The sequence below is a fragment of the Streptomyces sp. NPDC050988 genome (assembly GCF_044456225.1).
Taxonomy (GTDB): domain Bacteria; phylum Actinomycetota; class Actinomycetes; order Streptomycetales; family Streptomycetaceae; genus Streptomyces.
The window spans coordinates 112,393-169,654 of record NZ_JBITFQ010000016.1 but is presented as its reverse complement, the minus strand read 5'-3'; the positions used below and the strand labels follow the sequence as shown (position 1 = coordinate 169,654).

The window sequence follows — 57,262 nt, the reverse complement described above, 5'->3', positions numbered from 1 at the left end:
GCCATCGCATCCCGTTGACCTGGCCGGGCTCGTCACCGATGACGTACCGCACGCGGCGACCGTGCACCCGCCGCGCGGGCGCCCGGCAGCCGCGCGGACGGCAGCCGCGGGCGAGCCGTGCGTAGGGGCCACGGGCCACCGAGGGGCCCGCGGCGGCCGACCGTACGCGCGCCGGACCACCGTCGGGGCCGGGGCCCGGACGGGTGGTCGTGGCGGCGAGGGAACGGTCGGCGTACATCCGGAGTGTCAGCCCCGTCCGTGCCGCAGCGCGGGGTGCGCGCCCGCGGCGACCAGGTCGGAGACGGCCGTCTTCGGGTCCCGGCCGGTGACCAGGGACTCGCCCACCAGCACCGCGTCGGCGCCCGCGTTGGCGTACGCGATGAGGTCGTGCGGGCCGCGGACGCCGGACTCGGCGATCTTCACGATGTGCGCGGGGATCTCGGGTGCGACGCGGTCGAAGGTGCCGCGGTCGACCTTGAGGTCCTTGAGGTTGCGCGCGTTGACGCCGATGACCTTCGCGCCGGCGTCCACCGCCCGCTCGACCTCGTCCTCGTCGTGCACCTCGACGAGCGGTGTGAGCCCGATGGACTCGGCGCGCTCGATGAGGGACTCCAGGGCGGGCTGGTCGAGGGCGGCCACGATGAGCAGCGCGAGGTCCGCGCCGTACGCCCGGGCCTCCCACAGCTGGTAGGAGGTGACGATGAAGTCCTTGCGGAGCACCGGGATGTCGACCCGGGCACGGACGGCCTCCAGGTCGGCCAGCGATCCGCCGAAGCGGCGCTGCTCCGTGAGGACGGAGATGACGGCCGCACCGCCCGCCTCGTAGTCGGCGGCGAGTGCGGCGGGGTCGGCGATCGCGGCGAGCGCGCCCTTGGACGGGCTGGAGCGCTTGACCTCGCAGATGACCTTGACGCCGTCACCGCGCAGGGCCGCGACACCGTCCTTGGCAGCCGGAGCCTTCGCGGCGCGCTCCTTGAGCTCGTCGAGGCTGACGCGCGCCTGCCGCTCCGCGAGGTCGGCACGGACTCCGTCGATGATCTCGTCGAGCACACTCACGCGAGCGGCCCCCTTCCCAGACGGTTGACAGTTGAAGCGCTTCTGCGGTTGACCCGGGTCCGTCCCGCTTCGGACGAAACCGATGGTCACTGCGATGGTATCCGGAGGAGGGCTTAGGCCTCGCATCCGGTTGACGCCGGTCCCTCCCCCACCCTCGAACAAGCTTCGCATGCCCGGGCGAGAGGTGCCCCCATACTGGGCGTTCACCGATTGATCAAGGATGCAGCCAGCCACCGAACGGCAGGTTCCGGACAACCGTGAAGACCAGCAGCAACGCGCCCAGGCCCCACAGGACGGACGGCCGGGGATCGATGCGCAGCGGCCGCCCCCGGACGGTACCGATCACCCAGACGGTCCACACGACGGCGAACACCAGATACCCCACGACGGCGACCGCGTTGGCCCCGAGCGCCGCCACGAGGTCCCCGTGCGCGACGGCGTGCGCGCTGCGCAGTCCTCCGCAGCCGGGGCAGTACACGCCGGCGTACTGGAGCAGCGGACAGGCGGGGTAGTGCCCCGGCTCGTTCGGGTCGACGGCCCCCACGTACGCGAAGGCGCCGGCCACGGCCGCGAGGATCCCGCCGGGCACGAGGAGCCGCCGCGCCACGGACCCCTGCGGCACGGGTCCTGGAGCGGGCGTCACCCTCTGGGTCTCGGCGTTCACCCCACGCATTCTGCCGCGCCGGGGCGCACACCGCACACATGCCTGTACGCGAGCGAGCGCGTCCGTACGCGAAAGAGGCGGGCCCGGCGCTCGAAGCCGGTCCCGCCTCTCGACATGCCGTGAAGGTCAGCTCTCGGCGGACGCGGACGCCACCTGGTGGGAGCGGGGGGCGGCCTTCTGCTTGCCCAGGCCCGCCGCACTCATCGCCATGCCGACCACGCCACCGAGGGCCACGACGACCATGCCGGCCCAGAAGCCCAGCGGCTCGGCCATCACCATGAAGGCACCGGAGACACAGAAACCGATGATGACGATGGTGGTGCCGGTCCAGGCGGCCGGAGTGTGACCGTGGTTGCTGCCCGCCATGACTTAGCTCCTCATGATTTGTGTTGTTCTGTGCGTGTGTGAGTCGGACACTCACCGCCCATTGTCCCGCACGCGTACGTGCGGCCTGCGCGGGGGTACTGAGCCCTGTCAGCGGCGGGTGTCCGTGCCCCGTAAGGGGCGCGGGGAACTGCGCGACCAGCCCCCCCCCGGCCCGCGGTCGACGTACGGCATCCCCACGGAGTGCTAGGCCCCGGTGGGGTCCTCCCCCCGGTCCAGCGCCTTCCAGATCTCCTCGGGCCGGTCCGGGTCGGCCGGGACCCGGGGCTTGCGCACCCGCGGAGTCCCGTCGCGCTCGTACCGCCCCGACATGGCCGGCCACAGCCGTCCGTACCGCAGGGCGAGGAGCCCGGCGAGAAGCAGCAGCACACCCCCCGCCGCGGCCACGTAGGGCCAGGCGGTGTGGGTCATGGCGTCCACGGTCGCCCCACTGTCGCCGGAGGCCTGCGCGGCCTTCTCGTCGAGCGCGGAGGTGTCGGAGGCGCCGAGGAGCGCCGAGACGACCGTGCCCGCGCCGGAGAGCGCGAGGAGACCGGCGACCAGGAAACGGCCGGCACGGCGGACGGCGAAGACGGCGACGAGAGCGGCGAGGCCCACTATGGCGAGGGACGCGGGCACGCCCGTCACATCGCCGCCCTTGGCGCTCAGCGGGAAGTCGCCGCCGGCCACCGTCGCGGTGCCCTCCGACCAGCCCTGCCGCGAGGCGAGCAGCGCGACGACCGCGCCGAGCGCGCCGAACAGCAGGGCGAGGGCGAGGCTTCGGCGGCCGGACCTGGCGGGTCCGGGGGCTTCGGATCGGGGGTGCGGAACAGCAGTCACGTACTCCACTATCGCCTGAACCCCGGGCGAACCGTCACCCGGGGTTCACGTGACTCGCGTCCCACTGTCCGCGTACGTCCGGCTGTACGGCCGTTTCCCGCGGTCCTGGCCGATGTGTGGCCGATGTGTGACCTACGGTCGTCCGAGCCGGTTCGCCGTGTGGACCGCGCGCAGGACGGCCGCCGCCTTGTTGCGGCACTCGGTGTCCTCGGCGACGGGGTCCGAGTCGGCGACGACTCCGGCGCCGGCCTGCACGTACGCCGTGCCGTCCCGGAGCAGGGCAGTCCGGATGGCGATGGCGGTGTCGGAGTCGCCCGCGAAGTCGAGGTAGCCGACGCAGCCGCCGTACAGCCCGCGCCGCGAGGGCTCCAGTTCGTCGATGATCTGCATCGCGCGGGGCTTGGGGGCTCCGGAGAGGGTGCCCGCGGGGAAGCAGGCGGTCAGTACGTCGAAGGCCGTACGCCCCTCGGCCACCCTGCCCGTCACCGTGGACACGATGTGCATGACGTGCGAGTACCGCTCGATGGACATGAAGTCGACGACCTCGACGGAACCGGGCTCGCAGACCCGCCCCAGGTCGTTGCGTCCGAGGTCGACGAGCATCAGGTGCTCGGCGCGCTCCTTGGCGTCGGCGATCAGCTCGTCGGCGAGCGCCTGGTCCTCCTGGACGGTGGCGCCGCGCGGCCGGGTGCCCGCGATGGGGTGCACCATCGCCTGTCCGTCCTCGACCTTGACCAGGGCCTCCGGGGAGGAGCCCACGACGTCGAAGCCGTCGAAGCGGAAGAGGTACATGTACGGGGACGGGTTGGTGGCCCGCAGGACCCGGTACACGTCCAACGCGCTTGCCGTGCAGGGTGTTTCGAAGCGCTGGGAGGGGACGACCTGGAAGGCCTCACCGGCCCGGATGCGCTCCTTGATGTCCTCGACGGCGACCTGGTAGTCGGGGCCGCCCCACAGCGCGGTGTACTCGGGAAGCTCGGACGGCGGAAGCGCGGCCGGGGGCTGTGAGACGGACCGCGAGAGGTCCGCCTCCATGGCGTCGAGGCGGGCCACCGCGTCCGCGTACGCCTCGTCGACGCCCGTGTCGAGGTCGTTGTGGTTGATCGCGTTGGCGATCAGCAGGACCGAGCCGTCCCAGTGGTCCATGACCGCGAGGTCGCTGGTGAGGAGCATGGTCAGCTCGGGCAGCTTGAGGTCGTCGCGCTCGCCGGGGCCGATCTTCTCCAGTCGGCGCACGATGTCGTAGCCGAGGTAGCCGACCATGCCGCCGGTGAACGGGGGCAGCCCCTGGTCGTACACGAGGTCGTGAGGGGTGTGCAGGGCCTCGATGGTGGCGCGCAGGGCGGCGAGGGGGTCGCCGTCGACGGGGACACCGACGGGCGGGGTGCCGACCCAGTGGGCCTGGCCGTCGCGGGCTGTCAGGGTCGCCGCCGAACGGACGCCCACGAACGAGTAGCGGGACCAGGAGCGGCCGTTCTCCGCGGACTCCAGGAGGAAGGTGCCAGGGCGCTCGGCGGCGAGCTTGCGGTAGAGCGCGACGGGCGTGTCGCCGTCCGCGAGGAGCTTGCGGCTGACGGGGATGACACGCCGGTCGGTGGCCAGCTTGCGGAAGGTCTCGAGGTCCATGGCGGCTGACCTTACTGATCCACGGCCGGTACGCCGGAATCGGCGTCCTTGGTGTCGACGGCGCCCTTGGTGTCGGCGGGGCCCTCGGCGTCCTTGAGGAGCACGTCGGCGTCGAAGCAGGTGCGGTCGCCGGTGTGGCAGGCGGCGCCCACCTGGTCGACCTTGACCAGCACGGTGTCCGCGTCGCAGTCGAGGGCGACGGACCTGACCCACTGGAAGTGGCCGGAGGTGTCGCCCTTGACCCAGTACTCCTGACGGCTGCGCGACCAGTAGGTGCACCGGCCGGTCGTCAGCGTGCGATGCAGCGCCTCGTCGTCCATCCAGCCGAGCATCAGCACCTCTCCGGTGTCGTACTGCTGGGCGATGGCGGGGACGAGCCCGTCGGCGCCGCGCCTGAGGCGGGCGGCGATCTCGGGATCCAGGCTGCTGGGCGTGCCGGGCGGGGGCGTGCTGGTCATGACGACCATTGTGCCGCGCCGGTCGGACACTCCTGTGCCCTTGTCCACTGGGCGGACCGCGGAGGCAGTCGTAGGCTTGCTGACATGTCGACCCATGCCAAGCGTGAACGACTTCTCCTCGCGGATCTGTTGGAGACGGAGGGCCCGGACGCCCCCACTCTGTGCGAGGGCTGGAACACCCGTGATCTCGCCGCGCACGTGGTCGTGCGCGAGCGCCGCCCGGATGCCGCGGGCGGCATCCTGATCAAACAGCTCGCCTCGCGCCTCGACCGGGTGATGGCCGAGTTCACCGACAAGCCGTACGAGGAGCTGATCCAGCTCATCCGTACGGGGCCGCCGCGCTTCTCGCCCTTCTCCCTGAAGCAGATCGACGAGGCGTCCAACGCGATCGAGTTCTATGTCCACACCGAGGACGTACGCCGCGCCCAGCCCGACTGGGTTCCCCGCGAGCTGGACCCGGTCTTCCAGGACGCCCTCTGGTCCCGCCTGGAGCGCACGGCCCGCCTGATGGGCCGCGGCACCCCCACGGGCCTGGTCCTGCGCCGCCCGGACGGCCAGACGGCGGTCGCCCACCGGGGCACCCCGGTCGTGACGGCCACGGGCGAGCCGTCCGAACTCGTCATGTTCGTCCACGGCCGCCAGAACGCCGCGGACGTGGAACTGGAGGGCGACAAAGAAGCGATCGCCAAGCTGCACGAGGCGAAGCAGCTGGGCCTCTGACAGCTGCTTCGGCAGTGACGGCCGCTTGCGTGGTCCGGTCACCCCGGTGGTTCGGCTACTTCGGGAGTTCGGCCCGGCGGAGGTCGCGTACGCACAGGGCGAGCACCCCGCCGAGGCCGCACACGGCCGCGCTGACGACGAAGACCGGGCCCGTGCCGCACTCGCCGATCGCGGCGGCGGACAGCGGCATGCTGAGCGGGGCGAGGCCGAGGCTGACGATGCCGGTCACGGAGCTGACCCTGCCCAGGTAGGCGGGGTCGGTCCGGGTCTGCAGCAGTGCGCCGCACAGGGCGCCGCTGAGGCCCGTGAGCAGGCCGACGAGGACGGCGACGCCCGCGGCCGCGACGACGTTCGGCACGTGGGCCAGGGCGCCGACCGCGACCGAGCCCGCCAGGATCGTCACCGCCATCACGCGTCCGGCGTGCGGAAGGCCTCCGCGTACGGCGAGCAGCAGCGCGGCGGTGCCCGCGCCCACGCCGAACCCGGCGAGCACCCAGCCCACCCCTGAGGCGCCCCAGCCTCGCTCGTCGGCGAGCAGGGTCAGCCCCACGTTGAGCGGTCCGACGAAGCCGAGGTCCCCGAGGGCGATGGCGACGATCAGCGGGGCGAGGACGCGGTGGCGGCGGATGTAGCGCAGTCCGTCGCGGAGGTCGCTCCAGGCGGTGGGGCGTTCGGTGGCCCTGTCGTCCCCGGGGAGGTCGGCCACCCGCAGGGAGACGAGCAGGGGCACGGACACCGCGATCAGCAGCCCGGCCAGTCCGAAGGCCGCGGCGGGCCCGCCCAGCGCGATGCCCAGACCGCCGAGCGGCGCGCCCACGACGTTGGCGAAGCGGATGGCGAGGCCGCGCATTCCCTGGACGCGGGTGAGCTGGCCGCGGCCGGTGATGCGGGCGGGCAGGGCGCCCACGGCGGGCATGAAGACGGCGTCGACCGTGCCGAAGACGAGGGCGAGCAGCGCCAGCGGCCACAGCCCGGGGGTCGTGGCGAAGAGCAGCGCGGCCACCGCGAGCACGGCCGCGCACCGCACGGCGTCACTGCCGATGACGACCTTCCGGGGCCCGAACCGGTCGGCCAGCACTCCCCCGCCGAGCATCAGCAGGGCGCGCGGCACGGCGCTCACGGCCGCCACGATCCCCGCCTGCGCGGGCGTGCCCGCCTGGACGGCGGCCCAGGTCAGCGCGAGGTAGTAGATGTTGTCGCCGACCATGGACGCGGTGTAGGCGCCGAGCCAGCGCAGGACGTTCGGGTCGCGGTGGGCCGGTCTGCCGGAGACGGCGGTCGGGGGTATGGACGTCGTGGACATACGGGCGTGCCCTCCCAGGGCTGCGAACTCTCAGGTGCGGAACGGGAATCCGTACACATGCAGCGCCACGTTCTCGCGCCCCTCTGTCGCGCCGGCCGCCTCGGCGGCGCGGCCCTTCTCGTCGTACTTCCTGGCGAGGGCGAGCAACTCCTCGCCGAGTTCGGCCAGTTCGGCGGAGGTCAGCCGCAGCAGCGACTCGTTGTCCGGTGCGGCGGAGTTCCACTCGGCGCCCCAGGTGGGGCGTTCGTCGAGGTAGCGGCGGTACATGTCGGCCCGCTGCTCGTGGAAGAGCCTGGTGGCGGCCAGATGCGCGGACGCCCTCTCGGGTGCGTCCCGGAAGTCCTTGTCCTTGATGCTCACGCCCTGCGAGGAGGGCTGCCACCAGCGCTCGCGGGCGTCCCCGCTCTGCGGCTCGGCCGCCTCGATCAGCCCGTGCTCGGCGAGCTTGCGCAGGTGGTAGCTGACCAGTGAGACCGCTTCGTCGACCTGCTCGGCGAGCTGCGAGGCGGTCGCGGTGCGGGCCACGCACAGCCCTCGGTACAGCTGCATCCGCAGGGGGTGGGCCAGGGCCTTGAGGGTGCCCAGGTCCGTGATCGGGAGGTTCTCCGTGCCGCTCATGACACCACCGTAGATACGAAAGAAAAGTTGCGCAATATAAATTGCGCAACTTTTCTTTCCCTTCCCGCCACGAGTAAGCCCCGGCCACCAGGCGGCCGGGGCTTACCGAAACCCCTCCTACGCAACCTCTCCTACGCGTGAACGAGTCTCCGGGTCGTCACCGCACCGGATGCCCCGCCTCCCGCAACGCCTGCTTCACCTCGCCGATCCGCAGGTCGCCGAAGTGGAAGACGGACGCGGCGAGCACGGCGTCCGCGCCCGCGGCGACGGCCGGCGGGAAGTCGGCCAGCCGGCCCGCGCCGCCGGAGGCGATCACCGGCACCGTGACGTGCTTCCGTACGGCCTCGATCATCTCGATGTCGTAGCCGTCCTTCGTGCCGTCCGCGTCCATCGAGTTGAGCAGGATCTCGCCCGCCCCCAGTTCGGCGGCCCGGTGCGCCCACTCGACGGCGTCGATGCCGGTGCCCTTGCGGCCGCCGTGGGTGGTGACCTCGAAGGTGCCCTCGGGGGTCCGGCGCGCGTCCACCGACAGCACCAGCACCTGCCGCCCGAACCGCTCGGCGATCTCCCGGATCAGGTCGGGGCGAGCGATGGCGGCCGTGTTGACGCCGACCTTGTCCGCACCCGCGCGCAGCAGCTTGTCGACGTCCTCGGCGGTGCGCACACCGCCGCCGACCGTGAGCGGGATGAAGACCTGCTCGGCGGTGCGGCGCACCACGTCGTACGTGGTCTCGCGGTTGCCGGAGGACGCGGTGATGTCCAGGAACGTCAACTCGTCGGCGCCCTCGGCGTCGTACACCTTGGCCATCTCGACGGGGTCGCCCGCGTCGCGCAGGTTCTGGAAGTTGACGCCCTTGACGACCCGGCCGTTGTCGACGTCCAGGCAGGGGATGACTCGTACGGCCAGGGTCATGACTCGGGTGCCTCTCGGTACGCCTCCACCTCGACCTCGACCACCAGGCTGGGGTCCACGAAACCGGAGACGATGATCATGGATGCGGCGGGCCGGACGGAGTCGAACAGCTCCTTGTGAGCGCGTCCGACGTCCTCCACGTCGCGGGCATGGGTGAGGTACATGCGCGTCCGTACGACGTCCTCGCGGCCGAGATCCAGCTGCTTCAGCGCCGCCAGCGCGACGTTGAACGCGTTGACCGCCTGCTCGTACGGGCCGCCTCCGGCGATCTCGCCGTCCACTATCGACGTGCAGCCGGAGACCAGCACCAGCCCGTTCGGCAGCTCCACCGCGCGGGAGTACCCGAAGGCCTCCTCCCAGGGAGTTCCGGTCGTGACGCGTCGCAGGTCACTCACTTGGCTACCGCCTCCAGGGCCTCTTCCAGGGTGAACGCCTTCGCGTACAGGGCCTTGCCGACGATCGAGCCCTCGACACCGAGGGGCACCAGCTCGGCGATGGCACGCAGGTCGTCGAGCGACGAGACCCCGCCGGACGCCACCACCGGGCGGTCGGTCGCCGCGCACACGTTCTTCAGCAGCTCCAGGTTCGGGCCCTGGAGCGTGCCGTCCTTCGCGATGTCCGTGACGACGTACCGCGCGCAGCCCTCCTTGTTGAGGCGCTCCAGCGTCTCGTAGAGGTCGCCGCCGTCGCGGGTCCAGCCGCGCCCGCGCAGGGTCGTGCCGCGTACGTCGAGACCGACCGCGATCTTGTCGCCGTGCTCGGCGATGACCTTGGCGACCCACTCGGGCGTCTCCAGGGCGGCCGTGCCGAGGTTCACCCGGGTGCAGCCGGTGGCGAGGGCCGCGGCGAGCGTCGCGTCGTCACGGATGCCGCCGGACAGCTCGACCTTGATGTCCATCGCCTTGGTGACCTCGCCGATCAGGGCGCGGTTGTCGCCCGTGCCGAACGCGGCGTCCAGGTCCACGAGGTGCAGCCACTCGGCACCCGCCCGCTGCCAGGCGAGGGCCGCCTCCAGGGGCGAGCCGTACGAGGTCTCCGTACCGGACTCGCCGTGGACGAGGCGGACCGCCTGGCCGTCACGGACGTCGACGGCGGGGAGGAGTTCGAGCTTGGCCATGGTCTACAGGGTTCCGATCCAGTTGGTGAGCAGCTGCGCTCCGGCGTCGCCGGACTTCTCGGGGTGGAACTGCGTGGCCCACAGAGCGCCGTTCTCGACGGCCGCCACGAAGGGCTTGCCGTGCGTCGACCAGGTGACGAGCGGGGCGCGCATCGTCGGGTTGGCGACTTCGAGGTTCCAGTCGTGGACGGCGTACGAGTGCACGAAGTAGAAGCGCGCGTCCGTGTCCAGGCCGGCGAAGAGCTGGGAGCCCGTCGGTGCCTCGACGGTGTTCCAGCCCATGTGGGGCACGATGTCGGCCTGCAGCGGCTCGACCGAGCCGGGCCACTCGTCGAGGCCCTCGGTCTCGACGCCGTGCTCGATGCCGCGCGCGAAGAGGATCTGCATACCGACGCAGATGCCCATGACCGGGCGGCCACCGGCGAGACGGCGGCCGACGATCCAGTCGCCGCGCGCCTCCTTCAGCCCCTTCATGCAGGCGGCGAAGGCGCCCACGCCGGGCACCAGCAGGCCGTCCGCGTTCATGGCCTTGTCGAAGTCACGCGTTATCTCGACGTCGGCACCCGCGCGCGCGAGGGCACGTTCCGCCGAGCGCACGTTCCCGAAGCCGTAGTCAAAGACGACTACTCGTTTCGAAGGGGAGCTCAATTCCACACCTCCAGCCTCAGGACGCCCGCGACGAGACACATGCCGGCGCCGATCGACAGCAGCACGATGAGACTCTTCGGCATCTGCTGCTTGACGAAGGAGTAGACGCCGCCGAGCAGGAAGAGCCCGACGACGATGAGGATGGTGCTGAGGCCTGTCATGGCTTTACAGCGCGCCCTTCGTGGAGGGAAGGATTCCCGCGGCGCGCGGGTCACGCTCGGAGGCGTACCGCAGGGCCCGGGCGAGCGCCTTGAACTGGCACTCCACGATGTGGTGCGCGTTGCGCCCGTACGGCACGTGGACGTGCAGTGCGATCTGGGCCTGCGCGACGAAGGACTCGAAGATGTGCCGGGTCATCGTCGTGTCGTACTCGCCGATCATCGGCGCCATCTTCTCGGGCTCGGTGTGCACGAGGTACGGGCGGCCGGAGAGGTCGACGGTCACCTGGGCGAGCGACTCGTCCAGGGGAACGGTGCAGTTCCCGAATCGATAGATCCCCACCTTGTCGCCGAGCGCCTGCTTGAAGGCGGCGCCGAGCGCGAGGGCGGAGTCCTCGATGGTGTGGTGCGAGTCGATGTGCAGGTCACCCTCGGTCTTCACGGTCAGGTCGAACAGACCGTGGCGGCCGAGCTGGTCGAGCATGTGGTCGTAGAAGCCGATTCCTGTCGACACGTCGACCTTGCCGGTTCCGTCGAGATCGATCTCGACGAGGACCGACGTCTCCTTGGTCACCCGCTCGACTCGTCCTACGCGGCTCATGCGCTCTGCTCCTTCTTCAGTTCACGTACCGCGTCGAGGAACGCGTCGTTTTCGGCGGGGGTTCCGGCGCTGACCCGCAGCCACCCCGGTACGCCGTTGTCCCGGACCAGGACGCCCCGGTCGAGGATCTTCTGCCAGGCCTCGTGGGAGCCGTTCTCGCCGTCGAACCGCCCGAACTGCACGAAGTTCGCGTCCGACTCGGTCACCTCGAAGCCGATCGCGCGCAGTTCGAGGACCAGCCGGTCCCGCTCGGTCTTCAGCTGCTCGACGTATCCGAGCAGCGTGTCGGTGTGCTCCAGGGCGGCCAGCGCGGTCGCCTGGGTGACGGCAGACAGGTGGTACGGCAGCCGTACCAACTGGACGGCGTCCACGACCGCCGGGTCCGCGGCGAGATAGCCGAGGCGCAGCCCGGCCGCGCCGAAGGCCTTCGACATCGTCCGCGAGACGACGAGATTCGGCCGACCTTCGAGCAGCGGAAGCAGCGAGTCGCCGTGGCTGAACTCGATGTATGCCTCGTCGACGACGACCATCGACGGCTTCGCCGCCTGCGCGGCCTCGTACAGCGCGAGGACCGTCCCGGGCGGAACCGCGTTGCCTGTGGGGTTGTTGGGGGTGGTGATGAAGACGACATCGGGCTTGTTCTCGGCGATCGCCTGCTCGGCGGCCGCGAGGTCGATCGTGAAGTCCTCGTTGCGCGGACCGGAGATCCATCCCGTGCCGGTACCCCGCGAGATCAGGCCGTGCATCGAGTACGAGGGCTCGAAGCCGATCGCCGTGCGGCCGGGCCCGCCGAAGGTCTGCAGCAGCTGCTGGATGACCTCGTTCGAGCCGTTGGCCGCCCACACGTTCTGGAGGCCGACCGCGTACTTGCCGGTCTTCGTCAGGTACCTGGCCAGCTCGGTACGCAGCTCGACCGCGTCCCGGTCGGGGTAGCGGTTGAGGTTCCGCGCGGCCTCGCGCACCCGCTCGGCGATCCGCTCGACGAGCGGCTCGGGCAGCGCGTACGGGTTCTCGTTCGTGTTCAGCCGTACGGGGACGTCGAGTTGGGGCGCGCCGTACGGGGACTTGCCGCGCAGCTCGTCGCGTACGGGGAGATCGTCGATGCCGGTCACTTGCTGGGTACCTTCCAGTCGAACCTTGCCTTGACGGCGGCACCGTGGGCAGGGAGGTCCTCGGCCTCGGCGAGCGCCACCACGTGGTGCGCCACCTCCGCCAGGGCGTCGCGCGTGTAGTCCACGATGTGGATCCCGCGCAGGAAGGACTGGACCGACAGACCCGAGGAGTGGCAGGCGCAGCCGCCGGTCGGGAGCACGTGGTTGGAGCCGGCCGCGTAGTCGCCCAGCGAGACGGGCGCCCAGGGGCCGACGAAGATCGCACCGGCGTTGCGGACCCGGTCCGCCACCGCGCTCGCGTCGGCCGTCTGGATCTCCAGGTGCTCGGCGCCGTACGCGTTGACGACCCGCAGGCCCTCCTCCACGCCGTCGACCAGCACGATCGCGGACTGCCTGCCGTTCAGTGCCGGGACGATCCGGTCCTCGATGTGCTTGGTGGCCGCGACCTGCGGTTCCAGCTCCTTCTCCACCGCGTCGGCCAGCGCGACCGAGTCGGTGACCAGGACGGCGGCGGCCAGCGGGTCGTGCTCGGCCTGGCTGATCAGGTCGGACGCGACGTGCACCGGGTCGGCGCTCTCGTCGGCGAGGATCGCGATCTCGGTCGGACCGGCCTCGGCGTCGATGCCGATCCTTCCGGCGAAGTAGCGCTTGGCGGCGGCGACCCAGATGTTGCCCGGGCCCGTGACCATGTTGGTGGGCGGGCAGGACTCGGTGCCGTACGCGAACATCGCGACGGCGGTCGCACCGCCGGCCGCGTACACCTCGTCGATCCCGAGCAGCGCGCAGGCGGCCAGGATCGTCGGGTGCGGCAGGCCGCCGAACTCGGACTGGGCCGGGGAGGCGAGGGCGATCGACTCGACGCCCGCCTCCTGCGCCGGGACCACGTTCATGATCACGGACGACGGGTAGACGGCCCGGCCGCCGGGCGCGTACAGCCCGACCCGGTCGACCGGCAGCCACTTCTCGGTGACCGAGCCGCCGGGCACGACCTGGGTGGTGTGCGTGGTGCGGCGCTGCTCGCGGTGGACCATGCGGGCGCGGCGGATCGACTCCTCCAGTGCCGCGCGGACGGCCGGATCGAGCTGCTCCAGCGCGTCGGTGAGCGCCCGCGCCGGGACGCGGACGGACTCCAGGCGCACGCCGTCGAACTTCTCCGCGTAGTCGATCAGCGCCGCATCTCCCCGATGATGCACGGCCTCGCAGATCGGACGCACCTTCTCCAGTGCGGCCGAAACGTCGAAGTCGGCTCGGGGCAGCAGGTCGCGCAGAGCCGAGCCCTCGGGGAGGGCGTCGCCACGCAGATCGATTCGGGAGATCACGAACCAATTCTCTCAGACGGGGATCGGGCACCGGACGGCTGTATCAATCGCTGATACGGGCCGTGGACCACCGGTCCGCACGTGGCCCGATTTCGTTCCTGGCGCGGGTTCCGGAAGATCGCCTTCACCGTCGGCGTTCAGGCTGTCACCCAGCGGGCATCACAGGAACGACTGTACGAAACCCGCGAGTAGCGGGGGAGAAAGGGAAGACCGTGACCCAGGGGGCCGGCGTCCGCGCCGGAGAACTGCCCGATGACCTGACCGCCGCCGAAGCCGGGATGTGGCAGGCGTTCCGCAACGGCAGCGTGTACGACCTGCGCGCCGGGGACCCAGCCGTCGACGATCCGCACGGCGGCCATCCATGGGGCCCCGAGCGCTGTGTGCGGGCCCGGACAGTGGCCTGGCTGCTGCTGGACGGACCGCCCGCGCTCGACGGCCGCGTCGCCTCGCTCAAGCTGACCGGCGTCCAGATCGTCGACGTCCTCGACCTCGCGGGCGGCACGATCGAGCCGTACGTCGAGATCAAGGGCTGCCGGTTCGAGAAGGAGATCCTGCTGCCGGAGGCCCGGTTCACGACCGTGCGCCTGGTGGACTGCGCGGTGCCGCGTCTTGAGGCGGCCCGGGTGCACACCGAGGGCGATCTGCATCTGCCGCGCTGCCGCTTCCACAACGGCGTACGCCTCACGGACGCGCACATCGGCACCGACCTGCTGCTCAACCAGGCGGTCGTCTACCGGGACCGGCGCGGCCGCTCCCTCACCGGCGACGGGATGACCGTCGGGCAGGACCTCCAGGCCGAGATGCTGGAGTCGCACGGCGAGCTGAGCCTGCGCGGCGCGAAGGTCGGCGTCTCGCTGAGTCTGCGCGGCAGCCGGCTGGCCAACCCGTACGGGAGCCGCCGCGCGCTGAACGCACCGCAGCTGACCGTCGAGCGCACGCTGTATCTGACCCCGGCGAGCGTCGGCGACCCCCTCCACACCAGTGGCCGCACCCCGGCGCGCGGCACCCGCGTCCAGCGGTTCGAGTGCGAGGGCGGGATCCGGCTCGACGACGGCCGGTTCGGGGACGCGGTGGACTTCGAGCAGGCCCGCCTCGTCCTGCGGGACGGCCAGGAGGTCTCGCTGCGCCGCGTCCAGGTGCCCGAGCTGCGCTTCCTCGGCGAGCGGCCACAGCGCGGACGGGTCGTGCTGAACGGCGCGAAGGTGGTCAACCTGATGGACCAGGCGACCAGCTGGCCGGGCGCGGGCCAGCTGCAGATGGGCGGCTTCCAGTACGAGTACCTGGTGCCGCGCGGCCCGTTCCCGCTCGCCCGGCGCCTGGAGTGGGTGGCCGCGGCGACCCCGGAGTACAACCCGGAGCCGTACGAGCGGCTGGCGACCGTGCTGCGCAACGGCGGCGAGGACGAGGACGCCCGCGAGGTGCTGCTCGCCAAGCAGCGCCACCGCCGCGAGAACCTGCCGATCGCCGCCAAGCTCTGGGGGTACGCGCAGGACTGGACGGTCGCCTACGGGTACCGGCCGGGGCGGGCGGCCGTGTGGATGGCCGTGCTGTGGGCGGCGACCTCCATAGCCTTCGCACACGCCGATCATCCGCCGCTCAAAAGGGGCGAACATCCGCCGTGGAACCCGTCGCTGTTCGCCCTGGACCTGCTGCTTCCGGTCATCGATCTCGGCCAGGTCGGCTTCTGGCAGCTGCGCGGTGGCTGGCAGTGGCTGTCCGCGGTGGTGATCCTGCTGGGCTGGGTCCTCGCCACGACGGTGGCGGCGGGCGCGACACGGATGCTGCGCAAAGGCTGAGCAGGGGCCGGGCAGGGGTTGGGCAGGGACTGGGCAGGCCCGCCTCCCGGGTCGCGCACAACTGCTTGACACATGAACAACAGTCACCTTTTACCCGGCCTTGACCATTCCGCACGCAACCAAACCATGGTTACAAAAGCGTCACCGCGTCCCCCCTGGCACCCGTCCGACCTGCGGGTTTTCAATGGGCACCACCATGGCACTGCTGCGCGCGTTCCTCCGTACGGCACGGATGGCGCGGAACACTTCGCGCCTCGCCGCCGGTCTGCCCGCCGACGACGAGGTACTGCTCGACGCGCCCGACGAGCGGCTCGGACCGGCGCTCGTCGCCGCGGGCCGCGGTGAGTACGGGACCGCGGCGAAGCTGCTGTCCACCACCCGGGAGGCCGCCGAGTGGGAGAACCGGGACCGGTACGCGACACGTCTCGCCGCCTTCGCGCGCTCCCGGCCGGAGTGGTTCGACGACTGGTGCTCCGACGCCCCGCACGACCCGGACGCGCTGCTGGTCAAGGCCGAGCTCGCGGTGTGCCGGGGCTGGGAGTCGCCGGCCCGCGCCGAGCTGCTGCGCCAGGTCGCGCCGCTGATCACCGCGGCCGCCGAGGGCGACCCGCGCGACCCGGTGCCGTGGCGCATCGCGCTCGACCACGCCCGGGGCACGAACACCCCGCACACCGCCTTCGAGCGGCTGTGGGCCGAGGCCGTACGCCGCTCCCCGCACCACTACGGCTGCCATGTGGCCGCCCTCCAGTACCTGTCCGCGGCCTGGTACGGCTCACACCGCGAGTGCTTCGACTTCGCCGAGCGGGCCGCACAGGACGCGCTGCCCGGCTCCCTCGTCCAGGCCCTGCCGGTGCGCGCGGCCTTCGCGTATCTGACCGAGGGCGGCGGAGCGGCCGTGCCGCGCGAACGCCTCGACACGGCGGCCGACCTCGCGATCGCCGTCTCCAGGGAGTACGCGGACGCCGACCCGTGGCCCGCGGAGGTCCGCAACCTGCTGACCTACGTGCTGATCCGCCTCGAACGCTGGCAGGACGCCCTTGCGGAACTGCGCCGCATCGGCCCGTACGCCACCTCGTTCCCCTGGGACCGCGTCTCGGACGATCCGCTCGGCCAGTTCCTCGAACTGCGCGACGGAGTACGGATCGAGGTGGCCTCGGGCATGCCCCTGAAACTACGCAACGGGGATCTTCCGTATCCACGGAGTGAGCACGGCGGACGTGCGCCCTCCGGTGACCATTAGGCTTTCTCGTCGTGACCACCGTCCGGCTCCCCCTCTTCCCCCTGAACTCGGTGCTGTTCCCCGGGCTCGTACTGCCCCTGAACGTCTTCGAGGAGCGCTATCGCGCGATGATGCGCGAGCTCCTGAAGACCCCCGAGGACGATCCACGCCGGTTCGTCGTCGTCGCCATCCGCGACGGCCACGAGGTCGCGTCCACCGCGCCCGGTATGCCGGACCAGACCGCCGTACCCCAGCGCGGGCCCGCGGCGGGCTTCGGCGACGACCCGGCGAAGGCCTTCCACGAGGTGGGGTGCGTCGCGGACGCGGCGACCATCCGGGAACGGGCCGACGGCAGCTTCGAGGTGCTGGCCACCGGTACGACCCGGGTGCGGCTGCTCTCCGTGGACGCGTCCGGTGCCTTTCTGACGGCCGAACTGGAGGAGCTGGAGGAAGACCCGGGCGAGGAGGCCGGCGCGCTGGCCCAGGGCGTGCTGCGGGCCTTCCGGCAGTATCAGAAGCGGCTCGCGGGGGCCCGGGAACGGTCCCTGTCGACCGGGGCCGAGCTGCCGGACGAGCCGGCCGTCGTCTCGTACCTGGTCGCGGCCGCGGCGATGCTCGACGTACCGGCGAAACAGCGGCTGCTCCAGGCCCCGGACACGGCGTCCCGCCTCCGCGAGGAGCTGACGCTGCTGCGCGCGGAGACCGCGATCATCCGCAACCTTCCGTCGTTGCCCGCGTCGGAGCTGACGCGGGGGCCGACGAGTCTCAACTGAGGCGGTAAGGACGTGGGAATCCAGGCACGGGTCGAATGCACAAGCCTGAGCAACGGGCAGCTGTGCGTCTCCCTGAACACAAGCCCCAGCCGCGTCGAGGTCTTCTACACGAAGACCGGCGGCTCGACGATCAGCGCGCAGCTCGGGTACCGCACCACCACCGCCGGCACGACCACCTACGGGCCGACGAAGACCATCAGCCTCAATGAGCGGGCCAACAGCACCTGGAACGAGGTCGGCCGCTGACCAAAGGACAGTCGCCCGCCGCCCCCGCCCGGACACCGTTCCGGGCGGGGGCGGCCGCGTTCCGGGCAGCGGCGGCCGTGTCTCGGCCGTCTGGGATGATGCGGGCCCATGGCGAAGAAGTCGAAGAAGCAGCAGCAGTCGGGCGGGACGCCCGCGACCGTGGCGCTCACCGCGGCGGGCGTCGAGTTCACGGTCCACGCCTACGAGCACGCCCCCTCGCACCCCTCGTACGGGGAGGAGGCTGCCGAGGCGATGGGCGTCTCCCCGGACCGGGTCTTCAAGACGCTGGTCGCGGACGTCGACGGGGAACTCACCGTCGCCGTCGTGCCGGTGGCCGGCTCGCTCGACCTGAAGGCGCTGGCCTCGGCGGTGGGCGGCAAGCGGGCCGCCATGGCCGATCCGGCCGCCGCGGAGCGCTCCAGCGGGTATGTGCGCGGGGGCATCTCGCCGCTCGGGCAGCGGAAGCGGCTGCGTACGGTGCTGGACGCGTCGGCCTCGGCCCACGCGACCGTCTGTGTGTCCGCGGGGCGGCGGGGGCTTGAGGTCGAACTCGCTCCGGAGGATCTGGCGAAGCTCACGGATGCGGTGGTTGCCGCCGTTGGGCGTGCGTGAACCCTCGACGGGGGGCCCGTTTTCGGTTAAGTACCGAGGACATGTCGAAGAAGACGCGTAAGAGGAAGTGGCGGGTCAAGAAGGGGCGGTCGAACCACGGGCATCGGCCTGCGTAGGCGCTCCGCGGGGAGCGTTTTTCGTCTGCGGGTGCGTGGGGGTTGCTCGCGCGGTTCCCCGCGCCCCTTGCGGGGCGCCACCGTTGCCCGGGGCTAGTTCTGCGGAGGGAACTGGGGCTGGTCGTACGGATCCGGGTCCCTCGGGGCGAAGAGAGCCGTCAGGCCCAGGTGGACCAGGAGGGCCGAGACGGACCAGGCGAGCAGGGCGCCCTTGGCGTTGAGGACGAGGGGGGCGTCGAAGGTGACGCCCTTGCCTGCCTCCTTGGCGTGGGCGATCACGTTCTGGGTGGGGCCGAGCCAGATGCCCAGGCGCCAGGCGAGCAGGGAGGCGAGGATGCCTCCGACGGTGAGCGCGACGATCAGCGGGATGCCGCCACGACGCCGCAGAAGGAAGACGACCACCGCGGTGACCAGGCCGAAGCCGACCGCGAGCAGCGAGAAGGTGCCGTCCACGCCGATGACCTGCTCCCCCTCCACATCCTTGGGGTAGACCGCCGCACCGTCCGAGACCAGCGGCACCCGCGGCGCCAGCCAGCACCACAGCAGGCCGAGCAGCACGCCGCCGATCGCCGTGGCGACCGTGATGACGGCGGCCTCGCGCAGTTCGGTCTTCATCCCGGGACCGTCCTCCTCATGAACGGGCGCGTACCCGGGGGGCGGCGCCTGCCAGACGTGGTGCGGAGGCTGGTGGTTCGGCTGTGGAGGCGGAGTCAGCGGTGCGGTCACACCGACATCGTGCCAGGCCCGCCTGTCAGCCGCGTCACCGGACGGCCGCCCGGCGGTAGGCCCAGGTCGCGACGGCCAGCGAGGCGACGCCGACGCCCGCGCACACGGCGAGGTCGAGCAGGACGACACCCCAGTCCGGGTCCGCCCCGAAGGTCAGCCCGAAGGCCTCGACGCCGTACGTGGAAGGCAGCAGGTCACGCGCGTACTGGACGACCATCGGCAGCCGGTCCGGCGGCAGCACCCCGAGCAGCAGTGCGGCGGACATGCCCAACTGTCCGAGCAGCGTGGCGAGTTCGGGCCGGGGGGCGAGTAGTCCGAGCGCCGCCCCGAGCCCGGCGAGCGCGGCGCCCGCGAGCGGGATGACGGCGAGGAGGACCCACAGGTGGGTCAGCGGCAGCCCGAAGAGCATGCAGCCGACCACTGCGGTGACGAGGGTCCCGGGCACGGTGAAGGAGGCGTACGCGGCGGCGGCGCCGAGCACGACGGCGGCGGGCGGCACGGGCAGCGTCGCGTAGTGGTCGAGGCCCCCGCTGGCGCGCAGCTGGCCAAAGTACTGGGCGAGCAGGTTGAGCGCCACGAACGCGACCACGAGGACCGACGAACCGGCCACGACGGCGTGTGCCTCGTCCCCGCCGTCCACGACCCCGCGCATCAGGACCATGATCCCGACGGACTGGAAGGTCGCCACGAACAGCAGCGGGATCCGGGCCACCCGGGCCCGGGAGAGCTGCGCCCGGTAGACGGCGGCCAGGGCCGGCCAGAGCCGCGCGCGCGGCCCGAGCCCGGCCACGGCACGGACTCCGTCCTCGGCGTCCACGACCGGGTTCCCGTTCGCGCGGGCTGCGCCGGGCAGGACCTCGGCGGGTACGACACTCACGTCGAGCGGCTCCTGTTCGCTTCGGCTGTCGTCCTGTACCTGTTCCGTACGGCTGTGGAGGCCCGCACGCTCATGCCTTGACCAACCCCCGTACGTTTCCGGCGCTGCCGCCCAGCGCCAGGTACACGTCCTCCAGGCTCGGCGTGGCGAGCGTGAAGTCGTCCAGGGCCGCGAAGGCGGCGCCGCCGGTGACGGCCGCCACGGCCGCGCGGGCCTCCTCGGGGGCGAGCCGCAGCGACCAGCGACGGCCCGACTCTACGGCCCGGTCGCGCAGGGCGGCGACCTCGGGCACGTCGAGGGGCGCACGCTCGCGCCAGACGAGTTCGAGGCGCACCTCGCCGGCGACCTGCTCCTTCAGCCCCGAGGGGGTGTCGCAGGCGATGACACGGCCCCGGTCGAGGACGGCGACGCGGTCGAGGACCGTCTCCGCCTCGATGACGTTGTGGGTGACCAGGAGGACCGTCGTGGCGTGCTCGACCCGGCGCCGGTCGACGGCGCCCCAGACGGCGCGGCGGGCGACGGGGTCCATGCCGGTGGTCGGCTCGTCGAGGACGAGGAACGGCCGCGCGCCGACGAGAGTGGTGGCGAAGCAGGCGAGCCGCCGCTGCCCGCCGGACAGCTTCTTCAGCGGCCGCGAGGCCAGCGCGGTGAGCCCCAGCTCCTCCAGGACCTCGTCCCGCTCGGCCCGCGCGCTGCGTACGTCGAGCCCGCGCAGCCGCCCGGTGGTCTCCGCGGCCAGCGACACGGTCAGCTCGTCGAGCGCGGTGGACTCCTGCCCCAGGTACGCCAGGATCCGCGCCGCCCGCTCGGGGTGGCGCACGATGTCGTGCCCGAGGATCTCGACACTGCCGCGATCGGGGCGCATCAGCCCGGTCAGTTGGCGTACGAGGGTGGTCTTGCCCGCTCCGTTCGGCCCGAGCAGCCCGAAGATCTCACCTCGCCGGATGTCGATCCGTACCCCGTCGGTGGCCCGCACCTCGGGCGTCCCGGGTGCTCCGCGCCGCCCACGCACCGCCGGATAGGTCTTCGTCAGATCCCGCACCGCGCACACGACATCCCCACCGTGCCCGTTCCGGACTCCCTGTGCGGTGCGCGTACTCACGAGGACTGAGGGTACGGGGTCCCACCCCCCACCCGACGCCCGGGGCGGGCATACACCCAATATCGGCCCCCGCCAGGCGCACAAGGCAGCGCCCCGTCAGAGGCGCGAGGAACGGCGCGAGCAACCCCCGCGAGCCCGCGGTCGACAACGCCGGTTCACGCCCCTCCAGGGGCGCGGGGAACTGCGCGACAAGCCCCCCCCCCGGCCCGCACCCAACAACGCCGGGCCGCGCCCCTTCAAGGGGCGCGGGGAACTGCGCGACAAGCCCCCACCGCCCCGCACCCAACCCACAACCTCCCGGCCGGCGGCAAGCCAACCTCAGCGAACCCCTACTCCCCTGCGGGAGCATGCTCGGCTGCGGTCCGCACATCGATCTCCCGCCAGAACCCCGCCCGAATCGCATACCGATCATGCTCATCGATCTGATCGTCCTTGTGCGCGAGCAGCCCGAACCGAGCCGCATACCGCAACAACTCCCCGTCGATCCGATGCGGCACCCGGGGATACATCGTCGACAGCTTCTGCAACTGGGCCTGGTCCGACAACCGCCCCATCCACCGCCGGGCAAACACCTGCCCGACCTCGTACGGATCCCCACCCACCGTCGTGATGTCCTCCTCACGATCGGCCCACCGCTGCTCGGCCGACGTGAGCTGCGCGAGCGTGGGCAGCAGCGCGGCCTCCGCGGACTCCGCGGCGGTACCGGGCCGGTCGACCCACCCCTTGTCGGAGGACCACCGGAGCGTCGCGTTGGCGGGCTGCGGATGCGTATGCGTCCCGGGCGCCCGCAACGCGGCCAGATCCTTCGGCGTCGGAACGCCACCCTTGGCGGCCGGCGCCCTCCCCTCCGTGCCGTTCTCACTGGGCGCGGCCTGCGCGTGCTCGGCATCCCGCGAGGGCCGCTCACCCGCGGAGGCCAGCGCGGACTCGGGCAACGGAGCGGAGAGGATCGCGGCGATCTCCGGCCGCGGAACGGGCGGCGGCGCGCAGACCCCGCCGAGATCCTTGGCCTGGACGGCCTTGGTGATCCAGATACGGTCGAGGACCCGCCGCTCGTCGGCCTCGGCGACCAGGTCCTCGGACTGGTTGTAGTCGCCGTCGGCGGCCTGCACGGCCCACAGATGCACGGCGACCCCGTGCTCCTTGGCGGCCATCATGCCGGGCAGCAGATCCCCGTCCCCGGTGACGAGCACGACGTCGGAGCAGGCACGGTTGCGCGCCAGCTCCGTGAGCTCGGCGTGCATGGCGGCGTCCACGCCCTTCTGCGCCCAGCGCCCGTCGCTGCGGGTCAGCGCGCCGAGGCGCACCGTGACCCGTGGCATCACGCGCAGTCTGCGGTGCTCGGGCTGCGGTACTCGGTCGGGGGCGCCGTCGAACCAGTAGATGCGCAACAGGGGCCGTTCCGTGTCGGACTCGGCGCGCTCGCGCAGGCCCTGGATGAGGGCGGCGTGGTCGACGGTGATCCGGGAGCGGGAGGAATCCCCGGCGAGGAGACTGGCAGCAGCCCCGAGCAGGTACCCGGCGTCCACCAGGACAATGCAGCGGTCCACGCGATCCACCCTCTTTCCGGGAGGTTTGCTTCGGGCTTCCTTCGAGTCTGCCCGACCCTGCGGAGGTTAACGGCCGGAACTCGATCTTCGGCGTGGCGGATCGACGGATCACTCACCGACAGGGCTTATTACGCACGGTAATTCTCCGAAATGCGCTTGTTGTCGCGCTATGTGAGTCTGGTCCCGGCCCTGGCCCCGAGAACCCCCGTAGGAGGCAGATCACCATGGCCAAGAACAAGAACCGCAAGCAGGGCGGGCAGCAGGACCGCTCCTCGCAGGCCGAGCGCGCGAAGGAGCAGGCAGACCGGTCCTCGGCGGAGGCGCAGCAGTCGCCGATGTCGCAGGCCCAGGGCAGCCCCGCCGATGTCGCCCGTAAGCACCAGAAGCGCTTCGGCCACAACTGAGGTCCCGGCGAGGCCTGTTGAGGGCTGCTGAGGGCTGCTGAGGGCTGCTGTGAAGCCCAGGCACACGACGAGGGGCGCATCCGTGACGGATGCGCCCCTCTCGTATGTCGACTGTCGGTTCGGTTCAGCCCGCCAGGCAGGACGGCCCGAGCAGCACTTTCAAGTCACCGAAGAGCGCGGGGTCCGGCTTCACCCGGTGCCGGTCGAGCCGCAGGACCGTGGTCTTGCTCGGGCCCTGGAGCCTGATCCGCACCTCGCTCTCGCCCTTGTGATGGCTGAGGATCTCGCCGAGCCTGCTGATCATCGGCGGGGTGACCTTCAGCGCCGGGATGGTGAGGATCACGGGCGCGTTGGTGCCCGCGTTCGACAGGTCCGGGACCTGGAGTTCCATCGCGACGAGCCGGGGAACGTCCTCACGCTTGTCGAGGCGTCCCTTGACGAACACCACCGCGTCCTCGACGAGTTGGGTCGACACCAGCTGATAGGTCGCCGGGAAGAACATGCACTCGATGGAGCCCGCGAGGTCCTCGACGGTGGCGATCGCCCAGGCGTTGCCCTGCTTGGTCATCTTGCGCTGCAGCCCGGAGATGATCCCGCCGATGGTGACGACCGCGCCGTCCGAGTGCTCGCCGCCGGTGAGCTGGGCGATGCCCGCGTCCGCCTTGTCGGACAGCACGTGCTCCAGGCCGAAGAGCGGGTGGTCGGAGACGTACAGGCCGAGCATCTCCCGCTCCTGGGCGAGCAGATAGGCCTTGTCCCACTCGTCGGTGGTGAACTCCACGTCCAGGCCGAAGCCCGGCTCGGTGTTCTCCTCCTCGCCCATCCCGCCGAAGAGGTCGAACTGGCCCTCGGCCTCCTTGCGCTTGACCGCCACCACGTTGTCGATCATCGGCTCGAAGTGCGCGGTCAGGCCCTTGCGGGTGTGCCCCATCGTGTCGAAGGCGCCCGCCTTGATCAGCGACTCCGTGGTCCGCTTGTTGCAGGCCACCGCCTCGACCTTGTCGAGATAGTCAGGGAAGGAGCCGTACTTCCCCTTCGCCTTGCGGCTGCGGATGATCGACTCGACCACGTTCGTGCCGACGTTGCGCACGGCCTCCAGGCCGAAGAGGATCACGTCGTCGCCCTGGGCGGCGAAGTTGTGCACCGACTCGTTGACGTTCGGCGGCAGCACCTTGATCTTCATGCGCCGGCACTCGTTGAGGTAGATCGCGGACTTGTCCTTGTCGTCCTTGACCGAGGTGAGCAGCGCGGCCATGTACTCGGCCGGGTAGTTCGCCTTCAGATACGCGGTCCAGTACGACACCAGTCCGTACGCGGCGGAGTGCGCCTTGTTGAACGCGTAGCCGGCGAAGGGGACCAGCACGTCCCACAGGCCCTGGATCGCCTCGTCGCTGTAGCCCTTGTCCCGGGCGCCCTTCTGGAAGAGGACGAAGTTCTTCGCCAGTTCGTCGGGCTTCTTCTTGCCCATCACGCGGCGGAGGATGTCGGCCTCGCCGAGCGAGTAGCCGGCGATGATCTGGGCGGCCTTCTGGACCTGCTCCTGGTAGACGATCAGGCCGTAGGTGACCGCGAGGACCTCTTCGAGCGGCTCCTCCAGCTCCTTGTGGATCGGCGTGATCTCCTGGCGCTTGTTCTTGCGCTCCGCGTAGTTGATGTGCGAGTTCATGCCCATCGGGCCCGGCCGGTAGAGGGCCGAGACGGCGGAGATGTCCTCGAAGTTGTCGGGCTGCATCTGGCGGAGCAGCGAGCGCATCGGGCCGCCGTCGAACTGGAAGACGCCGAGGGTGTCGCCGCGGCAGAGCAGTTCGAAGGTCTTGGGGTCGTCCAGCGGGAGGGCGAGCATCTCCAGGTCGATGCCCTTGTTGGCCTTCACCATCTTGATGGCGTCGTCCATGATCGTGAGGTTGCGCAGGCCCAGGAAGTCCATCTTCAGCAGGCCGAGCGACTCGCACTGCGGGTAGTCCCACTGTGTGATCGTCACGCCGTCGGTGTGCCGCACCCAGATCGGGGCGTGGTCGACGATCGGCTCGCTGGACATGATCACGCCGGCCGCGTGCACACCCATCTGCCGGACCAGGCCCTCGACGCCCTTCGCGGTGTCGATGACCTTCTTCACGTCCGGCTCGTTCTCGTACATCCCCCGGATCTCGCCCGCCTCGCCGTAACGCGGGTGCTTGGGATCGGTGATGCCGTTCAGGTCGATGCCCTTGCCGAGGACGTCGGCGGGCATGGCCTTGGTGAGCCGGTCGCCCATCGCGTACGGATAACCCAGCACGCGCGCGGAGTCCTTGATGGCGTTCTTCGCCTTGATCTTTCCGTACGTGCCGATCATGGCGACCTTGTCGGCCCCGTACTTCTCCGTCACATACCTGATCACCTCGACGCGCCTGCGCTCGTCGAAGTCGATGTCGACGTCGGGCATGGACACGCGCTCGGGGTTCAGGAACCGCTCGAAGATCAGACCGTGCGGGATCGGGTCGAGGTCGGTGATGCCCATGGCGTACGCGACGATCGAACCGGCCGCGGAGCCACGGCCCGGGCCGACCGCGATGCCCTGGTTCTTGGCCCACATGATGAAGTCGGCGACGACGAGGAAGTAGCCGGGGAACCCCATCTGGATGATGACGTCCATCTCGTACTCGACCTGCTTCTGCCGGTCGTCGGGAACGCCGCCGGGGAAGCGCCGCTCCATGCCCAGGCGGACCTCCTCCTTGAACCAGGTGACCTCGGTGAAGCCCTCGGGAATCTCGAACTTCGGCATGAGGTTCTTCGCCTCGAACATGCCGGAGGTGTCGATCTGCTCGGCCACCAGCAGGGTGTTGGCACACCCCTCCTGCCAGGCCTCCGAGGAGTCCACCGCGTACATCTCGTCCGTGGTCTTCAGGTAGTAGCCCGTGCCGTCGAAGCGGAAGCGGTCCGGGTCCGAGAGGTTCTTGCCGGTCTGGATGCACAGCAGCGCGTCGTGCGCGGTCGCCTCGTGCGCGTACGTGTAGTGCGAGTCGTTGGTCACCAGCGGCGGGATGCCGAGCTTCTTGCCGACCCGCAGCAGGTCGTCACGGACCCGGCGCTCGATGTCGATGCCGTGGTCCATCAGCTCCAGGAAGTACCGGTCCTTGCCGAAGATGTCCTGGTACTCCGAGGCCGCCTTCACCGCCTCGTCGAACTGGCCGAGGCGCAGCCGGGTCTGCAGTTCGCCGGAGGGGCATCCCGTGGAGGCGATCAGGCCCTCGGACCACTGGGAGATGGTCTCCTTGTCCATCCGCGGCCACTTCTGCAGCCAGCCCTCGGCGTACGCGTCCGAGGAGAGCTTGAAGAGGTTGTGCAGGCCCGTCTTGTTCGCCGCCCAGATCGTCTTGTGCGTGTAACCACCCGAACCGGAGACGTCGTCGCGCTTCTGGTGCGGCTGGCCCCACTGGATCTTCCGCTTGTTGCGCCGGGACTCGGGGGCGACGTACGCCTCGATGCCGATGATCGGTGTGACGCCCGCCTTCTTGGCCGTGTGGAAGAAGTCGTACGCCCCGTGCAGGTTGCCGTGGTCGGACATCGCGATATGGGTCATGCCCATCTCGTTGCACGCGTTGAACATGTCCTTGAGCCGCGCGGCACCGTCCAGCAGCGAGTACTGGGTGTGGACGTGCAGGTGCGTGAACGGCGGCTTTGACACGGCTTCGGCCTCCAAGAAGAACGGGCGTCGACGAGCATCCCAACAGGCTGCGGACAGTCCGGGGGACAGCGTCGAAGTCTATGCCGGAGCACTGACACTCGGAGCGGTCTCCCCCGTACCTTCGTGCATACCTTCGTGAGGGGAGAACGGGCACTCCCGCGTACCTTCGTCCGTTGGAAGACGACGGAGGCATCCGCTCCGGCGGACGGCACATTCCGTCCCACTTGTCATGCACCACCTGCACCAGGAGGCACCCAGCGATGTCGGTTCCGCAGCTCAGCGCCGAGCAACGCGGCGAACAGATCCTCGCCGTATTCGACACCGCCTTCGGCGAACTGCTGGCCGCCGACCCGGCCGCGTTCCGCGTGAAGTTCCGAAAGATGGCGGCCTCCGCGTTCGCCTTCTACCGCGGCACGGCGGGGCTCTTTTACCACGACCTGGAGCAGGAGAAGCGGGGCGGACCGTACCTGGACGAGCGCACCTCGCGGGTGTGGATCCACGGCGACCTGCACGCGGAGAACTTCGGCACGTACATGGACGCCCAGGGGCGCCTGATCTTCAACGTGAACGACTTCGACGAGGCGTATGTCGGCCCCTTCACCTGGGACCTCAAGCGCCTCGCGGCCTCCGTGGCCCTGATCGGCTACGCGAAGGCGCTGAGCGACGGACAGATCACCGACCTCGTCCGGACGTACGCGGCCGCCTATCGCGAGCGCATCCACGCCCTCGCGACGGGCGCCAAGAGCGACGAGGTGCCGCCCTTCACGCTGGACACCGCGCAGGGCCCGCTCCTGGACGCCCTGCGCGACGCCCGCTCGCTGACCCGCTTCGGGCTGCTCGACTCGATGACCGAGATCCGCGACTTCGAGCGCCGCTTCGCGCCGGGCGGCGGCTCCATCGAGCTGGACGCGGCCACGCGCTACAAGGTCCTGGCGGCCTTCGACGGCTACCTGGAGACGCTGCCCGAGGCGTCCCTCTCCCGCCCCGACTCGTACCGCGTGAAGGACGTCGTGGGCCGGCGCGGCATCGGCATCGGCTCGGCGGGCCTGCCCTCGTACAACATCCTTCTGGAGGGCGCCACCGACGCCCTGGAGAACGATGTGGTGATCTACATCAAGCAGGCCCAGACCCCGGCCGTCTCCCGGCACGTCACGGACTCCTCGATCCGTGAGTACTTCCAGCACGAGGGCCACCGCACGGTGATCTCCCAGCGCGCCCTCCAGGCGCACGCCGACCCGTGGCTGGGCTGGACCGAGCTGGACGGCGCGGGCCAGCTCGTCGCCGAGGTCTCGCCGTACGCGGTGGACCTGGACTGGAGCGACATCGACGACCCGGAGGAGATCGCGGCGGTCGTCGCGGACCTCGGCCGGTCCACCGCCACCATGCACGCGGCGGCGGACGACGAGAGCGGCCACTCGGAGCTGGTGCCGTTCTCCACGGAGCGCGCCATCGACGCGGCGATCGCGGGCGACGAGGACAGCTTCGGCGACCTCCTTGTCGACTTCGCGCATGAGTACGGCGCACGGGCGCGTGCCGACCACCAGATCTTCGTGGACCTTTTCCGTAACGGCCGGATTCCCGGTCTGTAGACATCGCACAACGTAGACGGCGCACAACGCACAGGAACCCTTTAGGGACCTCTTACAGGAGTACGTGGGACACTCTCCTCCGCTATGGACATATCCGGGACCCAGCTCAGAGCCGTGCGCGCGGCGCTGTTCACGGCACTCGTCGTGACGCTCAGCACCGCGTCGCACGTGCTGCTGTCCCAGGTCCCGCTGCCGCTGACCACCGTGGCCGTGATCGCGGGTGCGGTCTTCGTCGTCGCGTACGCGCTGGCGGGCCGTGAGCGCGGCTTCGGGCGGATCGCCGCCCTGCTGATCCCGCTGGAGCTGGCCGCCGACACGCTGTTCACCGCCGGCCAGCACGCCTGTTACGGCAGGGCGGGCGGCCCGGTCACGGGCCCACTGCGCTCGGTCGGTCTCGACGTGCTGTGCGGCGGCGAGGTCGGCACCCCGCTGGCGCGGGTCACCGGCGGCGAGACCCAGCCCGCCGCGGCCCTGCTCGCGAACGCCGACCCGGCCGCCGCCTGGCTGCTGCTCGGCGCGCACATCGGTGTGGGTCTGCTCGCGGCCGCCTGGCTGCGGCGCGGCGAGCGGGCCCTGGCCCAGCTCCTGGACGCAGTGGCCGCGGCCACCTTCCGGCCCCTGCTGATCGCGGTCGCCGCGGTGACCGTCCACTTCACTCCCGTACGCCGGCTGCCGCGCCCCACGCGCCGGGTCGCCGCCACGCGTACCCGCCTCTTCGTGCACTCCCTGGGACGGCGTGGACCGCCGTGCTCGGCCGTATTCGCCTGAGCACGCCAGTCCCCATACACCTGTCATCACCACGGAGAACACCATCATGAGCAAGAGGAACAGCCAGGCCGCGAAGTCGGCGGCCCGTGAGCGGCTGCGCGTCGAGCGCGAGCGTCAGGCCAAGCGCGAGAAGGTCAGGCGGCAGGTCATCGTCGCCGGTTCGATCGTCGCGGTGCTCGCGATAGCCGGCGGCATCGGCTACGCCGTCGTACAGAACAACGAGCCCTCCAAGTGGGACGCGGCCGCCGACGCGAAGGTCGTCGCCCCCGCCAACACCAGCGGCACGAACGGCACGACCGTCCTGGTCGGCGACTCCAAGACCAAGAACACGATCCACCTCTACGAGGACGCGCGCTGCCCGGCCTGCGCCTCCTTCGAGCAGACCGTCGGCGAGACCGTCAACAAGGGCATGACGGACGGCGACTACAAGCTGTCCTTCACCCTCGGCACCTTCCTCGACGGCAATCTCGGCGGCGACGGTTCGAAGAACGCGCTGAGCGCGCTCGGCGCCGCGCTGAACGTGAGCACCGACGCGTTCCTGGAGTACAAGACCGCGCTCTACTCGACGAAGTACCACCCCGAGGAGACGACGGACGAGTTCTCCAAGGACAGCTACCTGATCAAGGTGGCGGACACGGTGGACGCGCTGAAGGGCAACAAGAAGTTCCAGGACGCCGTCGAGAAGGGCACGTACGACGCCTGGGCGATGAGGATGAGCAAGACCTTCGACAGCGCCAAGGGTGTCGACTCGACGCCGACGATCAAGATCAACGACAAGGTGATCAAGAACCCGAGCACGGTCGCCGACTGGGAGAAGTCACTCAAGGACGCGGGCGTCACCAAGTAACGAGCGCAGGACGAGCAGCACAACGCGAGCAGCGCAGGGCGTGGAGCGAGCGGCTCAAGTAACGCGCGGCATAAGGGCGGGCGAACTCTTCCGGGTTCGCCCGCCTTTCACGTCTTCTGCCTTACCGAAAGCGCTACCCGTCAGTAATCTGAGCGGCCGTGACCAGTCGACTCAGATCCCTCTCCAGCCCTAACTCCCCCGCGCCGCGCCGCCGTACGGTGGTCAAGGCGGCCGCGGCCACCGCCGTGCTCGGAGCCCCGCTCGCCGCCGTACTGCCGGCCCGCGCCGCCGAGGCCCCCGCCTTCCTGCACGGCGTCGCCTCCGGGGACCCGCTGCCGGACGGCGTCCTGCTGTGGACCAGGGTGACTCCCACGCCCGAGGCGGTGCCCGGCTCCGGGCTCGGCCCCGACGTCGAGGTCGGCTGGACCGTGGCCACGGACAAGGCGTTCACGAACATCGTCGCGAAGGGCTCCACCACCGCGACCGCCGCCTCCGACCACACCGTCAAGGCCGACATCCGCGGCCTGAGGCCCGCCACGGCCTACTGGTTCCGCTTCTCCAGCGGCGGCACGGACTCACCGGCCGCCCGCACCCGCACCGCCCCGGCCCATGACGCGGCCGTGACCGGTATGCGCTTCGGAGTGGTGTCCTGCGCCAACTGGGAGGCCGGCTACTTCGCCGCCTACCGGCATCTGGCCGCGCGCGGCGACCTGGACGCCTGGCTGCATCTGGGCGACTACATCTACGAGTACGGCACCGGCGAGTACGGGACACGCGACACCGTCGTACGTCCGCACGCCCCCGCGCACGAAATAGTCAGCCTCGCCGACTACCGCACCCGGCACGGCCGTTACAAGACCGACCCGGACCTTCAGGCCCTGCACGCGGCGGCCCCCGTCATCGCGATCTGGGACGACCACGAGTTCGCCAACGACACCTGGTCGGGCGGTGCCGAGAACCACACCGAGGGCGCGGAGGGCGCCTGGTCCGCCCGCCAGTCGGCCGCCAAGCAGGCCTACTTCGAGTGGATGCCGGTACGGCCCGCGATCGCGGGGACCACCTACCGGCGGCTGCGCTTCGGCAAGCTGGCCGATCTCTCGCTGCTCGACCTGCGCTCGTACCGCTCGCAGCAGGTGAAGGTCGGCAACGGCTCGGTGGACGACCCGGACCGTACGCTCACCGGCCGGGCTCAGCTCGACTGGCTGAAGGCGGGCCTGAAGTCCTCCGACACCAGCTGGCGGCTGGTCGGCAACTCCGTCATGATCGCGCCCTTCGCCCTCGGCTCGCTCTCCGCCGAACTCCTGAAACCGCTCGCCGAGCTGCTCGGCCTGCCCAAGGAGGGCCTGGCCCTCAACACCGACCAGTGGGACGGCTACACCGACGACCGCCGCGAACTGCTCACACACCTGCGGGACAACGCGATCCGCAACACGGTCTTCCTCACCGGCGACATCCACATGGCCTGGGCCAACGACGTGCCGTACAACGCCGGTACGTATCCGCTGTCGGCGTCCGCCGCCACCGAGTTCGTCGTCACGTCGGTGACCTCCGACAACCTCGACGACCTGGTTAAAGTCCCGGAGGGCACGGTCTCCGCCGTCGCCTCACCGCTGATCCGGGCCGCCAACCGGCACGTCCACTGGGTCGACACGGACCGCCACGGCTACGGGGTCCTGGACCTCACCGCCGAACGGGCGCAGATGGACTACTACGTACTGTCCAGCCGCACGTCCGCGAACGCGACGGCGTCCTGGGCCCGTTCGTACCGCACGCGCAGCGGCACGCAGAAGGTGGAGCGGGTGTACGCCCCGGTCTGATCCGGCACGGACGGGACAGAGTCCGGCACCCATGGGACGGAGTCCGTCGCCAACCGGATGAAGTCCGCGGCCGGGGCTACAGGCTGTCGAGGAAGCCGAGTGCCACCTGCCAGGTGGCCTCGGCGGCCTCCTTGTCGTAGTCCGGCAGACCGGGGTCGGTGTAGAGGTGCCCGGCCCCCGCGTATCTGTAGACCTCCACGTCGGCGCCCGCCCTCCCCATCTGGAGATACCAGGCGCTCAGCCAGTCGTCGGGCTCGAAGGCGTCCGGCTCCGCGACGTGCAGCTGGACCGGCAGATCGTCCACCGAGGCGTTCGGCGCGATGTCCGACGTCCCGTGCAGGAGCAGCAGCCCGCGGGCCTTGCTGTCGCCGAGCGCGAGGGTCTGGGCGGTCGCCGCGCCCAGCGAGAACCCGGCGTACACGATCCCCCGGTCCGAGTACGGAGCCGCGGCCAGGATCGCGCGCTTCAGCAGTTCCTCCTTGCCGAGCTCGTCCTTGAAGGCCCTGCCCTCCTCGACGGTCTCGAAGGTGCGCCCGTCGAACAGATCGGGCGTCCACACCTCGTGTCCCGCCGCACGCAGCCGGTCCGCCGCGTCACGCACCGCGGGCCGCAGCCCGTAGGTCGAATGGAAGAGCATGATGTTCATGAACCCATGGTGCCAGCCGGGACCGACAATGCCCTGGCTGGGCCGGACCGGGCCGCCGAACGCGGACGCGGGCTCGGGCACGGGGACGGGCACGGGCTGCCGGAACAGGCGCTGGGCAGCGCCCGGCGGAGATGGGGCCGAGACCACATGTTCACGACGGCCCCCGGCCGGTTACGGTCGAGGGCATGGAGAACGTGCTGCGCCCGCTGATCGTCGTCGGCGGCTCGCTCGTACTGACGCTGCTGGTCGGCTGGATCGCCGACCTGCTGCTGAAGCGTGCCGACCAACGCCACCAGGGGGTCCCTCTGTGGGGCCTGCTGCGCCGCTGCCGCCTGCCACTGCAGGTCGTGATGTGTACGGCACTGCTGAGAGGGTCGTACGACCAGGCCGAGATCGCCGTCGACCACTCCGCCACGATCGGCCAGATCCTGACGCTGGTCCTCATCGGCTCCACGGCCTGGCTCGTGGTCCGTATCGCGACGGCGATCGTCGACTCCTCGTACTCCCGCTACGCCAACGCCCACCGCGATCCGGCCCGGGTCCGCCGGGTCCGTACGCAGGTGACGCTGATCCAGCGTGTGGTGTCGGCGATCGTCGGTGTGGTCGCGGTCGCCGCGATGCTGCTGACGTTCCCCGCGATGCGCGCGGCCGGCGCCTCCCTGCTCGCCTCGGCCGGCATCCTCGGCATCGTCGCCGGTGTGGCCGCGCAGTCCACGCTCAGCAACATGTTCGCGGGGCTGCAGATCGCCTTCGGCGACATGGTGCGCATCGGCGACACGGTCGTTGTGGACGGCGAGTGGGGCACGGTCGACGAGATCACCCTGACCTTCCTGACCGTCCGCACCTGGGACGAGCGCCGGATCACCATGCCGGTCTCGTACTTCACGTCCCAGCCGTTCGAGAACTGGTCCCGCGGCGGCGTGCAGATGACCGGTACGGTCTTCTTCCACCTGGACCACAGCGCCCCTGTGGAGGAGATGCGCGACAAGCTCCGCGACATCCTCCGCGAGTGCCCCGCCTGGGACGGCCGCGACTACGGCCTCGCCGTCACGGACGCCACCCCCAGCACCATGGAGGTGCGCGCGCTGGTCACCGCGAAGGACGCGGACGACATCTGGACGGTCCGCGTCACCGTCCGCGAACAGATGATCCGCTGGCTGACCGCCCACCACCCCTACGCCCTGCCCCGCGTCAACACGGCCGACGCGATCCTCCCCCCGGGCACCCACCCGAACGGCAACGAAGGCCGCCCCCCACGAACAACACGGGGCCGAGCAGTGGAACCCCCACGAACGGGCCGGGGTTAAAGCCCCGGCAACCGATAAGGCAAGCCCACAGAGGGGCGCCCCAAAGGGGCGCGGGGAACTGCGCGCTCAGCCACAACGAACGCACACGCGCCAACGAACACGAGCCCCCACGAGAAACCAGCACCTTGCAGGCGAGGTTGAAACGGGCGGAGCGGGCGGGAAAGCCAAAAAAGGATCACCGAAGACTCCGCACATCCAAATGCCGCAACACCCGATCCACCACCTCAGGATCGGCCCCGGCCTCACTCCGCGCGGCCAACACCTCATGCCGAGCCGCCGACAACATCTCCCCCTGAATCCGCCGAACCCTCTTGATCCGCCGAACCCGATGCTCGTGCCCCTCCCGCCGTTCGTCCTCCCCCATGTCGGGACTGATCCGGAACCCGATGTCGAACGCCCGCCGCAACAACTGCTCGGACAGCTCGTCCGGCAGCTCCTCGACCGCCTCGATCTCCCGCAGCCGCCGCTTCGCCGCCTTCGCCGCCCGCAGGGCCAACGCCTTCTCGAACTCCTGCTCCCGATCCGTGTCGGCCCGCACCCCCAGCCTCCGGACCAGCCACGGCAGACTCAGCCCCTGCACCACGAGCGTGGCCATGATCACACCGAACGCGATGAACACCATCTCGTCCCGGTCGGGAAACGGCGCCCCGCTGTCCGTCTCCAGCGGGATGGCCAGCGCGAGGGCCACGGAGGCCACTCCCCGCATCCCGGCCCACCACATGACGACGGTCTCCCGCCAACTCGTCGGAATGTCCTCGTCGTGGTCCCGCTTCGCGTGCAACCGCTTCGTCAGCCAGGTCGCGGGCAGCAGATACGCCAGCCGTACGAACACGACGACCCCCACGATCGCGGCGGCCCACCCGAGCATCTCCTCCCACCGCCCGGACGCCGTCCTGATCGCGTTGTGCAGTTCGAGCCCGATGAGGCCGAACGCCACCCCGGTGACCAACGTGTCGACGATGTCCCAGAACGTGTGCCCGGCGAGCCGCGTCATCACGTCGTCGGCGTCGTTCGCGTACTCCGCCAGGAACAACGCCGTGGTGAGCACCGCCAGCACCCCGGACCCGTGCAACTCCTCGGCCAGTACGTACGAGGCGTACGGCACGATCAGGGTCAGCCCGATCTGCAGCGTCGGGTCCCCGAGGTAGTCCATCAGCCGGTTGGCGCCCCACCCGAGCCCGAAACCCATCGCCACGGCGACGACGGCGGACAGCAGGAAGTCCAGCGCTGCACTCGGCAGCGAGAAGGTGCCACTGACGGCGGCGGCGATGGCGACGTGGTAGAGCACGATGGCCGTCACGTCGTTGAACAGCCCCTCGCCCTCCAGGATCGACACCAGCCGGCGCGGCAGCCCGAGCTTGCCCGCGACGGCGGTCGCCGCGACCGGGTCGGGCGGCGCCACCAGCGCACCGAGCGCCACGGCGGCGGCGATCGGCAGCCCGGGCACGATCGCGTGCGCGACCACGGCCACCACCGCCGTGGTGACGAACACCAGCGCCACGGCAAGCAGGAAGATCGGCCGTTTGTTGGCCGTGAACTGCCGCCAGGAGGTACGTCGTACGGCCGCGTACAGCAGCGGTGGCAGCAACGCGGGCAGGATCAGCTCGGGCGGAATATCAACGTTCGGTACGAATTCGAGGACGGCCAGCACGATTCCGAGCAGCGTCATCAGCACCGGCGAGGGAACCCCGAGGCGGTCCCCCAGCGGGACGCTCAGCACAGCCCCGAGCAACATCACGAACAACAGGGCCAACTGATCCACGATCAGCACTCCGGACGGGGTCTAGACGATCAAGAACGGCCAGACCCCAAGCGTGCCACTGAACCCGCCCCTCATTTCAAACGCAGAGCAACAGAAGCGCCCTTTGAGGGGCGCGGGGAACTGCGCAGTCTTTATGCTTTTAGGGGCGCGGGGAACTGCGCGACCAGCCCCCACCGGCCCGCGGCCAGAACCGCAACCGGAACCCCAGCCGCCCTAAAGACTCCGTCGCATCGCCAGATGCGAAATCCCCGCATCGAGAAACTCCGGCCCGTAAGCCACATACCCCAGCCGCTCATAAAAACCGAGCGCATGCGTCTGCGCGTGCAGATCCACCGCCGTCAGCCCACGCGCGCGTGCCGCCTCCTCGATGCCCCGCACGAGCGCGACCCCGACACCGAGCCCACGCGCGGCCTTGAGGACGGCGAGCCGCCCCAGGGACCCGACACCGGGCTCACCGCCGGTCTTGGCGGCCGCCACCTCTCCGTACAGCAGCCGCCCCGCACCGAACGGCAGCCCGTCCTCGCGCACGGCGAGAACATGCACCGCATCGGCGTCGTACGCGTCGTACTCGAGGTCCTCAGGGACCCGCTGTTCGACGACGAAGACCTCCTTGCGCACCGCGAAGCAGGCCTCACGGTCGGCGGGGTCCTCGGCCACGCGCACCACGTAGGACGACGGGCTCATGCGTAGCTCTCCTCCCGGACGCGGTCCAGCGCCTGCTGCAGGTCCTCGGCGTAGCCGCTCTCGAACTCGACCCACTGGCCGTCCCCGGGGTGCTCGAAGCCGAGCTTCACGGCCTGCAGCCACTGCCGGGTGAGCCCGAGCCGCTTGGCGAGCGTCGGGTCCGCGCCGTAGGTCAGGTCGCCGACGCAGGGGTGCCGGTGGGCCGACATGTGGACGCGGATCTGGTGCGTGCGCCCGGTCTCCAGCTTGATGTCGAGCAGCGAGGCCGCGCGGAACGCCTCGACCAGGTCGTAGTGCGTCACGGAGGGCTTGCCCTCGGCCGTGACCGCCCACTTGTAGTCGTGGTTCGGGTGCCGGCCGATGGGGGCGTCGATGGTGCCGCTGGTCGGGTCCGGGTGGCCCTGGACGAGCGCGTGGTAGCGCTTGTCGACCGTGCGCTCCTTGAACTGGCGCTTCAGCGACGTGTACGCGTACTCCGACTTGGCGACCACCATCAGGCCCGAGGTGCCCACGTCCAGGCGGTGCACGATGCCCTGGCGCTCCGAGGCGCCCGAGGTCGAGATCCGGTACCCGGCGGCGGCGAGCCCGCCGATGACGGTCGGCCCCGACCAGCCGGGGCTGGGATGCGCGGCGACACCGACCGGCTTGACGATCACGACCACGTCGTCGTCGTCGTGCACGATCTCCATGCCCTCGACGGGCTCGGCGACGATCTGCACGGGCACGGGCGCCTGCGGCATCTCGACCTCCAGCCAGGCGCCGCCGTGCACCCGCTCGGACTTGCCGACCACCGAGCCGTCGACCGTGACCTTCCCCGCCGCGGCAAGCTCGGCGGCCTTCGTGCGGGAGAAGCCGAACATGCGGGAGATGGCGGCGTCGACACGCTCGCCCTCCAGGCCGTCGGGCACGGGCAGGTTACGGATCTCGGGACTGGTGCTCACCCGTCGAGTATGCCGGACAGGTCCGACACCCCTGACCAGAGCCCGAACAACAGTGCCCCCCGACGGCCCCGTGGACGGCCCTCGATCCTCGATCCTCGGACCTCGGCCCTCAGTGCCCAGTCCTCAGACCTCAGTCCTTGTGGACGGTGCCGTCCGGGTCGAGCCCGCGGAAGGACAGCAGCACGATCAGGATGCCGCCGCAGACGATCGCGGAGTCGGCGAGGTTGAAGACGGCGAAGTGCTTGGGCGCGATGAAGTCGACGACCGCGCCCTCGAAGACACCCGGCGCGCGGAAGATCCGGTCCGTGAGGTTGCCGAGCGCACCGCCCAGCAGCAGGCCGAGCGCGATCGCCCAGGGAAGGCTGTAGAGCTTGCGGGCGAGCCGGGCGATCACCACGATCACGGCCGCGGCGATCACCGTGAAGATGACGGTGAAGGCCTCGCCGATACCGAAGGCCGCGCCCGCGTTGCGGATCGCCTCGAACCGCAGCCAGTCCCCGATGATCTCGATCGGCTCGTGGTGCTCCAGCTTCGCGACCACGATCATCTTGCTGACCAGGTCCAGCGCGTACGCGAGGACGGCGACCGTGAACAGCACAGCGATCCGGCGCTTGCCCCTGGAGGGCTGGGCCGGGGCCGCCGCTTCCTCCTCGGAACCGGAGTCGGAGCCCTGGCCCTCGGCAGGGTCCTGCGCCCCCTGGGCATCGGACCGCTCGCCCGCCGCCGCGCTCTGGTCGGTCTGCTCCGGCTCGGCGCCAGCCGCCTCCGGGATATCCGGCGTACCGATGATCCGCTCCGCCTCTGCCACGTGAGTCCCTCAACCTAGGTGCCTGACTGAGGACGAGAGTACGGCACGGCCCACCGCGCCCATGTGCTCAGGAGGCGCACCGGGCCGATCAGTATCGGATCATTGGCCGATCAGTAACGGCGCTCCTGCTTCTGCTTGCACTCGACGCACAGGGTGGCGCGCGGGAAGGCCTGCATACGGGCCTTCCCGATGGGATTGCCACAGCTCTCGCAGAGCCCGTAGGTGCCCGCGTCCAGGCGTTCGAGGGCGCGCTCGTCCTGCTCCAGCATCTCCCTGGCGTTGGCCGCGAGCGCCATCTCACTCTCGCGCGTGATGTTCTTGGTGCCGGTGTCGGCCTGGTCGTCGCCCGCGCCGTCCCCGGAGTCGCGCATCAGGCCCGCCAGGGACTCCTCCGAGTGCGTGATCTCGGCACGCAGCCGCAGGGCCTCCGACATCAGTCCCGTGCGTGCCTCCGCGACCTCCTCGGGGGTCCAGGGGTCCTCACCGGGGCGTACCGCGAGTTCGCCGGGCTCCGCCGCGGCGATCCGCGCCTTGGGGACCGCGCCTGCCTTGCTCGCCGCCTTCGCCGTGGCCGTGGCCGTGGCCGTGCCAGGAGTCTTCTTCGCAACCACCGTCGTGGCTCCCGTCGTCTTGGCGGCCTCCGCCGCACCCTCGGCCGCGGTAGCGACCGCTTTCTTGGCCGTACGTGTGCCCTTCCTGCCCGCCTTCTGCGAGGGCCCGGCGGCGGAGACGCCCGCCTCACCCGCCCCCTTGCCGGCGGCACTCTCCTTGGTGGTCTTCTTCGCGGGAACCGCCTTGACGGCCGCCTTCTTGGTGGAGGCCTTCTTGGTACCGGCCCTTTTCGTAGTGACCTTCTTCGTAGCGACCGTTTTCGTAGCGGCCGTCTCGGCGATCGCCCCCTCCGTGGAGGCCGCCCCCGCGCCAGCCCTCTTCGGAGCAGCCGCTTTCCTGGTGGCCGACTCCTTGGTGGCGGCTTTCGCAGTGGCCGACTTCTTGGCGGCCGCTTTCTTGGTGGCTGACTTCTTGGTGGCCGTTTCCGAAACGGCCTTCTTCGAAGGAGCGGTCCTCACGGCGTCCTTCTTCGCCGCGGCCTTCTTCACAACGGCCGTCTTCGTGGCGCCGGCCTTCGTAACCCCCGCCTTCGTAGCCCCCGCCTTCGTGGCGGCTTCCTTCGTGGCGGCTTCCTTCGTAGCGACCGTTTTCCGACCGGCCGCCTTCGTGCCACCGACCGTCTTCTTGGCCTCGCCCTGCTTCGCCGCGCCCTTCGCGGACCGCTCCGCCCCCATGGATCTGCCGGACGCCGACTGCTGTACGGCGGTCTTCTTCGCCACCATGGCCGCGGCCCCTTCACATATTGTGATCTTGCTCGCGAATCGTGCTGGGACGATAAATCGACTTGAGTCCCGCGGCAACGGGGCACGCCGCCCGATTCGCCCGCCCCGCCCGTACCGCGCGGCGAGCCTGCAAGCGTTGTGCCCAGCTCCCCGCCGGGTAATCCGCCGAGTCGGCCGTCCCAGGATGCGAACACGGCCGCCTCGGCATTCGGGTCAGTCCGCGCGCCTCCCCGGCGCCCCGCCACCCTTCGCCCGAGGGCCCGGGAAATCCGGTCGGCCGCTGTCCGCCCGGCGCCGTACACTGGGCGGAGCGAGAAGCGTGGATGGGGACGAGTAGCGGCGTACGCAGCCAGGAGCGACCCGGGGACGGTGCGAGCCCGGGGGCCGGCGCGACGTGAAGATCACCCCGGAGCCGCCGGAAGAAAGCCGCAGCCGAGAGGCACGAAAGGCAGCGGCCGGTAGACCCGGCATCGCGACCCCAATGAGGGGGCTCACCGGCGCGCAGGAAGCGGCGGAGAGCCAAGGAGGGTGGTACCGCGGGAGCACGCCGCACACGGCGTAGGTGACAACACAGCTCTCGTCCCTCCGGACGGAAGGCAGAAAGTCCGCCGGAGGAAGCTCGTTGAATACGCAGCCGAGTACACAGCCGCAGTACCGCCAGGTGCCCGCCCAGGTGGACCTGTCCGCCCTCGAGCACGCCGTGCTCGACTTCTGGCGCGAGCAGAAGATCTTCGCCAAGACCCTGGAGCAGTCCGAGGGCCGCCCGGAGTGGGTGTTCTACGAAGGCCCGCCCACGGCCAACGGCATGCCCGGTGCCCACCACATCGAGGCGCGCGTCTTCAAGGACGTCTTCCCGCGCTTCCGCACCATGCGCGGCTACCACGTGGCCCGCAAGGCCGGCTGGGACTGCCACGGCCTCCCCGTGGAGCTGGCGGTCGAGAAGGAGCTGGGCTTCAACGGCAAGAAGGACATCGAGGCGTACGGCATCGCCGAGTTCAACGCCAAGTGCCGCGAGTCCGTGACCCGCCACACCGACGCGTTCGAAGAACTCACGACCCGCATGGGTTACTGGACCGACCTGAACGACCCGTACCGCACGATGGACCCCGAGTACATCGAGTCCGTGTGGTGGTCGCTCAAGGAGATCTTCAACAAGGGCCTGCTGGTCCAGGACCACCGCGTCGCCCCCTGGTGCCCGCGCTGCGGCACGGGCCTCTCCGACCACGAGCTGGCGCAGGGCTACGAGACGGTCGTCGACCCCTCGGTGTTCGTCCGTTTCCCGCTCACCTCCGGTCCGCTCGCGGGCGAGGCCGCGCTCCTGGTGTGGACGACGACCCCGTGGACCCTGGTGTCCAACACCGCGGTCGCCGCCCACCCCGACGTCACCTACGTGGTCGCGACGAAGGGCCCGTCCGGTGACGAGAAGCTCGTCGTCGCCGAGCCGCTCGTCGAGAAGGCACTCGGCGAGGGCTGGGAGACCACCGGCCAGTCCTTCACGGGCGCCGAGATGGAGCGCTGGACATATCAACGTCCGTTCGAGCTCGTCGAGTTCCCGAAGGACGAGCCCGCCCACTACGTGGTGAACGCGGAGTACGTCACGACCGAGGACGGCACGGGTCTGGTTCACCAGTCCCCCGCCTTCGGCGAGGACGACCTCAAGGTCTGCCGTGAGTACGGCCTGCCCGTGGTGAACCCGGTCCGCCCCGACGGCACGTTCGAGGAGGACGTCCCCCTGGTCGGCGGCGTCTTCTTCAAGAAGGCCGACGAGAAGCTCACCGAGGACCTCCAGCAGCGCGGCCTGCTCTTCAAGCACATCCCGTACGAGCACAGCTACCCGCACTGCTGGCGCTGCCACACCGCGCTCCTCTACTACGCGCAGCCGTCCTGGTACATCCGCACCACGGCCATCAAGGACCGCCTCCTCCAGGAGAACGAGAAGACCAACTGGTACCCGGACTCGGTCAAGACCGGCCGGTACGGCGACTGGCTGAACAACAACATCGACTGGGCGCTGTCCCGCAACCGCTACTGGGGCACCCCGCTGCCGATCTGGCGCTGCGAGGACGATCACCTCACGGTCGTCGGCTCCCGCGCCGAGCTCTCCGAGCTGACGGGCACGGACCAGTCGGACCTCGACCCGCACCGCCCGTTCATCGACGAGGTCACCTTCGCGTGCCCCCAGTGCGAGAAGACGGCCACGCGCGTCCCGGAGGTCATCGACGCCTGGTACGACTCCGGTTCGATGCCGTTCGCGCAGTGGGGCTACCCGTACAAGAACAAGGAACTCTTCGAGTCCCGCTACCCGGCACAGTTCATCAGCGAGGCCATCGACCAGACCCGCGGCTGGTTCTACACGCTGATGGCGGTCGGCACGCTCGTCTTCGACAAGTCGTCGTACGAGAACGTGGTGTGCCTCGGCCACATCCTCGCCGAGGACGGCCGCAAGATGTCCAAGCACCTGGGCAACATCCTGCAGCCGATCCCGCTGATGGACCAGCACGGCGCGGACGCGGTCCGCTGGTTCATGGCGGCCGGCGGCTCCCCCTGGGCGGCCCGCCGCGTCGGCCACGGCACGATCCAGGAGGTCGTCCGCAAGACGCTCCTCACGTACTGGAACACGGTCGCCTTCCAGGCCCTGTACGCCCGCACGTCCAACTGGGCGCCCAGCGAGGCCGATCCGGCCCCGGCGGACCGCCCGGTCCTGGACCGCTGGCTCCTGTCCGAACTCCACGCGCTCACCGACCAGGTGACGCAGGCTCTGGAGGCGTACGACACCCAGCGCGCCGGCAAGCTCCTCTCGGCGTTCGTCGACGACCTGTCCAACTGGTACGTACGCCGCTCGCGTCGCCGCTTCTGGCAGGGCGACAAGGCGGCACTGCGCACCCTGCACGAGGTCGTCGAGACGGTCACGCGCCTGATGGCCCCGCTGACCCCGTTCATCACCGAGCGGGTCTGGCAGGACCTGGTGGTGCCCGTGACCCCGGGCGCCCCCGAGTCCGTACACCTGACGTCCTGGCCGGAGGCGGACCTGTCCGTCATCGACCCGGAGCTGTCCAGGCAGATGGTGCTCGTACGCCGTCTCGTGGAGCTGGGCCGTGCCACGCGCGCGGAGTCGGGGGTGAAGACGCGCCAGCCGCTGTCCCGCGCGCTGGTCGCGGCGACCGGATTCGGGTCCCTGGACCGTGAACTGCACGCGCAGATCACGGAGGAGCTGAACGTGAGTTCGCTCGCGTCCCTCTCGGAAGTGGGCGGCTCGCTGGTCGACACGACCGCCAAGGCCAACTTCCGCGCGCTGGGCAAGCGGTTCGGCAAGGGCGTACAGGCGGTGGCCAAGGCCGTCGCCGAGGCCGACGCGGCCGCGCTGTCCCTGGCCCTGCGCGAGGGCACGGCGTCGGTGGAGGTCGACGGCGAGACCATCACGCTCGCCCCGGACGAGGTGATCATCACGGAGACCCCGCGCGAGGGCTGGTCCGTCGCCTCGGACTCCGGCGCGACGGTCGCCCTGGACCTGGAGATCACCGAGGAGCTGCGTCAGGCGGGCCTGGCCCGTGACGCGATCCGCCTGATCCAGGAGGCCCGCAAGAACAGCGGCCTGGACGTGGCCGACCGGATCGCCCTGCGCTGGACGTCCACGGACCCGAAGGTGATCGCGGCGCTCACCGAGCACTCCGCCCTGATCGCCGACGAGGTCCTCGCCACGGACTTCGCCTCCGGCGAAGGGGACGAGGGGTATGGCGAGCCCTTCTCCGACGAGGGGCTGTCTCTGAGGTTCCGTCTTCGTAAGGCGTAGCCGACTGTTTCACCGGAGGTTCTGCCACCAGGTCGCCACGTGAGGTCGTGGGGGACTGCCGGTCAGCTGTGGCTGATCGCGCAGTTCCCCGCGCCCCTGATGGGACCGGAGTCCAGCCGCGACCGGACACAGAAAAATGGGCGGGCCCCCGGTTTCCCGGGAGCCCGCCCATTTTGAACGCTGCCGACGCCTAAGGCGTACGGGAGGCCGTCAGTTGTCGTCCTCGTCGATCAGGAAGCCACGCATCGGCGAGGGCGCCTGCTGCATGGGCGAGGGGCCCTGCGGCCGGACCGGCGCCATCGGCTGGGTCATGGCCGGCGACATCTGCTGCTGACCACCGTAGGACGGCGGGGCCGGAGCCGGGCCACCCATCTGCTGGCCACCGTAGGACGGCGCGCTCGCCCCGGCCGGAGCCATGGACGGGCTCGGCGACGACGGAAGCGACGCGGCGGCCGGAGCACGCGGCGGAGCCAGCGAGTCGTCGGCCTGGGTCTCCAGCTGACGCAGCTGCGACTCCAGGTAGGACTTCAGACGCGTGCGGTACTCGCGCTCGAAGCCACGCAGGTCCTCGACCTTGCGCTCCAACGTGGCGCGAGCGGACTCCAGGGAGCCCATCGCCACGCGGTGCTTCTCCTGCGCGTCCCGCTCGAGAGCGTCGGCCTTGGCACGGGCGTCGCGCTCCAGACCCTCGGCGCGGCTGCGGGCCTCGCCGACGATCTTGTTGGCCTCGGAACGGGCCTCGGCGATCGCCTGGTCGGCGGTCTGCTGCGCCAGCGAGAGGACACGGGCGGCGCTGTCGCCACCGGGGCCCTGGCCGGGCTGACCCATCTGCGGGCCACCGTGACCGCCCATCGGTCCACCCATGGGACCGCCCATCGGGCCGCCCATCTGCTGGGGCATCTGCTGCTGCATCTGACCCTGCATCTGCTGCTGCATCTGACCGGGACCCTGACCCATGGGGCCCTGGCCCATCGGACCCTGACCCATCGGGCCGGGACCCTGCTGGCCACCCTGGGCACTGGGGCCCGCGGGCAGCTGCGGCGCACCGCTCGGCAGCTGGGGCGGGCCGCCCATGGGGCCGCCCATCTGCTGCTGCGGCGGACCCGATATGCCGGCGGGCACGGGAGCGCCGGGACCGCGCATGCCCTGCGGAGGTCCTTGCTGTTGCTGCGGATCCTGCTGTTCGGGCGGCTTGCGCATGCCCTGCTGCTGGTTCTGCGCGGCGGCGCGTGTGGCGGCGGCCAGCTTGGCGCGCAGGTCCTCGTTCTCGCGGAGCAGGCGGGTCAGTTCGGCTTCGACCTCATCGAGGAAGGCATCGACCTCGTCCTCGTCATAGCCTTCTCGGAGGCGGACGGTCGTGAACTGCTTGTTCCGCACGTCCTCGGGGGTCAACGGCATCTCTTCACCTCAACGTAGTCGTCGGCATCGTCGGCGTTCGGCAAGACCGTATCGTTCACAGCCGGCTCACAACGGAGATCAGGATGTAGACGATGATCATCAGTACGAAGAAGGACAGGTCGAGCGCCACGCCCCCGAGACGCAGCGGCGGGATGAACCGCCGCAGAAGCTTGAGCGGTGGATCAGTGACAGTGTAGGTGGCCTCCAGAACGACCACCATCGCCTTGCCGGGTTGCCATGAGCGGGCGAACTGGAAGACGTAGTCCATGACCAGCCGGAAGATCAGCACGATGAGGAAACACATCAGCGCGACGTAGAGAACCTGCGCAACCACGCTCATGATCCGTGCTTCCCTCTCCCCTGTTTCCGTGCCTTGTCCGGTCCTGCGTCTCAGCTCTGGTTGAAGAACCCGCCCTCTGCGATGCGAGCCTTGTCCTCCGCCGTGACATCGACGTTAGCAGGCGACAACAGGAACACCTTCTGCGTCACCCGCTCGATGCTCCCGTGAAGACCAAACACCAAACCCGCCGCAAAGTCGACAAGTCGCTTCGCGTCTGTGTCATCCATCTCGGTCAGATTCATGATCACCGGGGTGCCCTCACGGAAGTGTTCCCCGATGGTACGGGCCTCGTTGTAGGTCCGGGGGTGCAGTGTGGTGATCCTGTACGGCTCTCGTTCCGACACGACCTTGGGCATGATCACCGGTGCGTTCTTCTCCAGGCTTTGACGTTCTTGTGTGATGGACGCCACGGGGGCGATTCGCGCCGGACGCCCTGATTCCGCGGTGAGCGAAGCGGAATGTGACACGGGATCGCGCTGCACGGGCGGTTGCACCACTCGTACCGATTCGTCCCGTTGGGACTGATGCGGCTGGTGTGATTGATGCGACGGCTCGTGCCGTCGGCGGTCCCGCTCGGGCTCCGGATCAAGCTCGGGCTCGAAGTCGTCGTCGGGGTCGAAGCCCCTGCCGTCGTACCCATCGTCCTCCACGAGGCCGAGGTAGACCGCCATCTTGCGCATCGCGCCGGCCATGCTCTGAGTCCTCCGCTCTGTGGTGGATCGGCTGACTGTTGCCAAGTGCCCGCGATCCACGAGGTCGTTATGCCCACCTATGGTGGTAATGACCATATTTTCTGCTGTGGTCCGACTTCTTGGCGACGTTACCCGAGCCTGGGGCGGACTCCGAGTACCGCAGTACCGACGCGCACATGTGTCGCTCCGGCTGCCACGGCCTGTTCGAGGTCCGCACTCATCCCTGCCGAGACCATGTTCGCAGCCGGATGGGCGCTGCGCAGGTCAGTCGACAAATCCATCAGCCGCTCGAACGCCGCCAGTTCACGCCCGGCGTACTCCCCGGAGAGCGGGGCGACGGTCATCAGTCCGTCGAGCCTCAGCCCCGGAGCCTCGGCCACGAGAGCGCCCAACTCCTCGATACCGTCGGGTCCTACACCACCGCGCTCGCCCAGTCCACCCTTTCCCGCCACGGATTCCTCCGCGTCGAGCGCGACCTGGATGAGGCACCCCAGCTCGCGCTCCCGCCGCACCGCCTCCTTCGACAGGGCGGTGACGAGCCGGGCCCGGTCGACGGACTGCACGACATCCGCGTAACCGACCACGGAACGCACCTTGTTGGTCTGCAACTGACCGACGAAGTGCCAGGAGAGGGGCAGATCCGAGCAGGCCGCGGCCTTGGGCGCCGCGTCCTGGTCACGGTTCTCGGCGACGTGACGCACACCGAGTTCCGACAGGATCCGCACATCGTCGGCCGGGTAGGTCTTGGTGACCACGATCAGGGTCACCTCTTCGCGCTTGCGCCCGGCGGCCACACACGCCGCCGCGATACGCTCTTCCACTTTCGCCAGGTTTCCGGCGAGTTGAGCCTTACGGTCCGTCATGCCCCATCAGTCCAGCCACACATAGCCCGCGAGCCGACCCGTGGTGCGGTCCCTGCGGTACGAGAAGTGATCATCGGACTCCAGCGTGCACACCGGCGACTGCTCCCGGTCGCGCACCCCGAGCCGCCCCAGTTGCACGTGCACCCCCGCGGCCACGTCGACCGCCGGCGTGCCCCAACTCGTCTCGGCGTACGCCGCGGGCTCGACGGCGGCGACCTCGGCGCGCATCGCCTCCGGCACTTCGTAGCAGCGGCCGCAGACGGCGGGACCGGTGCGGGCGACGATGCGCGCGGGGTCCGCGCCCAGCGACTCCATCGCGTCGATCGTCTCGGGCACGATCCCGGCGACCATGCCGGGCCGCCCCGCGTGTGCGGCGCCGACCACTCCGGCGACGGGGTCGGCCAGCAGGACCGGGACGCAGTCGGCGGTGAGTACGGCGAGGGCCAGCCCCCGGGTCGCGGTCACCAGACCGTCGACCGGCGGGGTGGCCCGGGCGTTGGTCCACGGCCCGTCGACCTCGGCGACGTCGCTGCCGTGCACCTGATTCATCCAGACCACGCGACTCGCGTCGAGTCCCAGGGACTTGGCCGCCCACAGCCGATTGGTCTGTACGGCAGCGGGGTCGTCACCGACCGCACCGCCGAGGTTGAGCTCCTCGTACGGAACGGCGCTCACCCCGCCCCACCGGTCGGTGAAGGCGAAGTGCGCGCCGCTCTCAGTGCCCACCAGGGAGCGCTGTCCTATCACTTGAGGAAGTCCGGCACGTCCAGCTCTTCGGCCGCGCTGTCCGAGTACGTCCGCGACGGCGGGACCGGCGGGGAGACCGACGGCAGTTCGTTGCTCACGGGCTCCGGAGCGGGCTCCGGGGCCTCCTTCGGCGTGACGCTGCCCAGCGAGCCGAAGGACGGGCGGCTGTCGCCCGACCGGGCCGGTGTGGGCTCGTCGCGCTTGGCGGAGGACGAGCCGAGCACAGTGTCCCGCTTGGACGGGGGCTGTCCGCCGTCGAAGCCGGCCGCGATGACGGTGACCCGGACCTCGTCGCCGAGCGCGTCGTCGATGACCGCGCCGAAGATGATGTTGGCCTCGGGGTGCGCGGCCTCGCTCACCAGCTGGGCGGCCTCGTTGATCTCGAACAGGCCGAGGTCGGAGCCGCCGGAGATGGAGAGCAGCACGCCTCGAGCGCCGTCGATGGACGCCTCCAGGAGCGGCGAGGAGATCGCCATCTCGGCCGCGGCCACCGCGCGGTCGTCGCCGCGGGCCGAGCCGATGCCCATGAGCGCCGAACCCGCCTCGGACATCACGGACTTGACGTCGGCGAAGTCGAGGTTGATCAGACCGGGCGTGGTGATGAGGTCGGTGATGCCCTGAACACCGGAGAGCAGGACCTGGTCCGCCGACTTGAAGGCGTCGAGGACCGAGACCTGGCGGTCCGAGATGGACAGCAGCCGGTCGTTCGGGATGACGATGAGGGTGTCGACCTCTTCGCGGAGTTCCGCGATGCCGTCCTCGGCCTGGTTGGCGCGGCGCCGTCCCTCGAAGGTGAACGGACGCGTGACCACGCCGATGGTGAGGGCGCCGAGCGAGCGGGCGATGTTGGCCACGACGGGTGCGCCGCCGGTGCCGGTGCCGCCGCCCTCGCCGGCTGTCACGAAGACCATGTCGGCCCCCTTGAGGACCTCCTCGATCTCCTCGCGGTGGTCCTCCGCCGCCTTGCGGCCGACGGCCGGGTTGGCTCCGGCGCCGAGTCCGCGGGTGAGTTCGCGGCCGACGTCGAGCTTGACGTCGGCGTCGCTCATCAACAGCGCCTGGGCGTCGGTGTTGATGGCGATGAACTCGACACCCTTGAGACCGACCTCGATCATCCGGTTGATGGCATTGACACCACCGCCGCCGACACCGATGACTTTGATGACTGCGAGGTAGTTCTGCGGTGCTGCCACGTCGAAGGCCTCTCGCCTCGAGTTACGTGTCGCCGCCTCGCACGTTCGCGATCCGACGACTGATGCCGAATGGGACGGTCCGAACGCCGACCCGAACCCTAACGCTGAAGTTTAGGGTTACCAGTGTGTCTGTTCCTTGGACTCTTCCGAACAGGACACTAAGTCGACAAGTGGCGCACGTTCAACGAACACGCCGAACCTCCCGTTTTTCTTTTCACCCTATGTGATCAGCCGTAGCGCTGCCCAACCAGGGTGCTGGCCTGCGCGGATGTGCGTCAACTCCCCGATGACGCAGGGGCGGTGGGAACGCTGACATCGAAGTGCCGGGCCTCTGGAGCGGCTTTCATGAGAGCGCTGAGCGTACGGGCCTTGACGCCGCTCTTCTCGCCACTTCCCCACAGGACGGTCCGGTTGCCGCTCAACTCCAGCGAGATGGAGTCGTACGAACGGACCTTGACGGTCCGGGTGTCACGCGCGACCGCGGCCGGAAGGGAACCCGCGACGCGTACCGCCTCACGCATCAGCCGGTCGGTCCCGAAGCGGCGCAGGCCCGCGGACCGGGAGACCGTCAATTCCAGTGCGGGAACGCCCTTCGGGGCGCGCGAAACGGTGGCATATCGCACTCCCTTGGCGTCCACTTCGACGAACTTTCCGCCCTTTTCGGCAATGAGAACCGGAGTGCGTTCGATCACTTTCAGCCCGATTCCATGGGGCCAGGAACGGACGACGTCAACCGAGTCAATTCGGGGCAATTTCTGGCGCAGTCGCGCCTCAATCACATCGGTGTCGACTGAAATCAACGGCGATCCGACCGTCACGTCGGCCGCCTCGACGACCTGATCGGGCGTCAGGACCCGTGTCCCCGAAGCCGATACCCGCTCGACGCGGAGCCACTGCGAGCCGTAGAGCACCCAGAGACAGCCCGCGGCGAGCAGCGCGAGGCAGACACCCGGAATGATGAGCCTACGAGGCTTCGGGAGCCTCTTGAGAAGAGGTGGCCGGGGCGGGCCGGAGTCCAGATGCTGCCGTTCGCCACGTTCGGCGGTGGTCGGTCCGGCCACGCTCCCCTGCCTTCTGCCACGCCCTAACGGCGTGACGCGATCGCCTCGTACACCATCCCGACGAGCAGGTCGTCGGCGTCCCGGCGGCCGAACTCGGAGGCGGCGCGGGACATCTCGAACAGCCGGTGCGGATCGGCGAGCACGGGCAGGACGTTGCTCTGCACCCACTGCGGTGTCAGTTCCGCGTCGTCGATCAGCAGTCCGCCGCCGGCCTTGACCACCGGCTGGGCGTTGAGCCGCTGTTCGCCGTTGCCGATGGGCAGCGGGACGTAGACGGCGGGGAGCCCGACGGCGGAGAGTTCGGCGACGGTCATCGCGCCCGCGCGGCAGAGCATCATGTCGGCCGCGGCGTACGCGAGGTCCATCCGGTCCACGTACGGTACCGGGATGTACGGGGGCATCCCCGGCATCTGGTGGACCTGCGGCAGTTCGTTCTTCGGGCCGACCGCGTGCAGGATCTGGATCCCGGCCTGCTGGAGGTACGGGGCGGCCTGCTGGACCACCTCGTTGAGGCGGCGGGCGCCCTGCGAGCCGCCGGAGACCAGCAGGGTCGGCAGGGCGGGGTCGAGCCCGAACGCGGCGCGTGCCTGCGGGCGTACGGCGGCCCGGTCGAGCGTGGCGATCGAGCGGCGCAGCGGGATGCCGATGTAGCGGGCGTCGCGCAGCTTGCTGTCCGGTGTGGAGACGGCGACCCGGGCGGCGTACCGCGAACCGATCTTGTTGGCGAGGCCGGGGCGGGCGTTGGCCTCGTGGATGACGATCGGGACGCCGAGGCGCTTGGCCGCGAGGTAGGCGGGCAGGGCGACATAGCCGCCGAAGCCGACGACCGCGTCGGCCTTGGTGCGCTCAAGGATCTGCTCGGCCGCCTTGATCGTGCCACGCAGTCGTCCGGGGACGGTGATCAGCTCGGGGGTGGGCTTGCGCGGCAGCGGTACCGCGGGGATCAACGCGAGTTCGTAGCCTCGCTCTGGTACGAGTCGGGTCTCGAGTCCGCGCTCCGTGCCCAGGGCCGTGATACCCACGGTCGGGTCCTGCCTGCGCAGGGCGTCCGCGAGGGCGAGCGCGGGCTCGATGTGGCCGGCGGTCCCCCCACCGGCGAGTACGACATGCACCGAAATTCACCGCTCTCCGGACGAACGCGCCGCGGCGCGCCGTCGCATCGTGTTCCATCTCCGAGGCCCCGCGGCCCCTGCGGAGCCTCTCACCGCAGCCCGCTTTCTGCCAAAGCGGGGTTGCCGCATCGCAAGCGCCGCCCGCGCTGCGGGATCCTCGCGCGCGAAGGCGATGAGGAGCCCGATGGCGAACATGGTCGGAAGCAGGGCGGATCCCCCGTAGGAGAACAGCGGGAGAGGGACGCCGGCGATCGGCAGCAGCCCGAGCACCGCACCGATGTTGATCACGGCCTGGGCCGTGATCCAGGTGGTCACGCCTCCCGCGGCATACCTCACGAAGGGGTCCTCCGTGCGTCCGGCCACGCGGATACCCGCATAGCCTAGAGCCGCGAAGAGGGCGAGGACCGACAGCGTCCCCGCGAGGCCCAGTTCCTCACCGGTGATGGCGAAGATGAAGTCGGTGTGTGCTTCGGGCAGTTGCCCCCATTTCTCCACACTGGCGCCGAGGCCGGAGCCGAACAGCCCGCCGGAGGCGAGGGCGTAGATGCCGTGCACGGCCTGCCAGCAGTCGACGGGGCCCGACTGGGGTTCGGTGGCTCCCAGGCAGGAGAGGCGGGCCATGCGGTTCGGGCTGGTCTTGATGAGGATGAAGCCGATGGTCAGGGCGACGGCGAGCACGCCCCCGAAGAGCCGTGTGGGCGCCCCCGCGAGCCACAGCAGTCCGAACAGGATCGCGGTGAGGATGATCGCCGTGCCCATGTCGCCGCCGAGCATGATCAGCCCGAGCAGCATGAAGGCCACCGGGACGAGCGGCACCAGCATGTGCTTCCACTGCGTCAGCAGCCGCTTGTCCTGTTTGCGGGCGAGCAGGTCGGCTCCCCACAGGACGAGGGCGAGCTTGCCGAACTCGCTGGGCTGGAGCTGGAAGGGGCCGCCGACGGAGATCCAGTTCTGGTTGCCGTTGACCGCGACCCCTATCCCCGGCACCTGGACGAGGATCATCAGGAAGACCGAGCCGAGCAGCATCGGGTAGGCCAGCGCCCGGTGCAGCTTGGACGGCATCCGTGACGCGGCGAGCAGCAGCAGACCGCCGAGCACGGCGGCGAGGAACTGCTTGCGGAAGAAGTACGACCCGGGCAGCGACAGCTGGAGCGCGGTGATCTGCGAGGCGGAGTACACCATCACCAGTCCGAGGACGGTGATCAGCAGGCTGCCGCCGAGGATCAGGTAGTAGGCGGTCAGCGGCCGGTCCCAGGCACGGCGTACGCGCGTGTAGAGGCGTCCTACGGGGTTGTCGCGAGGGGGGCGGGGACCGGCGGGCCGGCGGGGGGCGCGCTGGACGGGAGGACGCCCGGTACGGCTACTGGACATGGGCGGCACCTGCCATGCCGTGGGAGGGCGTCCCGCCGGGAATCTCCCCGGACCGTTCGCCGGGGATCCCTCCGGACCGTTCGCCGGGGATCCCTCCGGACCGTTCGCCCGGGATTCCCCCGGACCGTTCGGCCCCTGGGGGCGGGACGGGCCGGCACAGTGCCGTGCCATCGGCGGAGTGCCACCGCCGAAGCCCCAGCCGGATCCGTGTCACGCGTCCCTCCCAGGTGTGCCCGGCGCCGCCGGGCGAGGCGGACCCGGGTCAGCCGTCGACGGCGCCGAGTTCGCGAACCGCCTCCGCGAAAGCGTCGCCGCGCTTGTTGTAGTTGGCGAACATGTCCATGGACGCACAGGCCGGCGCCAGTAGGACAGTGTCTCCCGGCTCGGAGAGCCGTGCGGCCTCACGGACCGCCGCGAGCATCGCCCCAGTGTCTGTCCGGTCGAGGTCGACCACGGGTACTTCCGGCGCGTGTCGCGCGAGCGCTTCACGGATGAGGGCCCGGTCCGCGCCGAACAGGACGACGCCCCGCAGTCGCTTTGCCGACTTGGCGACCAGCTCGTCGAAGGTCGCGCCCTTGGCGAGCCCGCCGGCGATCCACACGATCGACTCGTACGCCGCCAAAGAGGCTTCCGCCGCATGCGTGTTGGTGGCCTTGGAGTCGTCGATGTAGGCGACCCGGTCCACGTCGGCCACGTGCTGGATGCGGTGGGCGTCGGGCCTGAAGGCCCGCAGACCGTCCCGTACGGCGGCGGCGGGCACTCCGAAGGCGCGGGCCAGGGCCGCCGCCGCAAGGGCGTTGGCGATGTTGTGCGGGGCGGGCGGGCTGACGTCCGCGACCTCGGCGAGTTCCTGGGCCTGCTTGTGCCGGTCCTCGACGAAGGCGCGGTCGACCAGGATGCCCTCCACGACGCCGAGTTGGGACGGGCCCGGGGTGCCGAGCGTGAAGCCGACCGCCCGGCAGCCCTCCTCGACGTCCGCCCCGCGCACCAGGTCCTCGGTGGCCTTGTCGGCCATGTTGTAGACGCAGGCGACCCGATTGCCCTCGTAGATACGCCCCTTGTCGGCGGCGTACGCCTCCATGGAGCCGTGCCAGTCGAGGTGGTCCGGGGCGAGGTTCAGGACGGCGGCGGAGTGGGCGCGCAGCGAGGGCGCCCAGTGGAGCTGGTAGCTGGAGAGTTCGACGGCCAGTACGTCGTAGGCGTCGTCGCCCTCCTGGACCACGTCGACGATCGGGGTGCCGATGTTGCCCACGGCGGCCGTACGAAGGCCCGCGGCGGCCAGGATCGAGGCGAGCATCTGGGTCGTGGTGGTCTTGCCGTTGGTGCCCGTGATGGCGAGCCAGGGGGCGGCGTCGGGGCCGCGCAGGCGCCAGGCGATCTCCACGTCACCGACGACGTCCACACCCGCCTCGGCGGCTGCCTGGAAGAGGGGGCTGGTCGGCTTCCAGCCCGGCGAGGTGACCACGAGGTCGGTGCCCTCGGGAAGCGTCTCGGCGTCCGCGAGGCGTACCGAAATCCCTTCCCCCTCAAGGGAGGCGGCCCGCTCGCGGTGGGCCTCCGAGGAGCCCCCGTCGACGACCGTGACCGACGCGCCGAGGCCGGCCAGGGCGCGGGCGGCGCTGATGCCGCTCACGCCGAGACCGGCGACGGTGATGTTCATGCTCTGCCAGTCGGGCGCGGTCGTCACTTCTGGGCTGCCCATCCGGCGTAGAAGAGGCCGAGTCCGACGATCACGCACATGCCCTGGATGATCCAGAAGCGGACCACCACAAGGACTTCGGACCACCCCTTGAGTTCGAAGTGGTGCTGGAGCGGTGCCATTCGGAAGACGCGCTTGCCGGTGAGGCGGAACGAGCCGACCTGGATGACGACCGACATGGTGATCAGGACGAAGAGGCCGCCGAGCAGCGCGACCAGCAGCTCGGTGCGGGAGCAGATCGCGAGGCCGGCGAGCGCACCACCGAGGGCCAGCGAGCCGGTGTCACCCATGAAGATCTTGGCGGGCGAGGTGTTCCACCACAGAAAGCCGAAGCAGGCGCCCATCAGGGCCGCGGCGACGACGGCGAGGTCAAGCGGATCCCGCACTTCGTAACAGGCGGCCGGGTTGGTGAGGGTCTGCGCGTTGGCGCAGGACTCCTGGAACTGCCAGACGCCGATGAAGGTGTACGCGCCGAAGACCATCACGGAGGCGCCGGTGGCGAGTCCGTCCAGGCCGTCGGTGAGGTTCACGCCGTTCGACATCGCGAGGATCATGAACAGCGCCCAGACCACGAACAGCACCGGGCCGATGGACCAGCCGAAGTCCTGCACGAAGGAGAGCTTGGTGGAGGCCGGGGTGTTGTTGAGGTTGTCCGGGAACTGCAGCGAGAGCACCGCGAAGGAGACACCGACGATCAGCTGGCCGGCCATCTTGGCCTTGGCCCGCAGACCGAGCGACCGCCGCTTGACGATCTTGATGTAGTCGTCGAGGAAGCCGACCAGGCCCATGCCCGTCATCAGGCCGAGCACCAGCACTCCGGAGAATCTCGGCGGCTGGCCGGTGATCACCTTGCTGAGGAAGTACGCCAGGAGCGTGGCAATGATGAAGGCGATGCCACCCATCGTCGGCGTACCGCGCTTGGCGTGGTGCTCGCGCGGGCCGTCGTCGCGGATGTACTGGCCGTAGCCCTTGCGGGCCAGCAGCTTGATCAGCATGGGAGTGCCCACGAGAGTCAGGAAGAGGCCGATGACTCCCGCGAAGAGGATCTGATTCATCGGACGGCAACCTCACCCTCGGTGCCCTCGACCAGCGCCTCTGCGACCCGCTCCAGGCCGACCGACCGGGACGCCTTCACGAGAACGACGTCTCCCGGGCGCAGTTGACTGCGCAACAGGTCGATCGCCGCCTGTGTGTCGGACACGTGCACCGACTCCTCACCCCACGAACCCTCGTTATATGCGCCCAGTTGCAGCCAGGACGCTTCCCTGCCCCCGACCGCGACGAGCTTGCCGACATTGAGCCGGACGGCGAGCCGTCCGACCGCGTCGTGCTCGGCGAGCGCCTCGTCCCCGAGCTCGGCCATCCGACCGAGCACCGCCCAGGTCCGCCGCCCCTTGCCCATGGCCGCGAGCGCGCGCAGGGCGGCTCGCATGGACTCGGGGTTCGCGTTGTAGGCGTCGTTGACGACCGTCACGCCGTCCGGGCGCTCGGTGACCTCCATCCGCCAGCGGGAGAGGGTGCCCGCCTCGGAGAGCGCGGTGGCGATCTCGTCTGCGGACATGCCCAGCTCATGGGCGACGGCGGCCGCGGCGAGCGCGTTCGACACGTGGTGCTCACCGTACAGGCGCATGGTCACGTCGCTGCACCCGGAGGGTGTGTGAAGGCTGAACGAGGGCTGTCCACTCCCGGTGAGCGTCACGTTCTCGGCCCGTACGTCCGCTTCGCCGGACTCTCCGAAGAGGATCACGCGTGCTTTCGTCCGCGAGGCCATGGCTCGTACGAGGGGATCGTCGGCGTTCAGGATCGCGACGCCGCCCTCCTCCGCCGGGGGCAGGCCCTCCACCAACTCGCCCTTGGCCTGGGCGATTTGTTCGCGTCCGCCGAACTCGCCGATGTGGGCGGTGCCGACGTTCAGGACAAGGCCGACTTTAGGGGGCGTCAGATCCGTGAGGTACCGGATGTGGCCGATGCCGCGGGCCCCCATCTCCAGGACCAGGAACCGGGTCTCCTCGGTGGCGCTGAGGGCGGTGAGCGGCAGCCCGATCTCGTTGTTGAGCGAGCCCGGCGTGAAGACCGTCGGCGCCTTGCGCTGCAGCACCTGGGCGATCAGGTCCTTGGTGCTGGTCTTGCCCGCGGAGCCGGTGAGGGCCACGAGGGTCGCGCCGAGCCGTTCGACGACATGGCGTGCGAGGGCGCCCAGGGCCGTCTGGACGTCGTCCACGACGATCGCGGGCACGCCGACGGGCCGTGACGCGAGCACGGCCGCCGCGCCCGCCTCGACGACGCTCGCCGCGAAGTCGTGGCCGTCCACGCGCTCGCCCACGAAGGCGACGAAGAGGCTGCCTGGCTCCACCTCACGGGAGTCTCTGACGACCCGTCCGGTGACCTGGACCGACGGATCCGGTATGTCGTGTGTCTGCCCGCCGACGACTGAGGCGATCTCGGCGAGAGAGAGGGCGATCACAAGTTCATCCCTGGGTCTTCTGGATAGCTTCGCGAAGCACCTGGCGGTCGTCGAAGGGACGGACCACTCCGGCGATGTCCTGGCCCTGCTCATGACCCTTGCCCGCGACCAGCACCGTGTCGCCCGGCTGTGCGCGGGCGACCGCCGCGGCGATCGCGGCGGCCCGGTCCTCGAAGACCTGGACCTCTCCGCGCTCGTACGCCGGTACCTCGGCGGCACCGGCGAGCATCGTGGCGAGGATCGCGAGGGGGTCCTCGGAGCGGGGGTTGTCCGATGTCAGTACGGCGGTGTCGGCGAGCCGGGCCGCGGCGGCGCCCATGGGCATCCGCTTGGTCTTGTCCCGGTCCCCGCCGCAGCCGAGGACGATGTGCAGTTCGCCCTCGGTGACCTTGCGCAGGGCCCGCAGCACGGACTCCACGGCGTCGGTCTTGTGCGCGTAGTCGACGACCGCGAGGTACGGCTGTCCGGCGTCCACGCGCTCCAGCCTGCCCGGCACACCCGGTACGGCGGCGATGCCGTCCGCGGCGGTCTGCGGGTCGAGCCCGGCGACGGCGAGGGAGACGATCGCCGCGAGCGTGTTGGCGACGTTGAAGGGGCCCGCGAGCGGCGACTTGGCGGTGATGCGCTCGCCCTTGGGGCCGACCGCGACGAAGACCGAGTCCATCGGGCCGACCTGGACCTCCTCGGCCCGCCAGTCGGCGTCCGGGTGGCCCTCCGCGGAGAACGTCACCACGGGCACCGTGGCCTCCTTGGTGAGCCTGCGTCCGTACTCGTCGTCGAGGTTGACCACGCCGAGCCTGCTGCGTTCCGGCGTGAACAGCTGCGCCTTGGCCCGGAAGTAGTCCTCCATGTCGGAGTGGAACTCCATGTGTTCCGGGCTCAGGTTGTTGAAGACCGCGATGTCGAAGACACAGCCGTCGACCCGGCCGAGGACCAGCGCGTGGCTGGAGACCTCCATGGCGACCGCGTCGACGCCGCGCTCGCGCATGACCGCGAACAGCGCCTGGAGATCGGTCGCTTCGGGGGTCGTGCGCTCCGACTTGATGCGCTCGTCGCCGATGCGCATCTCCACCGTGCCGATCAGGCCGGTGTTGCGGACCGTCTTCAGACCGCCCTCGACGAGGTACGCCGTCGTGGTCTTGCCGGACGTGCCGGTGATGCCGATCTGGAGCAGGTCGCGGCCGGGGTGGCCGTAGATGGAGGCGGCCAGCTCGCCCATCCGTCCGCGCGGGTCGTCGACGACGAGGACCGGCAGACCGGTGGCCGCCGCGCGCTCGGCACCCGTCGGGTCGGTCAGCACGGCGACGGCGCCGAGGCCGGCCGCCTGCGTCACGAAGTCGGCGCCGTGCATCCGGGCGCCGGGCAGCGCGGCGTAGAGATCGCCGGGGCGCACGGCCCGGGAGTCATGGGTGATGCCCGTGACCTCGA

54 protein-coding genes (2 of these 54 running past the window's edge) are annotated in these 57,262 nt (G+C 70.3%); 13 read left to right on the top strand and 41 right to left on the bottom strand.

Annotation, left to right across the window (positions count from 1 at the left end):
- The 7 genes from trpM to hisI form a co-directional block, all read right to left on the bottom strand.
- Positions 1-238: the 5' portion of a tryptophan biosynthesis modulator TrpM gene (trpM, locus tag ACIBEI_RS30005; protein WP_362074065.1), read on the bottom strand. 29 nt of this gene lie to the left of the window's left edge; the window shows 238 of its 267 coding nt (coding positions 1-238); the start codon lies at positions 236-238; its stop codon lies off the left edge, out of view.
- Positions 239-246: 8 nt separating this feature from the next.
- Positions 247-1,056: an indole-3-glycerol phosphate synthase TrpC gene (trpC, locus tag ACIBEI_RS30000; RefSeq protein WP_189840339.1), complete on the bottom strand. Its 810-nt coding sequence runs from the start codon at positions 1,054-1,056 to the stop codon at positions 247-249.
- A gap of 214 nt (positions 1,057-1,270) precedes the next feature.
- Positions 1,271-1,729 carry a DUF2752 domain-containing protein gene (locus ACIBEI_RS29995; RefSeq protein WP_398893348.1) on the bottom strand — a complete coding sequence of 153 codons (459 nt, stop codon included), beginning with the start codon at positions 1,727-1,729 and terminating at the stop codon, positions 1,271-1,273.
- Positions 1,730-1,846: 117 nt separating this feature from the next.
- On the bottom strand, positions 1,847-2,086 hold the full coding sequence (locus ACIBEI_RS29990; protein ID WP_398893347.1) for an HGxxPAAW family protein: 240 nt from the start codon (positions 2,084-2,086) through the stop codon (positions 1,847-1,849).
- Positions 2,087-2,290: 204 nt separating this feature from the next.
- Complete coding sequence (locus ACIBEI_RS29985; RefSeq protein WP_398893346.1) at positions 2,291-2,932, bottom strand: TIGR02234 family membrane protein; 642 nt, start codon at positions 2,930-2,932, stop codon at positions 2,291-2,293.
- A gap of 123 nt (positions 2,933-3,055) precedes the next feature.
- A complete protein-coding gene (locus tag ACIBEI_RS29980; protein WP_398893345.1) occupies positions 3,056-4,549 on the bottom strand; it encodes an anthranilate synthase component I in 1,494 nt (497 codons plus the stop codon).
- A gap of 11 nt (positions 4,550-4,560) precedes the next feature.
- The gene (gene hisI / locus ACIBEI_RS29975) at positions 4,561-5,007 is read right to left on the bottom strand and encodes a phosphoribosyl-AMP cyclohydrolase (protein WP_398893344.1); all 447 of its coding nucleotides are present in this window, start codon (positions 5,005-5,007) and stop codon (positions 4,561-4,563) included.
- Positions 5,008-5,091: 84 nt separating this feature from the next.
- Here hisI and ACIBEI_RS29970 point away from each other — a divergent pair, with 84 nt between their 5' ends.
- Positions 5,092-5,727, top strand: a complete 636-nt coding sequence (locus tag ACIBEI_RS29970) for a TIGR03085 family metal-binding protein (RefSeq protein WP_398893343.1) — start codon at positions 5,092-5,094, stop codon at positions 5,725-5,727.
- 55 nt (positions 5,728-5,782) lie between these two features.
- On the opposite strand, the gene ACIBEI_RS29965 is transcribed toward ACIBEI_RS29970, so the two are convergent.
- The 10 genes from ACIBEI_RS29965 to hisD form a co-directional block, all read right to left on the bottom strand.
- Positions 5,783-7,030 (bottom strand): MFS transporter, encoded by a 1,248-nt coding sequence (locus tag ACIBEI_RS29965; RefSeq protein WP_398893342.1) that lies wholly within the window; start codon positions 7,028-7,030, stop codon positions 5,783-5,785.
- 30 nt (positions 7,031-7,060) lie between these two features.
- The gene (locus tag ACIBEI_RS29960) at positions 7,061-7,648 is read right to left on the bottom strand and encodes a helix-turn-helix domain-containing protein (protein WP_364185987.1); all 588 of its coding nucleotides are present in this window, start codon (positions 7,646-7,648) and stop codon (positions 7,061-7,063) included.
- Positions 7,649-7,805: 157 nt separating this feature from the next.
- On the bottom strand, positions 7,806-8,561 hold the full coding sequence (gene hisF, locus ACIBEI_RS29955) for an imidazole glycerol phosphate synthase subunit HisF (RefSeq protein WP_266503221.1): 756 nt from the start codon (positions 8,559-8,561) through the stop codon (positions 7,806-7,808).
- Positions 8,558-8,956, bottom strand: coding sequence for a RidA family protein (locus ACIBEI_RS29950; protein WP_398893341.1), 399 nt, complete (start codon positions 8,954-8,956; stop codon positions 8,558-8,560). Before ACIBEI_RS29950 ends, hisF begins: the two co-directional genes overlap by 4 nt.
- Positions 8,953-9,678 carry a bifunctional 1-(5-phosphoribosyl)-5-((5-phosphoribosylamino)methylideneamino)imidazole-4-carboxamide isomerase/phosphoribosylanthranilate isomerase PriA gene (priA, locus tag ACIBEI_RS29945; protein ID WP_200398859.1) on the bottom strand — a complete coding sequence of 242 codons (726 nt, stop codon included), beginning with the start codon at positions 9,676-9,678 and terminating at the stop codon, positions 8,953-8,955. The genes ACIBEI_RS29950 and priA overlap by 4 nt, the downstream gene beginning before the upstream one ends.
- Positions 9,679-9,681: 3 nt before the next feature.
- Positions 9,682-10,332, bottom strand: a complete 651-nt coding sequence (gene hisH, locus ACIBEI_RS29940) for an imidazole glycerol phosphate synthase subunit HisH (protein ID WP_398893340.1) — start codon at positions 10,330-10,332, stop codon at positions 9,682-9,684.
- Positions 10,323-10,487, bottom strand: a complete 165-nt coding sequence (locus ACIBEI_RS29935; RefSeq protein ID WP_398893339.1) for a hypothetical protein — start codon at positions 10,485-10,487, stop codon at positions 10,323-10,325. The genes hisH and ACIBEI_RS29935 overlap by 10 nt, the downstream gene beginning before the upstream one ends.
- A 4-nt stretch (positions 10,488-10,491) precedes the next feature.
- Positions 10,492-11,085 carry an imidazoleglycerol-phosphate dehydratase HisB gene (hisB, locus tag ACIBEI_RS29930; RefSeq protein WP_398893338.1) on the bottom strand — a complete coding sequence of 198 codons (594 nt, stop codon included), beginning with the start codon at positions 11,083-11,085 and terminating at the stop codon, positions 10,492-10,494.
- Positions 11,082-12,197, bottom strand: coding sequence for a histidinol-phosphate transaminase (locus ACIBEI_RS29925; RefSeq protein WP_398893337.1), 1,116 nt, complete (start codon positions 12,195-12,197; stop codon positions 11,082-11,084). The genes hisB and ACIBEI_RS29925 overlap by 4 nt, the downstream gene beginning before the upstream one ends.
- The gene (hisD, locus tag ACIBEI_RS29920; RefSeq protein WP_398893336.1) at positions 12,194-13,516 is read right to left on the bottom strand and encodes a histidinol dehydrogenase; all 1,323 of its coding nucleotides are present in this window, start codon (positions 13,514-13,516) and stop codon (positions 12,194-12,196) included. The genes ACIBEI_RS29925 and hisD overlap by 4 nt, the downstream gene beginning before the upstream one ends.
- A gap of 212 nt (positions 13,517-13,728) precedes the next feature.
- Between hisD and ACIBEI_RS29915 the strand changes: the two genes are divergently transcribed.
- The 5 genes from ACIBEI_RS29915 (at position 13,729) to ybaK (ending at position 18,162) form a co-directional block, all read left to right on the top strand.
- On the top strand, positions 13,729-15,312 hold the full coding sequence (locus tag ACIBEI_RS29915) for an oxidoreductase (RefSeq protein WP_398893335.1): 1,584 nt from the start codon (positions 13,729-13,731) through the stop codon (positions 15,310-15,312).
- Between the two features lie 184 nt (positions 15,313-15,496).
- Positions 15,497-16,552 (top strand): hypothetical protein, encoded by a 1,056-nt coding sequence (locus ACIBEI_RS29910; RefSeq protein ID WP_398893334.1) that lies wholly within the window; start codon positions 15,497-15,499, stop codon positions 16,550-16,552.
- A gap of 11 nt (positions 16,553-16,563) precedes the next feature.
- Complete coding sequence (locus tag ACIBEI_RS29905) at positions 16,564-17,304, top strand: LON peptidase substrate-binding domain-containing protein (protein WP_190230354.1); 741 nt, start codon at positions 16,564-16,566, stop codon at positions 17,302-17,304.
- Between the two features lie 12 nt (positions 17,305-17,316).
- Complete coding sequence (locus ACIBEI_RS29900; RefSeq protein WP_398893333.1) at positions 17,317-17,550, top strand: hypothetical protein; 234 nt, start codon at positions 17,317-17,319, stop codon at positions 17,548-17,550.
- 108 nt (positions 17,551-17,658) lie between these two features.
- Positions 17,659-18,162, top strand: coding sequence for a Cys-tRNA(Pro) deacylase (gene ybaK / locus ACIBEI_RS29895; protein ID WP_398893332.1), 504 nt, complete (start codon positions 17,659-17,661; stop codon positions 18,160-18,162).
- A gap of 209 nt (positions 18,163-18,371) precedes the next feature.
- Here ybaK and ACIBEI_RS29890 read toward each other — a convergent pair whose 3' ends face one another.
- From ACIBEI_RS29890 to ACIBEI_RS29875, 4 genes are all read right to left on the bottom strand, one after another.
- Positions 18,372-19,004, bottom strand: a complete 633-nt coding sequence (locus ACIBEI_RS29890; RefSeq protein WP_398893331.1) for an AAA family ATPase — start codon at positions 19,002-19,004, stop codon at positions 18,372-18,374.
- A 34-nt stretch (positions 19,005-19,038) separates the two neighbouring features.
- Positions 19,039-19,881: an ABC transporter permease gene (locus ACIBEI_RS29885; protein ID WP_398893330.1), complete on the bottom strand. Its 843-nt coding sequence runs from the start codon at positions 19,879-19,881 to the stop codon at positions 19,039-19,041.
- A 70-nt stretch (positions 19,882-19,951) separates the two neighbouring features.
- Complete coding sequence (locus tag ACIBEI_RS29880; RefSeq protein WP_398893367.1) at positions 19,952-20,932, bottom strand: ABC transporter ATP-binding protein; 981 nt, start codon at positions 20,930-20,932, stop codon at positions 19,952-19,954.
- A 380-nt stretch (positions 20,933-21,312) separates the two neighbouring features.
- Complete coding sequence (locus ACIBEI_RS29875; protein WP_398893329.1) at positions 21,313-22,533, bottom strand: NYN domain-containing protein; 1,221 nt, start codon at positions 22,531-22,533, stop codon at positions 21,313-21,315.
- Positions 22,534-22,757: 224 nt separating this feature from the next.
- Here ACIBEI_RS29875 and ACIBEI_RS29870 point away from each other — a divergent pair, with 224 nt between their 5' ends.
- Positions 22,758-22,937 carry a hypothetical protein gene (locus tag ACIBEI_RS29870; RefSeq protein WP_361062705.1) on the top strand — a complete coding sequence of 60 codons (180 nt, stop codon included), beginning with the start codon at positions 22,758-22,760 and terminating at the stop codon, positions 22,935-22,937.
- A gap of 124 nt (positions 22,938-23,061) precedes the next feature.
- On the opposite strand, the gene dnaE is transcribed toward ACIBEI_RS29870, so the two are convergent.
- The gene (dnaE, locus tag ACIBEI_RS29865) at positions 23,062-26,601 is read right to left on the bottom strand and encodes a DNA polymerase III subunit alpha (protein ID WP_398893328.1); all 3,540 of its coding nucleotides are present in this window, start codon (positions 26,599-26,601) and stop codon (positions 23,062-23,064) included.
- Between the two features lie 260 nt (positions 26,602-26,861).
- Between dnaE and ACIBEI_RS29860 the strand changes: the two genes are divergently transcribed.
- The 4 genes from ACIBEI_RS29860 to ACIBEI_RS29845 all read left to right on the top strand — a co-directional run bounded on the left by ACIBEI_RS29860 (position 26,862) and on the right by ACIBEI_RS29845 (position 31,622).
- Positions 26,862-28,190 carry a DUF2252 domain-containing protein gene (locus ACIBEI_RS29860; RefSeq protein WP_398893327.1) on the top strand — a complete coding sequence of 443 codons (1,329 nt, stop codon included), beginning with the start codon at positions 26,862-26,864 and terminating at the stop codon, positions 28,188-28,190.
- Positions 28,191-28,274: 84 nt separating this feature from the next.
- The gene (locus ACIBEI_RS29855) at positions 28,275-28,958 is read left to right on the top strand and encodes a hypothetical protein (protein WP_398893326.1); all 684 of its coding nucleotides are present in this window, start codon (positions 28,275-28,277) and stop codon (positions 28,956-28,958) included.
- A 46-nt stretch (positions 28,959-29,004) separates the two neighbouring features.
- Positions 29,005-29,805, top strand: coding sequence for a DsbA family protein (locus tag ACIBEI_RS29850; protein ID WP_398893325.1), 801 nt, complete (start codon positions 29,005-29,007; stop codon positions 29,803-29,805).
- 158 nt (positions 29,806-29,963) lie between these two features.
- Positions 29,964-31,622, top strand: coding sequence for an alkaline phosphatase D family protein (locus tag ACIBEI_RS29845; protein WP_398893324.1), 1,659 nt, complete (start codon positions 29,964-29,966; stop codon positions 31,620-31,622).
- A 76-nt stretch (positions 31,623-31,698) separates the two neighbouring features.
- On the opposite strand, the gene ACIBEI_RS29840 is transcribed toward ACIBEI_RS29845, so the two are convergent.
- Positions 31,699-32,268, bottom strand: coding sequence for a dienelactone hydrolase family protein (locus tag ACIBEI_RS29840; RefSeq protein ID WP_189840316.1), 570 nt, complete (start codon positions 32,266-32,268; stop codon positions 31,699-31,701).
- A gap of 185 nt (positions 32,269-32,453) precedes the next feature.
- On the opposite strand from ACIBEI_RS29840, the gene ACIBEI_RS29835 reads away from it, so the two are divergent.
- Positions 32,454-33,575 (top strand): mechanosensitive ion channel family protein, encoded by a 1,122-nt coding sequence (locus ACIBEI_RS29835; RefSeq protein WP_398893323.1) that lies wholly within the window; start codon positions 32,454-32,456, stop codon positions 33,573-33,575.
- A gap of 175 nt (positions 33,576-33,750) precedes the next feature.
- On the opposite strand, the gene ACIBEI_RS29830 is transcribed toward ACIBEI_RS29835, so the two are convergent.
- From ACIBEI_RS29830 to ACIBEI_RS29810, 5 genes are all read right to left on the bottom strand, one after another.
- The gene (locus ACIBEI_RS29830) at positions 33,751-35,337 is read right to left on the bottom strand and encodes a Na+/H+ antiporter (RefSeq protein ID WP_398893322.1); all 1,587 of its coding nucleotides are present in this window, start codon (positions 35,335-35,337) and stop codon (positions 33,751-33,753) included.
- Between the two features lie 213 nt (positions 35,338-35,550).
- Entirely contained in the window at positions 35,551-36,021 is a 471-nt protein-coding gene (locus ACIBEI_RS29825; protein ID WP_398893321.1) for a GNAT family N-acetyltransferase, read from the bottom strand.
- Entirely contained in the window at positions 36,018-36,962 is a 945-nt protein-coding gene (locus ACIBEI_RS29820) for an RluA family pseudouridine synthase (protein ID WP_398893320.1), read from the bottom strand. Before ACIBEI_RS29820 ends, ACIBEI_RS29825 begins: the two co-directional genes overlap by 4 nt.
- A gap of 130 nt (positions 36,963-37,092) precedes the next feature.
- Positions 37,093-37,770, bottom strand: a complete 678-nt coding sequence (gene lspA / locus ACIBEI_RS29815; RefSeq protein WP_398893319.1) for a signal peptidase II — start codon at positions 37,768-37,770, stop codon at positions 37,093-37,095.
- A gap of 110 nt (positions 37,771-37,880) precedes the next feature.
- Positions 37,881-39,104, bottom strand: a complete 1,224-nt coding sequence (locus tag ACIBEI_RS29810; RefSeq protein WP_398893318.1) for a TraR/DksA C4-type zinc finger protein — start codon at positions 39,102-39,104, stop codon at positions 37,881-37,883.
- Positions 39,105-39,726: 622 nt separating this feature from the next.
- Here ACIBEI_RS29810 and ileS point away from each other — a divergent pair.
- Positions 39,727-42,894 (top strand): isoleucine--tRNA ligase, encoded by a 3,168-nt coding sequence (gene ileS, locus ACIBEI_RS29805; protein ID WP_398893317.1) that lies wholly within the window; start codon positions 39,727-39,729, stop codon positions 42,892-42,894.
- A 210-nt stretch (positions 42,895-43,104) separates the two neighbouring features.
- On the opposite strand, the gene ACIBEI_RS29800 is transcribed toward ileS, so the two are convergent.
- From ACIBEI_RS29800 to ACIBEI_RS29740, 13 genes are all read right to left on the bottom strand, one after another.
- Positions 43,105-44,292 carry a DivIVA domain-containing protein gene (locus ACIBEI_RS29800; protein ID WP_055612104.1) on the bottom strand — a complete coding sequence of 396 codons (1,188 nt, stop codon included), beginning with the start codon at positions 44,290-44,292 and terminating at the stop codon, positions 43,105-43,107.
- A gap of 55 nt (positions 44,293-44,347) precedes the next feature.
- Complete coding sequence (locus tag ACIBEI_RS29795) at positions 44,348-44,632, bottom strand: YggT family protein (protein ID WP_055612103.1); 285 nt, start codon at positions 44,630-44,632, stop codon at positions 44,348-44,350.
- Between the two features lie 50 nt (positions 44,633-44,682).
- A complete protein-coding gene (locus tag ACIBEI_RS29790) occupies positions 44,683-45,324 on the bottom strand; it encodes a cell division protein SepF (protein ID WP_055612102.1) in 642 nt (213 codons plus the stop codon).
- A 128-nt stretch (positions 45,325-45,452) separates the two neighbouring features.
- Positions 45,453-46,187 carry a YggS family pyridoxal phosphate-dependent enzyme gene (locus ACIBEI_RS29785; RefSeq protein ID WP_398893316.1) on the bottom strand — a complete coding sequence of 245 codons (735 nt, stop codon included), beginning with the start codon at positions 46,185-46,187 and terminating at the stop codon, positions 45,453-45,455.
- A gap of 6 nt (positions 46,188-46,193) precedes the next feature.
- Positions 46,194-46,934, bottom strand: coding sequence for a peptidoglycan editing factor PgeF (gene pgeF, locus ACIBEI_RS29780; RefSeq protein WP_398893315.1), 741 nt, complete (start codon positions 46,932-46,934; stop codon positions 46,194-46,196).
- Positions 46,931-48,127, bottom strand: coding sequence for a cell division protein FtsZ (gene ftsZ, locus ACIBEI_RS29775; RefSeq protein WP_383937081.1), 1,197 nt, complete (start codon positions 48,125-48,127; stop codon positions 46,931-46,933). The genes pgeF and ftsZ overlap by 4 nt, the downstream gene beginning before the upstream one ends.
- Before the next feature lie 275 nt (positions 48,128-48,402).
- Positions 48,403-49,188, bottom strand: coding sequence for a cell division protein FtsQ/DivIB (locus ACIBEI_RS29770; protein WP_398893314.1), 786 nt, complete (start codon positions 49,186-49,188; stop codon positions 48,403-48,405).
- Positions 49,189-49,211: 23 nt separating this feature from the next.
- A complete protein-coding gene (gene murG, locus ACIBEI_RS29765; RefSeq protein ID WP_266740692.1) occupies positions 49,212-50,300 on the bottom strand; it encodes an undecaprenyldiphospho-muramoylpentapeptide beta-N-acetylglucosaminyltransferase in 1,089 nt (362 codons plus the stop codon).
- A gap of 6 nt (positions 50,301-50,306) precedes the next feature.
- Positions 50,307-51,671, bottom strand: coding sequence for a putative lipid II flippase FtsW (gene ftsW / locus ACIBEI_RS29760; protein ID WP_269650339.1), 1,365 nt, complete (start codon positions 51,669-51,671; stop codon positions 50,307-50,309).
- A gap of 262 nt (positions 51,672-51,933) precedes the next feature.
- Positions 51,934-53,373, bottom strand: coding sequence for a UDP-N-acetylmuramoyl-L-alanine--D-glutamate ligase (gene murD / locus ACIBEI_RS29755; protein WP_398893313.1), 1,440 nt, complete (start codon positions 53,371-53,373; stop codon positions 51,934-51,936).
- Positions 53,355-54,425 (bottom strand): phospho-N-acetylmuramoyl-pentapeptide-transferase, encoded by a 1,071-nt coding sequence (gene mraY / locus ACIBEI_RS29750; RefSeq protein ID WP_398893312.1) that lies wholly within the window; start codon positions 54,423-54,425, stop codon positions 53,355-53,357. Before mraY ends, murD begins: the two co-directional genes overlap by 19 nt.
- On the bottom strand, positions 54,422-55,834 hold the full coding sequence (murF, locus tag ACIBEI_RS29745) for a UDP-N-acetylmuramoyl-tripeptide--D-alanyl-D-alanine ligase (RefSeq protein ID WP_398893311.1): 1,413 nt from the start codon (positions 55,832-55,834) through the stop codon (positions 54,422-54,424). The genes mraY and murF overlap by 4 nt, the downstream gene beginning before the upstream one ends.
- Positions 55,835-55,838: 4 nt before the next feature.
- On the bottom strand, positions 55,839-57,262 hold the 3' portion of the coding sequence (locus ACIBEI_RS29740) for a UDP-N-acetylmuramoyl-L-alanyl-D-glutamate--2,6-diaminopimelate ligase (protein ID WP_398893310.1). 265 nt of this gene lie beyond the right edge of the window; only the last 1,424 of its 1,689 coding nucleotides appear in the window; the start codon falls outside the window, past its right edge; its stop codon occupies positions 55,839-55,841.

Bases quoted from the DNA above. Each gene is read 5' to 3' on its own strand.
- ACIBEI_RS29795 (WP_055612103.1), bottom strand. From the start codon at position 44,632: ATGAGCGTGGTTGCGCAGGTTCTCTACGTCGCGCTGATGTGTTTCCTC.
- ACIBEI_RS29835 (WP_398893323.1), top strand. From the start codon at position 32,454: ATGGAGAACGTGCTGCGCCCGCTGATCGTCGTCGGCGGCTCGCTCGTA.
- hisF (WP_266503221.1), bottom strand. From the start codon at position 8,561: ATGACCCTGGCCGTACGAGTCATCCCCTGCCTGGACGTCGACAACGGC.
- ACIBEI_RS29935 (WP_398893339.1), bottom strand. From the start codon at position 10,487: ATGACAGGCCTCAGCACCATCCTCATCGTCGTCGGGCTCTTCCTGCTC.
- mraY (WP_398893312.1), bottom strand. From the start codon at position 54,425: ATGAATCAGATCCTCTTCGCGGGAGTCATCGGCCTCTTCCTGACTCTC.
- ftsW (WP_269650339.1), bottom strand. From the start codon at position 51,671: ATGTCCAGTAGCCGTACCGGGCGTCCTCCCGTCCAGCGCGCCCCCCGC.
- hisB (WP_398893338.1), bottom strand. From the start codon at position 11,085: ATGAGCCGCGTAGGACGAGTCGAGCGGGTGACCAAGGAGACGTCGGTC.
- ACIBEI_RS29785 (WP_398893316.1), bottom strand. From the start codon at position 46,187: ATGACGGACCGTAAGGCTCAACTCGCCGGAAACCTGGCGAAAGTGGAA.
- hisI (WP_398893344.1), bottom strand. From the start codon at position 5,007: ATGACCAGCACGCCCCCGCCCGGCACGCCCAGCAGCCTGGATCCCGAG.
- ACIBEI_RS29810 (WP_398893318.1), bottom strand. From the start codon at position 39,104: ATGGTGGCGAAGAAGACCGCCGTACAGCAGTCGGCGTCCGGCAGATCC.
- ACIBEI_RS29960 (WP_364185987.1), bottom strand. From the start codon at position 7,648: ATGAGCGGCACGGAGAACCTCCCGATCACGGACCTGGGCACCCTCAAG.
- priA (WP_200398859.1), bottom strand. From the start codon at position 9,678: ATGGCCAAGCTCGAACTCCTCCCCGCCGTCGACGTCCGTGACGGCCAG.
- ACIBEI_RS29870 (WP_361062705.1), top strand. From the start codon at position 22,758: ATGGCCAAGAACAAGAACCGCAAGCAGGGCGGGCAGCAGGACCGCTCC.
- ACIBEI_RS29965 (WP_398893342.1), bottom strand. From the start codon at position 7,030: ATGTCCACGACGTCCATACCCCCGACCGCCGTCTCCGGCAGACCGGCC.
- murD (WP_398893313.1), bottom strand. From the start codon at position 53,373: ATGGGCAGCCCAGAAGTGACGACCGCGCCCGACTGGCAGAGCATGAAC.
- ACIBEI_RS29855 (WP_398893326.1), top strand. From the start codon at position 28,275: ATGGACATATCCGGGACCCAGCTCAGAGCCGTGCGCGCGGCGCTGTTC.
- ACIBEI_RS29825 (WP_398893321.1), bottom strand. From the start codon at position 36,021: ATGAGCCCGTCGTCCTACGTGGTGCGCGTGGCCGAGGACCCCGCCGAC.
- ACIBEI_RS29980 (WP_398893345.1), bottom strand. From the start codon at position 4,549: ATGGACCTCGAGACCTTCCGCAAGCTGGCCACCGACCGGCGTGTCATC.
- ACIBEI_RS29840 (WP_189840316.1), bottom strand. From the start codon at position 32,268: ATGAACATCATGCTCTTCCATTCGACCTACGGGCTGCGGCCCGCGGTG.
- ACIBEI_RS29850 (WP_398893325.1), top strand. From the start codon at position 29,005: ATGAGCAAGAGGAACAGCCAGGCCGCGAAGTCGGCGGCCCGTGAGCGG.
- ACIBEI_RS29860 (WP_398893327.1), top strand. From the start codon at position 26,862: ATGTCGGTTCCGCAGCTCAGCGCCGAGCAACGCGGCGAACAGATCCTC.
- ACIBEI_RS29910 (WP_398893334.1), top strand. From the start codon at position 15,497: ATGGGCACCACCATGGCACTGCTGCGCGCGTTCCTCCGTACGGCACGG.
- ACIBEI_RS29995 (WP_398893348.1), bottom strand. From the start codon at position 1,729: ATGCGTGGGGTGAACGCCGAGACCCAGAGGGTGACGCCCGCTCCAGGA.
- ACIBEI_RS29990 (WP_398893347.1), bottom strand. From the start codon at position 2,086: ATGGCGGGCAGCAACCACGGTCACACTCCGGCCGCCTGGACCGGCACC.
- ACIBEI_RS29970 (WP_398893343.1), top strand. From the start codon at position 5,092: ATGTCGACCCATGCCAAGCGTGAACGACTTCTCCTCGCGGATCTGTTG.
- ACIBEI_RS29800 (WP_055612104.1), bottom strand. From the start codon at position 44,292: ATGCCGTTGACCCCCGAGGACGTGCGGAACAAGCAGTTCACGACCGTC.
- ybaK (WP_398893332.1), top strand. From the start codon at position 17,659: ATGGCGAAGAAGTCGAAGAAGCAGCAGCAGTCGGGCGGGACGCCCGCG.
- ACIBEI_RS29790 (WP_055612102.1), bottom strand. From the start codon at position 45,324: ATGGCCGGCGCGATGCGCAAGATGGCGGTCTACCTCGGCCTCGTGGAG.